Source organism: Pseudomonas sp. ADAK2 TE3594 (genome assembly GCF_053628675.1).
The window spans coordinates 5529038-5583885 of sequence record NZ_JBRJGV010000001.1; the positions used below are offsets into that span (position 1 = coordinate 5529038).

The 54848-nt window shown below is 60.6% G+C and carries 58 protein-coding genes (2 of these 58 running past the window's edge); 30 read left to right on the forward strand and 28 right to left on the reverse strand.

Annotated elements, in window-relative coordinates:
- The 9 genes from mdcH to AB7M22_RS24880 all read right to left on the reverse strand — a co-directional run.
- Positions 1-712: the 5' portion of a malonate decarboxylase subunit epsilon gene (gene mdcH, locus AB7M22_RS24840; RefSeq protein WP_454188062.1), read on the reverse strand. It extends 200 nt beyond the left edge of the window; the window shows 712 of its 912 coding nt (coding positions 1-712); the start codon lies at positions 710-712; its stop codon lies beyond the left edge, outside the window.
- Positions 709-1329 carry a malonate decarboxylase holo-ACP synthase gene (locus tag AB7M22_RS24845; protein ID WP_454188063.1) on the reverse strand — a complete coding sequence of 207 codons (621 nt, stop codon included), beginning with the start codon at positions 1327-1329 and terminating at the stop codon, positions 709-711. Before AB7M22_RS24845 ends, mdcH begins: the two co-directional genes overlap by 4 nt.
- Positions 1323-2126, reverse strand: a complete 804-nt coding sequence (gene mdcE / locus AB7M22_RS24850) for a biotin-independent malonate decarboxylase subunit gamma (RefSeq protein WP_454188064.1) — start codon at positions 2124-2126, stop codon at positions 1323-1325. The genes AB7M22_RS24845 and mdcE overlap by 7 nt, the downstream gene beginning before the upstream one ends.
- Positions 2123-2986 (reverse strand): biotin-independent malonate decarboxylase subunit beta, encoded by an 864-nt coding sequence (locus AB7M22_RS24855; protein ID WP_454188065.1) that lies wholly within the window; start codon positions 2984-2986, stop codon positions 2123-2125. Before AB7M22_RS24855 ends, mdcE begins: the two co-directional genes overlap by 4 nt.
- Positions 2979-3278 (reverse strand): malonate decarboxylase subunit delta, encoded by a 300-nt coding sequence (locus AB7M22_RS24860; protein WP_454188066.1) that lies wholly within the window; start codon positions 3276-3278, stop codon positions 2979-2981. The genes AB7M22_RS24855 and AB7M22_RS24860 overlap by 8 nt, the downstream gene beginning before the upstream one ends.
- Positions 3278-4153, reverse strand: coding sequence for a triphosphoribosyl-dephospho-CoA synthase (locus tag AB7M22_RS24865; RefSeq protein ID WP_454188067.1), 876 nt, complete (start codon positions 4151-4153; stop codon positions 3278-3280). The genes AB7M22_RS24860 and AB7M22_RS24865 overlap by 1 nt, the downstream gene beginning before the upstream one ends.
- Complete coding sequence (gene mdcA, locus AB7M22_RS24870) at positions 4153-5823, reverse strand: malonate decarboxylase subunit alpha (protein WP_008007455.1); 1671 nt, start codon at positions 5821-5823, stop codon at positions 4153-4155. The genes AB7M22_RS24865 and mdcA overlap by 1 nt, the downstream gene beginning before the upstream one ends.
- Positions 5824-6055: 232 nt before the next feature.
- A complete protein-coding gene (locus AB7M22_RS24875; RefSeq protein ID WP_454188068.1) occupies positions 6056-6481 on the reverse strand; it encodes a hypothetical protein in 426 nt (141 codons plus the stop codon).
- Positions 6444-7073 carry a nucleotidyltransferase domain-containing protein gene (locus AB7M22_RS24880; protein ID WP_454188069.1) on the reverse strand — a complete coding sequence of 210 codons (630 nt, stop codon included), beginning with the start codon at positions 7071-7073 and terminating at the stop codon, positions 6444-6446. The genes AB7M22_RS24875 and AB7M22_RS24880 overlap by 38 nt, the downstream gene beginning before the upstream one ends.
- A gap of 475 nt (positions 7074-7548) precedes the next feature.
- Between AB7M22_RS24880 and AB7M22_RS24885 the strand changes: the two genes are divergently transcribed.
- On the forward strand, positions 7549-7926 hold the full coding sequence (locus AB7M22_RS24885) for a DUF6124 family protein (protein ID WP_454188070.1): 378 nt from the start codon (positions 7549-7551) through the stop codon (positions 7924-7926).
- Between the two features lie 118 nt (positions 7927-8044).
- Here AB7M22_RS24885 and AB7M22_RS24890 read toward each other — a convergent pair whose 3' ends face one another.
- From AB7M22_RS24890 to pilG, 6 genes are all read right to left on the reverse strand, one after another.
- Entirely contained in the window at positions 8045-8515 is a 471-nt protein-coding gene (locus tag AB7M22_RS24890) for a chemotaxis protein CheW (RefSeq protein WP_454188071.1), read from the reverse strand.
- A complete protein-coding gene (locus AB7M22_RS24895) occupies positions 8508-14411 on the reverse strand; it encodes an Hpt domain-containing protein (protein ID WP_454188072.1) in 5904 nt (1967 codons plus the stop codon). Before AB7M22_RS24895 ends, AB7M22_RS24890 begins: the two co-directional genes overlap by 8 nt.
- A 37-nt stretch (positions 14412-14448) precedes the next feature.
- Positions 14449-16506: a methyl-accepting chemotaxis protein gene (locus tag AB7M22_RS24900; protein ID WP_454188073.1), complete on the reverse strand. Its 2058-nt coding sequence runs from the start codon at positions 16504-16506 to the stop codon at positions 14449-14451.
- A 123-nt stretch (positions 16507-16629) separates the two neighbouring features.
- On the reverse strand, positions 16630-17181 hold the full coding sequence (locus tag AB7M22_RS24905; protein WP_454188074.1) for a chemotaxis protein CheW: 552 nt from the start codon (positions 17179-17181) through the stop codon (positions 16630-16632).
- A 10-nt stretch (positions 17182-17191) separates the two neighbouring features.
- Positions 17192-17557, reverse strand: coding sequence for a twitching motility response regulator PilH (gene pilH, locus AB7M22_RS24910; RefSeq protein WP_007897961.1), 366 nt, complete (start codon positions 17555-17557; stop codon positions 17192-17194).
- 57 nt (positions 17558-17614) lie between these two features.
- A complete protein-coding gene (gene pilG, locus AB7M22_RS24915; protein WP_454188075.1) occupies positions 17615-18019 on the reverse strand; it encodes a twitching motility response regulator PilG in 405 nt (134 codons plus the stop codon).
- A 233-nt stretch (positions 18020-18252) separates the two neighbouring features.
- Between pilG and gshB the strand changes: the two genes are divergently transcribed.
- The 7 genes from gshB (at position 18253) to AB7M22_RS24950 (ending at position 24264) form a co-directional block, all read left to right on the forward strand.
- Entirely contained in the window at positions 18253-19206 is a 954-nt protein-coding gene (gene gshB, locus AB7M22_RS24920; protein WP_454188076.1) for a glutathione synthase, read from the forward strand.
- Positions 19207-19271: 65 nt separating this feature from the next.
- The gene (locus tag AB7M22_RS24925) at positions 19272-20171 is read left to right on the forward strand and encodes a TonB family protein (protein WP_454188077.1); all 900 of its coding nucleotides are present in this window, start codon (positions 19272-19274) and stop codon (positions 20169-20171) included.
- Positions 20172-20350: 179 nt separating this feature from the next.
- On the forward strand, positions 20351-20923 hold the full coding sequence (locus AB7M22_RS24930; RefSeq protein ID WP_007897948.1) for a YqgE/AlgH family protein: 573 nt from the start codon (positions 20351-20353) through the stop codon (positions 20921-20923).
- Complete coding sequence (gene ruvX, locus AB7M22_RS24935; protein WP_008007435.1) at positions 20923-21360, forward strand: Holliday junction resolvase RuvX; 438 nt, start codon at positions 20923-20925, stop codon at positions 21358-21360. Before AB7M22_RS24930 ends, ruvX begins: the two co-directional genes overlap by 1 nt.
- A 99-nt stretch (positions 21361-21459) precedes the next feature.
- On the forward strand, positions 21460-21963 hold the full coding sequence (gene pyrR / locus AB7M22_RS24940; protein ID WP_007897945.1) for a bifunctional pyr operon transcriptional regulator/uracil phosphoribosyltransferase PyrR: 504 nt from the start codon (positions 21460-21462) through the stop codon (positions 21961-21963).
- 28 nt (positions 21964-21991) lie between these two features.
- Positions 21992-22996 (forward strand): aspartate carbamoyltransferase catalytic subunit, encoded by a 1005-nt coding sequence (locus AB7M22_RS24945; RefSeq protein ID WP_007897943.1) that lies wholly within the window; start codon positions 21992-21994, stop codon positions 22994-22996.
- Positions 22993-24264, forward strand: coding sequence for a dihydroorotase (locus AB7M22_RS24950; RefSeq protein ID WP_008007433.1), 1272 nt, complete (start codon positions 22993-22995; stop codon positions 24262-24264). Before AB7M22_RS24945 ends, AB7M22_RS24950 begins: the two co-directional genes overlap by 4 nt.
- A 109-nt stretch (positions 24265-24373) precedes the next feature.
- Here the strand turns inward: AB7M22_RS24950 and AB7M22_RS24955 are convergent, their stop codons facing one another.
- The gene (locus tag AB7M22_RS24955) at positions 24374-24805 is read right to left on the reverse strand and encodes an NINE protein (RefSeq protein WP_201061739.1); all 432 of its coding nucleotides are present in this window, start codon (positions 24803-24805) and stop codon (positions 24374-24376) included.
- 250 nt (positions 24806-25055) lie between these two features.
- Here AB7M22_RS24955 and AB7M22_RS24960 point away from each other — a divergent pair, with 250 nt between their 5' ends.
- Positions 25056-25676: a C40 family peptidase gene (locus AB7M22_RS24960; protein ID WP_454188078.1), complete on the forward strand. Its 621-nt coding sequence runs from the start codon at positions 25056-25058 to the stop codon at positions 25674-25676.
- Positions 25677-25819: 143 nt separating this feature from the next.
- Here the strand turns inward: AB7M22_RS24960 and AB7M22_RS24965 are convergent, their stop codons facing one another.
- Entirely contained in the window at positions 25820-26854 is a 1035-nt protein-coding gene (locus AB7M22_RS24965) for a type IV pilus twitching motility protein PilT (protein WP_454188079.1), read from the reverse strand.
- A gap of 56 nt (positions 26855-26910) precedes the next feature.
- On the opposite strand from AB7M22_RS24965, the gene AB7M22_RS24970 reads away from it, so the two are divergent.
- The 10 genes from AB7M22_RS24970 to AB7M22_RS25015 all read left to right on the forward strand — a co-directional run bounded on the left by AB7M22_RS24970 (position 26911) and on the right by AB7M22_RS25015 (position 33898).
- On the forward strand, positions 26911-27597 hold the full coding sequence (locus tag AB7M22_RS24970) for a YggS family pyridoxal phosphate-dependent enzyme (RefSeq protein WP_454188080.1): 687 nt from the start codon (positions 26911-26913) through the stop codon (positions 27595-27597).
- Between the two features lie 35 nt (positions 27598-27632).
- Positions 27633-28451, forward strand: coding sequence for a pyrroline-5-carboxylate reductase (gene proC / locus AB7M22_RS24975; RefSeq protein ID WP_454188081.1), 819 nt, complete (start codon positions 27633-27635; stop codon positions 28449-28451).
- A gap of 24 nt (positions 28452-28475) precedes the next feature.
- On the forward strand, positions 28476-29063 hold the full coding sequence (locus AB7M22_RS24980) for a YggT family protein (protein WP_008007417.1): 588 nt from the start codon (positions 28476-28478) through the stop codon (positions 29061-29063).
- Complete coding sequence (locus AB7M22_RS24985; protein WP_008007416.1) at positions 29063-29359, forward strand: DUF167 domain-containing protein; 297 nt, start codon at positions 29063-29065, stop codon at positions 29357-29359. The genes AB7M22_RS24980 and AB7M22_RS24985 overlap by 1 nt, the downstream gene beginning before the upstream one ends.
- Positions 29360-29541: 182 nt before the next feature.
- The gene (metX, locus tag AB7M22_RS24990) at positions 29542-30681 is read left to right on the forward strand and encodes a homoserine O-succinyltransferase MetX (protein ID WP_008007415.1); all 1140 of its coding nucleotides are present in this window, start codon (positions 29542-29544) and stop codon (positions 30679-30681) included.
- A 7-nt stretch (positions 30682-30688) separates the two neighbouring features.
- On the forward strand, positions 30689-31309 hold the full coding sequence (gene metW, locus AB7M22_RS24995; RefSeq protein ID WP_008007414.1) for a methionine biosynthesis protein MetW: 621 nt from the start codon (positions 30689-30691) through the stop codon (positions 31307-31309).
- 26 nt (positions 31310-31335) lie between these two features.
- Positions 31336-31770: a DUF4426 domain-containing protein gene (locus AB7M22_RS25000; protein ID WP_008007412.1), complete on the forward strand. Its 435-nt coding sequence runs from the start codon at positions 31336-31338 to the stop codon at positions 31768-31770.
- Positions 31767-32363, forward strand: a complete 597-nt coding sequence (gene rdgB, locus AB7M22_RS25005) for an RdgB/HAM1 family non-canonical purine NTP pyrophosphatase (RefSeq protein WP_454188082.1) — start codon at positions 31767-31769, stop codon at positions 32361-32363. The genes AB7M22_RS25000 and rdgB overlap by 4 nt, the downstream gene beginning before the upstream one ends.
- Entirely contained in the window at positions 32360-33565 is a 1206-nt protein-coding gene (gene hemW, locus AB7M22_RS25010; protein WP_454188083.1) for a radical SAM family heme chaperone HemW, read from the forward strand. Before rdgB ends, hemW begins: the two co-directional genes overlap by 4 nt.
- Before the next feature lie 9 nt (positions 33566-33574).
- Positions 33575-33898 (forward strand): DUF3392 domain-containing protein, encoded by a 324-nt coding sequence (locus AB7M22_RS25015; protein WP_007897907.1) that lies wholly within the window; start codon positions 33575-33577, stop codon positions 33896-33898.
- A gap of 7 nt (positions 33899-33905) precedes the next feature.
- On the opposite strand, the gene AB7M22_RS25020 is transcribed toward AB7M22_RS25015, so the two are convergent.
- Complete coding sequence (locus tag AB7M22_RS25020; RefSeq protein ID WP_454188084.1) at positions 33906-34697, reverse strand: hypothetical protein; 792 nt, start codon at positions 34695-34697, stop codon at positions 33906-33908.
- Between the two features lie 234 nt (positions 34698-34931).
- On the opposite strand from AB7M22_RS25020, the gene AB7M22_RS25025 reads away from it, so the two are divergent.
- Positions 34932-35480, forward strand: coding sequence for an RNA 2'-phosphotransferase (locus AB7M22_RS25025; protein ID WP_454188855.1), 549 nt, complete (start codon positions 34932-34934; stop codon positions 35478-35480).
- Positions 35481-35678: 198 nt separating this feature from the next.
- Here AB7M22_RS25025 and trmB read toward each other — a convergent pair whose 3' ends face one another.
- The 4 genes from trmB to AB7M22_RS25045 form a co-directional block, all read right to left on the reverse strand.
- On the reverse strand, positions 35679-36404 hold the full coding sequence (gene trmB, locus AB7M22_RS25030) for a tRNA (guanosine(46)-N7)-methyltransferase TrmB (protein WP_007897906.1): 726 nt from the start codon (positions 36402-36404) through the stop codon (positions 35679-35681).
- A 9-nt stretch (positions 36405-36413) separates the two neighbouring features.
- Positions 36414-37208 (reverse strand): thiazole synthase, encoded by a 795-nt coding sequence (locus AB7M22_RS25035; protein WP_007897902.1) that lies wholly within the window; start codon positions 37206-37208, stop codon positions 36414-36416.
- 60 nt (positions 37209-37268) lie between these two features.
- Positions 37269-37469, reverse strand: a complete 201-nt coding sequence (gene thiS, locus AB7M22_RS25040; RefSeq protein WP_007897898.1) for a sulfur carrier protein ThiS — start codon at positions 37467-37469, stop codon at positions 37269-37271.
- Between the two features lie 188 nt (positions 37470-37657).
- Complete coding sequence (locus AB7M22_RS25045) at positions 37658-38026, reverse strand: DUF423 domain-containing protein (protein ID WP_454188085.1); 369 nt, start codon at positions 38024-38026, stop codon at positions 37658-37660.
- A 74-nt stretch (positions 38027-38100) separates the two neighbouring features.
- Between AB7M22_RS25045 and mtgA the strand changes: the two genes are divergently transcribed.
- Entirely contained in the window at positions 38101-38823 is a 723-nt protein-coding gene (mtgA, locus tag AB7M22_RS25050) for a monofunctional biosynthetic peptidoglycan transglycosylase (protein WP_454188086.1), read from the forward strand.
- Positions 38824-39004: 181 nt separating this feature from the next.
- On the opposite strand, the gene rpoH is transcribed toward mtgA, so the two are convergent.
- The 4 genes from rpoH to ftsY form a co-directional block, all read right to left on the reverse strand.
- Entirely contained in the window at positions 39005-39859 is an 855-nt protein-coding gene (rpoH, locus tag AB7M22_RS25055; RefSeq protein ID WP_007897890.1) for an RNA polymerase sigma factor RpoH, read from the reverse strand.
- Positions 39860-39972: 113 nt separating this feature from the next.
- Positions 39973-41001, reverse strand: coding sequence for a permease-like cell division protein FtsX (gene ftsX / locus AB7M22_RS25060; RefSeq protein ID WP_008007402.1), 1029 nt, complete (start codon positions 40999-41001; stop codon positions 39973-39975).
- Positions 40998-41669 carry a cell division ATP-binding protein FtsE gene (ftsE, locus tag AB7M22_RS25065; RefSeq protein ID WP_007897888.1) on the reverse strand — a complete coding sequence of 224 codons (672 nt, stop codon included), beginning with the start codon at positions 41667-41669 and terminating at the stop codon, positions 40998-41000. Before ftsE ends, ftsX begins: the two co-directional genes overlap by 4 nt.
- The gene (gene ftsY, locus AB7M22_RS25070; protein ID WP_454188087.1) at positions 41666-43186 is read right to left on the reverse strand and encodes a signal recognition particle-docking protein FtsY; all 1521 of its coding nucleotides are present in this window, start codon (positions 43184-43186) and stop codon (positions 41666-41668) included. The genes ftsE and ftsY overlap by 4 nt, the downstream gene beginning before the upstream one ends.
- Before the next feature lie 344 nt (positions 43187-43530).
- On the opposite strand from ftsY, the gene AB7M22_RS25075 reads away from it, so the two are divergent.
- The 5 genes from AB7M22_RS25075 to AB7M22_RS25095 all read left to right on the forward strand — a co-directional run bounded on the left by AB7M22_RS25075 (position 43531) and on the right by AB7M22_RS25095 (position 48892).
- Complete coding sequence (locus tag AB7M22_RS25075; RefSeq protein WP_454188088.1) at positions 43531-44886, forward strand: M16 family metallopeptidase; 1356 nt, start codon at positions 43531-43533, stop codon at positions 44884-44886.
- Positions 44879-46369 (forward strand): M16 family metallopeptidase, encoded by a 1491-nt coding sequence (locus AB7M22_RS25080; RefSeq protein ID WP_454188089.1) that lies wholly within the window; start codon positions 44879-44881, stop codon positions 46367-46369. The genes AB7M22_RS25075 and AB7M22_RS25080 overlap by 8 nt, the downstream gene beginning before the upstream one ends.
- On the forward strand, positions 46369-46986 hold the full coding sequence (gene rsmD, locus AB7M22_RS25085; protein WP_454188090.1) for a 16S rRNA (guanine(966)-N(2))-methyltransferase RsmD: 618 nt from the start codon (positions 46369-46371) through the stop codon (positions 46984-46986). Before AB7M22_RS25080 ends, rsmD begins: the two co-directional genes overlap by 1 nt.
- 73 nt (positions 46987-47059) lie before the next feature.
- Positions 47060-48058: a hydrolase gene (locus AB7M22_RS25090; RefSeq protein ID WP_008007391.1), complete on the forward strand. Its 999-nt coding sequence runs from the start codon at positions 47060-47062 to the stop codon at positions 48056-48058.
- 3 nt (positions 48059-48061) lie between these two features.
- Positions 48062-48892, forward strand: a complete 831-nt coding sequence (locus AB7M22_RS25095) for an AraC family ligand binding domain-containing protein (protein ID WP_454188091.1) — start codon at positions 48062-48064, stop codon at positions 48890-48892.
- A 203-nt stretch (positions 48893-49095) separates the two neighbouring features.
- Here AB7M22_RS25095 and AB7M22_RS25100 read toward each other — a convergent pair whose 3' ends face one another.
- Together AB7M22_RS25100 and AB7M22_RS25105 are read right to left on the reverse strand one after the other, a co-directional pair.
- Entirely contained in the window at positions 49096-49950 is an 855-nt protein-coding gene (locus AB7M22_RS25100) for a sulfurtransferase (protein ID WP_454188092.1), read from the reverse strand.
- Between the two features lie 58 nt (positions 49951-50008).
- Positions 50009-50680: a TetR/AcrR family transcriptional regulator gene (locus tag AB7M22_RS25105; RefSeq protein WP_454188093.1), complete on the reverse strand. Its 672-nt coding sequence runs from the start codon at positions 50678-50680 to the stop codon at positions 50009-50011.
- Positions 50681-50826: 146 nt separating this feature from the next.
- On the opposite strand from AB7M22_RS25105, the gene AB7M22_RS25110 reads away from it, so the two are divergent.
- From AB7M22_RS25110 to coaD, 4 genes are all read left to right on the forward strand, one after another.
- Positions 50827-52257, forward strand: a complete 1431-nt coding sequence (locus AB7M22_RS25110) for a coniferyl aldehyde dehydrogenase (RefSeq protein WP_454188094.1) — start codon at positions 50827-50829, stop codon at positions 52255-52257.
- 28 nt (positions 52258-52285) lie between these two features.
- Positions 52286-52831, forward strand: a complete 546-nt coding sequence (locus tag AB7M22_RS25115) for a twin-arginine translocation pathway signal protein (protein WP_454188095.1) — start codon at positions 52286-52288, stop codon at positions 52829-52831.
- A 156-nt stretch (positions 52832-52987) separates the two neighbouring features.
- A complete protein-coding gene (locus AB7M22_RS25120; RefSeq protein WP_454188096.1) occupies positions 52988-54583 on the forward strand; it encodes a GMC family oxidoreductase N-terminal domain-containing protein in 1596 nt (531 codons plus the stop codon).
- A gap of 115 nt (positions 54584-54698) precedes the next feature.
- Positions 54699-54848, forward strand: partial view of a pantetheine-phosphate adenylyltransferase gene (gene coaD, locus AB7M22_RS25125; protein ID WP_007897855.1) — the 5' portion only. 330 nt of this gene lie beyond the right edge of the window; the window shows 150 of its 480 coding nt (coding positions 1-150); it begins with the start codon at positions 54699-54701; its stop codon lies beyond the right edge, outside the window.

Below are 54848 nucleotides of genomic sequence, written 5' to 3' on the forward strand. Positions count from 1 at the left end.
ACATGTTGAACGCCAGGTCGTCACGCAGGGCGTCGGCATGGGTGACAGGCCGTGCGCGGCTGCCGCTCAAATAACCCAGTGTCGGCGCCTTCAACTGCACCTTGGCGAAGGCTTCGGCCAAGGCTCTTGCCGGTGTATCCAGCAACGGGCAATGGGACGGCACGCTGACCGCCAGACGCTTGGCCAGACCGGCGCCACGCCCCTTCGCCAACTCGGCAACCGCTTTCATCGCCTCGTCGCTGCCAGCAATCACCACTTGGTTATCAGCGTTGATGTTGGCGAGGTACACCGGTGTGTCGACGCTGTGAACCTGCGCCAGCAAACCTTCCACCGTCGCCAAATCCAGACCGATGATCGCGGTCATGCCATAGCCCTGAGGATAAGCCTGCTGCATCAACTCACCGCGCAGGCTGACCAGATGCAACGCATCGCTGAAGCTCAAGGCGCCGGCGACCACCGCCGCCGGATAGGCGCCGATGGACAATCCGGCCACGTAATCCGCGCTCAATAACAACTGACGTGAAGCGGCGACTCCGGCGATCAGCAGGCATAACTGAACCGCCCTCGTCGACTGCAACGCCTCGGCAGAATCGAGCAACAAAACATCTTCACCCAGCACCTCGCTCGCCTCGATCAGCGTTTCCCGAGACAAACGATGAAGCATGCCCGGTTGCTGCGCGCCCTGGCCGGGGAACACCAGCAAACTGCTCACGCTGCTTGCTCCTGCGGGTTCCACGGATCGGTGACCAGGCAGGCGACCTGAGCGTTTTTGAGCAGCACCCGATGCGACGAGCCGGCCCATTCGCGCAGAGCCACCGCGCCGTAAGGTGTCTGCAATTGCATGTCGACCAGACATTCAGCGGTGTCGAGAAGCGTCACCCATTCTTGCGCTTGAAGTCGGCTCAACGGTTGCGGTGTACGCAGAATCAAATCGAGATCGCTGCGCTCATGCAACGCCGCAAAACCACTGGCCAATTCAAACCCGGCGCTGCCGCTGGCACCCCACACCCAACCGCAGGTGTCGAGCATTGGTCGCAATTGCGCCAGCGCTCGCAACGCCGGCAGGTCCCGAACCGTCTCGACATGACACAGCTCTTCCGGACTTACCCGACGTGAAATCGCTGCGATCGCCATCGACGTTGCGTAACGCTGCTCGCGCAAGCGTCCGCGCACGCCGACCGCGATTTGATCCGGCGCAATCATCGCACGCCGAACCACCACCGGCTGACCCGCGCTGATCGACTCGATCACCCACGCAGGCGCATCCGCAGGCAGCTGCTCCGGGATCATCCCCCACAGCAGGTCGTGGGCCAGAAGCGTGCTCACCACTGCTCTCTCAGCAGTTGGCGAACCTTGCTCGACGCGCCACGGTTGGGTGCACCCAAGCGGCTGCTCAGATCGCGACGACCAGCCCCGACATCTTCAATCGCCTGAACCAGACACTCGTTCACTCGCGCCAGATCCGCCGTCGTCGGTTGTTCGATCTGCTCCACCGACAAGGTTTCCCAGAGCAGGCCCAGGCTGGCAAAGCTGTCGATGTCATAGGCCATCGGCGGCACGCTGGCGGCCAAGGCTTCAAGCTCTTCGACACTGCGCAAGGTGACCCGCGCCGCCGACGCCTTGCCCATCGCATGCACCATCACGCCCGGATCGCGTAGCGCGATCAGCCGGTTGGCCTGATAGCCATGAGCGAGAAAGGCCCCGGACATTGCTTTGCCCACCAGCAAGCCGATCACCGCATGCCCGGCCAGTCGGGCACGGGCATAACTGTCTGCCGCGCCGGCCAGCGCCTGATGAATGCCGAGGGCTTCTTCGCGTCGACCGTAAGCCTGGCTCGGCACATCGACGATGGCGATCAAGGCGCGTTTTTGAGGTTGGTCGTTATCCGCGGCAATGACGTCATCCACCGCTTTGGCCAAGCCCCAGCCTTCCAGTAAACCGACCTCGCCATTGCGGGCGCGGACGAAACGGTTGTCGGGATCGGCCACCACTGCGATAAAACGCACGGGCTGGTCACCCAGCACACCATCGGCGACTTTCAACGACGCCGGCAAACCCGCGACCGGTTTTGCGCCGGCACTCAAGGCGTTGAACCAGTTCAAGCCTCTCAGGGAATACGAACTCATGAGCGCTCTCCTTGATACAGATCGCGAACCGTCGCCGGCTCGATTTGCGGTTCGGCGTCCAGATGCGCCAGCCGTTGCAGAAACCATTCGGCCTGGCGGCTGCGTTGCTGCGCCGGCAAACCCTGCTGGAGCAATTCGCCGACCTGCTGCTGAATCTGCGCCACGTCGTCGGCGACATAGCGGTCCACCAGACCACTGGCGAAACGTTGCTCACCGCCGGTCAGGCTCCAGATAAACGGGCGATCGCGGGAGTCGTATTCCTCAAGCCCGGCTTCCTGCTCGATCACCTGCGGGCCATTGAGGCCAAGACGCGCTTCCTGAGTCACCAGCAAGTAGCTGCACAACCCGGCGGCAATCGACATGCCGCCAAAACAACCGACGCTGCCGGCGACTACGCCAACTACCGGTTGGTACTGGCGCAAATCGACAATCGCCGCATGAATATCGGCAATCGCCGCCAGCCCGAGATTGGCCTCCTGCAAACGTACGCCACCGGTTTCCAACAGCAGCACGGCGCGAGTGGGAATGCCTTTGCGGTTGTCCTCGGCGGCCAGTTCCAGCGCGCCGGCAATTTTCGCCCCGCCGACTTCACCGAGGCTACCGCCCTGAAACGCGCCTTCGATGGCAGCGATCACCACCGGTAATCCGCCGAGGCTGCCCTTGGCGATCACCACGCCGTCATCGGCTTGCGGCACCACGCCCTGGCGCGACAGCCATGGCGACATGACGCGCTGAAACGGGTCGAGCAGCTCACGAAAGGTCCCGGCGTCGAGCAACGCTTTCGCTCGTTGCCGGGCGCCGAGTTCGACGAAGCTATGCCTTTCAAGGAATGGGTTGAGAAGCGCTGTGCTGTCAGTCATGGCAGATCTCCTCGAAGCCTTGTTCCAGGCGCAAGCGCACCACGCCGGGAGTGGCGCCGAAATCGTGGATATCGATCGCCATCGCGGGCGGTGTCTGGCCGTCGAACATCCGCGCGAACAGATGCTGCCAGCGTTGTTCGCTGCCGTTGACCGAGGTCTGCACCTGGATCGTCAGCTTGCCGGCCAACCCCGGTTCGATCAGCACTTCCAGATCGCCCGAGCCCACGCAGCCCACCAGCGCCCTGCCCCGTGGCGGCTGCCCGGCGGGAAATTCAAAGGATAAGGTTTCCATCAAAACGCTCCCTGGAGGACGCCGGCGCCCGACTCGATACGGTCGATAAACAGGCAGGCTGCGAGCAAGTCCGCAGCGCCGCCGGGCGAGGCATTCAATGCGATTAATTGTTGGTCCAGCTCATGCAAACGGCGGCGACCGGCCAGGCTCGCACTGCCGCCGGCGTCAAGCACCGCTTGGGCGCCGAGTTGCATGGTCTGCAGGCCGAGTTCGCCCGCACGGTAGAGCACGCAGGTGTCGGCCAATGTCGTCATGATCGCCAGCAAGGCATCGAGCCGGGCGTTCTGTTCGCCATGGCCGGCGGCGCGGCTGCGCTTGAGTTGCGGCAGGCCACGTTGCAGCACGGCCGGAAAACCAAGCTGCGCCTCTTCACGGGCACCGCGAGCGCCATAACGTTGGGCCACTTGAGCGCCATGGCTTAGAGGGCGCGGGGCGTAGCGGTCATCGAGCAAGGCCAGGCGTGCGGCGCGCAACGTGATGCCGCTGGCGGTGCTGGATTCAGGTTCCAGCGCAGCGGCGGCTACCAACAGCCCCAACGCCCAGATCGCCCCACGATGAGTATTCACGCCGTCGGTGGTGGCGAGCATCGTTTGTTCACCGTCGCGGCCAATCCGCCCAAGGGCTTCGCGCAGGGGTAAACCGACTTCGCCAAATTCGCTGGCCGCGTCCGCCATTGCCTTGAACGCCGGCCACAACGACAGCGCCGAGGCGTGCATCAGGCCCAGGTGTAAATCGGTGTGCGCGCCATTGCCGCGACGATCCACCAGCGCCGGTTTCGGCGACAAGTCCGCTTCGTCGATCAGCGCGTCCACCGCCAGATCCGCCAGCCGCTCAGTCAGGGTTAAAGGTTTCGGTTGCAGGTTGAATGCGTGCATTACCAGCTCCTGAACTTGGCGGGCGGGTTGTAGAGGCCACCGGACCACTCCACCAGATCGGCCACGCTTTTGGCCGCGAGCAACTCGCGGGTGGCGTCGGTGCGGCGGATGCCGAGGTCTTCGGGCAAGGCGATCAGGCCTTCGCGGCGCATGCGGGCGGTGTCTTTCGGGTTATGGCGCAGGCCGATGGCGGTCACCCCGGCGACAGCAGCGATCATTGCCTGACGTTCTTCGAGGGAACGGGCCTTGTACAAATAGGCGATGCCTTCTTCGGTGAGCAGGTGGGTGACGTCGTCGCCGTAAATCATGATCGGCGCCAGCGGCATGCCGCTTTTCTTCGCCACTTCCACCGCGTCGAGGGTTTCGACGAAGGTCGGTTTGCCGCCCTCCTGGAAGGTCTCGACCATTTGCACCACGAGTTTTTTACCGCGTTCCAGCAGCGCTTCGGGTGCATCGTCGTGACGCATGTCGAGCCAGGCCGGTGTGCCGTGGCGGCGGCCGCGCGGGTCGTGGCCCATGTTCGGCGCACCACCGAAACCGGCCAAGCGACCGCGCGTCACGGTGGAGGAATGACCGTCACCGTCGACTTGCAGGGTTGCACCGATGAACAGGTCCACCGCGTACTGGCCGGCCAGTTGGCAGAACATCCGGTTGGAACGCAGTGAACCGTCGCGGCCGGTGAAGAACACATCGGGCCGGGCAGCGATGTAGTTTTCCATGCCCAGTTCGGTGCCGAAACAATGCACGCTTTCGACCCAGCCGCTTTCGATGGCAGGGATCAGGGTTGGATGGGGGTTGAGGGTCCAGTTGCGGCAGATCTTGCCCTTCAAACCTAGGGATTCGCCGTAGGTCGGCAGGATCAGTTCGATGGCCGCGGTGTTGAAACCGATGCCGTGGTTCAGGGACTGGACGTTGTGTTTTTCGTAGATCCCGCGGATTGCCATCATCGCCATCAGCACGTGAACAGGCTTGATGTGGCGTGGGTCGCGGGTGAACAGCGGTTCGATGTAGAACGGTTTGTCGGCCACCACCACGAAGTCGACCCAGGACGCGGGGATATCCACGCGAGGCAGTTCGCTGACATCGTCCACCAATTGGTTGACCTGGACGATGACGATGCCGTCGCTGAACGCGGCCGGTTCGATCAACGCGGGGGTGTCTTCGGTGCTGGGGCCGGTGTAGATGTTGCCGGCGCGGTCGGCCATGAAACCGGCCGAGAGCACGACGTTCGGGATCAGGTCCACCACCAGCCGCGCATAGAGTTCGATGTAGGTGTGGATCGCGCCGATTTCCAGCAGGCCGTCTTCGAGCAACTGACTGATGCGCAGGCTTTGGGTGCCGGCAAAAGAGAAGTCGAGCTTGCGGGCAATGCCGCGCTCGAACAGGTCCAGGTGCTCGGAACGCCCGACGCTGGGCATGATCATGTGCAAGTCATGCAGCTTGCCCGGATCGGCCTTGGCCAGGGAGCGGGAAAGGAAATCCGCCTGCTTCTGGTTATTGCCCTCCAGCACCACACGGTCGCCGGGCAGAATCAATGCCTCCAGCGCCGCAACGATCTTGTCGGTGGGCAGCACCACACCGTCGGCAAGCCCCTTCACCAATTCGAGGCGCCGCTGCTTTTCGCTGCGCCGCCGCGTCCATCGCGAGTCGGGGGATATTGTTGTTGTCATGACCACTCCACGGGTTCGCTGTCGTGGGGGTCACCTTAGGAGCGTTGGGTGGGGGTATCAATCAAGCAGCGTGTTGGATTGTTACGGTCAGGTTAATGGTTGGTCATGCCGACGCCATCGCGAGCAGGCTCGCTCCCACAGGGGTTTCGTATACGACGGAGATCCAATGTGGGAGCGAGCCTGCTCGCGATGGGGGGCCAGAACAATCTCCGCAGTTTTCAATGACGGAGCATTACAGTCCGGTCATTTTCTGCTGCACACGAATCTGCAGCTGCGCGGTGCTTTCCAATAGATGCGCCAACAACGCCGGATCTTCATCCATATAGCCTTCGTACTCCGCCAGGTTTCGTCGCTCATGACACAGGGCGAATAGTCGAACCTGTACTTTGCCAACATCAGCGGTATGAACCAGGCACTGAAACACCAGATATCGCTTGTCTGAACGGTAGCCGCACAAGCGAAGAGCCGTCAGTGCAAGGGCATGGGCAGCGTTATAAGCCAGGTCGAAACGACTCGCGAAGGAAAGCGAAGACGTTTGCGCGTCTTTCAATCGGTCCACAGCCGAACGCATCAACCCTTCGCATTCCTTGCGATCCGGCGGCTCGGCTTTCAGTCCACCGCTACGTAACAGGTTTTCCAGGTTCTCGTTGCTGCCCATCCTTGGACTCCAAAGGGTTTCCCCCCATCAGATTGATCTTGTCCTGCTGCGCTACCCGCACGACAAAACTATTTTCAGCCAGCAGTTTGGCGGCCCAGTCGTCGGGGGTGTAGAGCGTCGGGTTGAGGACGCGGCCCAACTGCTCCTCCATCGGCATGAGCCGCTCCATCACTTCACTGTAGTGCAGGCCCTCGCCGATCAGCATGAGATCAATGTCACTGGATGCGTTTGCCTGATCCTTGGCGATAGAGCCGTATACAAATGCCCAGGTGATCTGTTCGGCAAAGGGTTGGAGCGCCTGACGCAGAGGCTCGGCAATGCCAAAGGTTTTGCGGGCGATGCCCAGCAGTTCCGCATAGATCGGGCAGTCGGGATTGGCTTGATAGTGGGTCTGGTTGCCCTGACGGGTCATGGTCAACACGCCTGCCCGCTGCAACCGATCCAGCTCGCGCATGAGGCTGCCTTTACCCACTTGAGCCCAGCGGGCGATCTCGTTGGCGTAAAAGCTTTGGTCGGGTTTACCAAACAACAGGCCAAGCACTTTTTGCTGGGTGGTGGTGAACAAGGCTTCGCTCAATGACAGGTTTTTCACGGCAACGACCGATAAGTCCCAAAAAAGGAACGATAGGTCCCTTTTTGGGAATCTTCAACCTGATGCAGAAACCTTTGTGGCTAGGGGGTTGTTGGAAGGTCCGACAGCTTGGGGTTTTGTGTTTAAAAGTTTGTCCGCAGGAACGGTGAGAGGCTACGCAGTCTGGCGTCGCTGCCTACAGCAATGCCGGAACCCGCCGACTGGTGCGGTTTTGCGTTGGTCTTTATCGTTTGGGGGTCGCTGCAAACGCAGCGACCGGGATTGGAACCCCGTGGTGTTAACGAGGCAAAAGCGCCTTTCATAACGTATGCTTGCGCACCTTTAATGTGTGCACTCCGTTATGGCGGCTGTGCGCGGGAGACCTTAGTGTCTGTCGGGTTTTGTCCGTTTGCCCGGGTTCCAGCCCGCGTACAGCTGCCACCCCTTCGATTGGAACCCGATGGAGCAGCTGAAACTCATTAAATGGAGCTTCACTATGTTCAAAGCTACTCCCAATCCCCCGGAAACCGACGCCGATTCCCAAGCATCCCTCGATGCAGAAAAAATGAAGGAAGCCGCTGACCGCGCCTTTTCCCATTACTTCCCGTCACCCCACGAAAAACCAGCCAAACGCCGTAAGTCCCAGCTCTTCACCGTCGCCCCCGATATCGACACCGAAGCCCTTCTGGCCAATGCCTCCGAAGACCTGCTGTCCATCAGCGCCATTGCTGCCGACCTGGCGGACGATGTGGAAGGCTCACGCCGCTCTGTAACCTTGGCGCTCAGCCGTTTGGCAGATGGCGTGCAGTTGTTGGTGGAGCGAGTGCTGGATCATCATGAGTCGTTGCAGATGAAGGCTCGGGCCGGGGTTTAACGCAGAAACCTGATCGTTCCCACGCTCTGCGTGGGAATGCAGCCCGGGACGCTCTGCGTCCCAAAAAACCGAACGCGGAGCGTCCGTTGAGGCATTCCCACGCGGAGCGTGGGAACGATCAATGGGCTAACCCTGCTGTAGCAAGCAACTCCTCCAACGCCAACAAATCCGGCACCTTGGCCACTTGCTCCCCCACCTGCACCGCCGCCTGCTCCAGCGCACATAACGGCACATCCACATAGCTCAACTGGCTATCCAGCTTGTACGACCGCGGAATCCCCTGCACCAGCAGCGCAATGAACTTCAACTCAGGTCGCCCGCCGAGGGCGTTGAGGATGACGATCCGCGCTCGCTCACCGATCACCACTTTGTTGCCACACGCCGACTCGAAACTGAGTAATGGAATCTGTCGTTCCCGCCATGTCACCCGCCCCAGGTACCACGGCGGTGTATCGAGATCGAAAGCCCCCGGCTGATAGTCGATGAGTTCAGCGACAGCGACATTGGGCAGGATCAGGTTGCGGTCGGCCAGGGGCAGCAGCAGGCCGGTGAGGTTGCTGGAGCGCTTGTTGAAGCGCAGCTCATGCATGGGTTTTGCTCCACAATGCGATGCTGTCGAGCAGCACCGATTCCTGGTATGGCTTGCCGAGGTAGTCGTTGACGCCAATGGCCATGGCGCGGTCGCGGTGTTTCTGGCCGGTACGGGAGGTGATCATGATGATCGGCAGATGCCGCAAGCGTTCGTCGGCGCGCACCTGAGTCGCCACTTCGAAGCCGTCCATGCGCGGCATTTCGATGTCCAGCAGCATCAGGTCGGGCATGTGTTCTTCGAGCAGCAACATGGCGTCGACACCGTCCTTGGCGATCAGTACGTTCATGCCGTGGCGTTCCAGCAAACGGCTGGTGACCTTGCGCACGGTGACCGAATCGTCGACCACCAGCACCAGCAACGGCCGTTGCGGCTCGGGCTCTACGTCTTGAGTCACAGGCCGCTTCGGCACCTGTGCCTGCATCGCGCGGATCGGCGCCAACAAGTCGAGAATCAGCACCACCCGGCCATCGCCGAGTATCGTCGCGCCGGACAAACCCTGCACCGCGGCGAACTGCGGGCCAAGGCTTTTGACCACGATTTCCCGGGTGCCGGCCATGGCATCCACCTGCACTGCGACGTGCCGCTCGTTGCATTGCACCAGCAATACCGGCAACGGCAGGCTCTGGCCCAGCAGTTTCGGGCGGGTGCTGGTTTTCAGCAGTTCACCGAGATAGCACAACTCGTAACGTTGCCCGGCGTATTCGTAGGTCGGCGGATCGAGCCGGTAATGCCCTTCGAGTTCGTTGGGCAACACACGCACGATGCCGTCGATGGTGTTCAGCGGGATCGCGTATTGATCCTCCCCGCATTGCACCATCAGCGCGCGGTTGACCGACACGGTGAACGGCAGGCGAATCCGGAAATGCACGCCCTGCCCTGGCACAGAGTCGATGGTCATGCCACCGCCGAGCTGCCGGACTTCTTCGTGAACCACATCCATGCCAACGCCACGCCCGGAAATCTGAGTGATTTTCTCGGCAGTGGAGAACCCCGGTTGCAGGATGAATTGCAGCACGTCGCGGTCGCTGATGTCGCTGTCCGGGTCGAGCAAGCCGCGCTTGATCGCCTTGCGCCGCACGGCGTCCAAAGGCACGCCGGCACCGTCGTCGCGGATGTCGAAAATGATGTCGCCACCCTCTCGCGACAGATCGAGGGTGATCTTGCCCTGAGCCGGTTTACCCGCCGCGATACGCACCTCGGCAGATTCCAGCCCATGGTCGACGGCGTTGCGCAGCATGTGTTCCAGTGGCGCGGCCATGCGTTCGAGGACGTTGCGGTCCATCTCGCCTTCGGCATTGCCGACGACGAAGTCCACGTCCTTGCCCAGCTCGCTGGAGACCTGACGAACGATGCGTTTCAAACGCGGCAGCATTCGCTCGAACGGAACCATGCGCGTACGCATCAGACCTTCCTGCAATTCGGTGTTGATGCGGCCTTGTTGTTGCAGCAAGTTTTCCGCGTCCTGATTACGCCGCTCGAGGGTTTCCTTGAGGTCGAGCAGGTCGGAGGCAGACTCGAACAGCGCCCGAGACAACTGTTGCAGCTGCGAGTGACGGTCCATCTCCAGCGGGTCGAACTCTTCGTAGCCCAGGCGTTCGGCGTCGACTTGCTGACGGCTGAGAATCCGCCCCTGGGTTTCGGTATCGAGGCGGCGTAACTGATCGCGCATGCGCTCGATGGTGGTTTCCATCTCGCTCAGCGCCACCCGTGCGTCGTTGACCTGTTGTTCGATGCGGCCACGGAAGATTGAAGTTTCCCCGGCCAGATTGACCAGGTCGTCGAGCAATTCCGCCGAGACCTTGACCGTGTCGGTGCCTTCCGGTTGCAGCGCGGTTGGCTCGGCTTTGGGCGCTACGGGCAGCGTCACGGGTGCCGATGTTTCGGGCACTGCCGGATGGCTGAAATTCTTGATCGCATCGATCAGCCGATCGGCCGGCGGCAATGGCTGACCGGCGCGGGTGGCATCGAGCATCTGCGCCAGTCGGTCATGGCTGCGTTGCAACAGCGAGAACAGCTCGGCAGTAGGTTGCAGCACGCCCGCCGACAAGCCTTCGTAGAGAAATTCCAGTTCATGGGCCAGGTCGCCAATCGGTGCAATTTCCACCATTCGCGCGCCACCCTTGAGGGTGTGCAAGTCGCGCAGCAGGGTTTCCATTTCCTGGCGATTCGACGGTTCGGCCTGCCAGCGCAACAGTGCCGCGCCGGAGTTTTCAATGATGTCGAAACCTTCCTCGAGGAAGATCTCCAGAAGCTCGGGATCATGGCCCGTCGAGTCATGGCTGACCGCTGGTTCGATCACCTCGGCGCTGCCGGCATTGCCCTGGCGAAACTCACGAATGGCCGCGATCAACTCGCCCGGATCACCCAATGGACGGTTGTGCTGCAACTGATCAAGGAACGCGGCCAGTCGGTCATGGCTCTGTTGCAGCAATTGCGCGAGCGCTTCGCTGTGGCTGTAACGGCGGTCCACCAGGCCTTCGTAAAGGCTTTCCAGTTCATGGGCCAGATCGCCGACCGGTTCGACCTCGGCCATCCGCGCACCGCCCTTGAGGGTGTGCAAATCGCGCTGCAAGGACAACAGCGGCGCGGCGTTGTCCGGGTCACTCAGCCAGCGCTGCAAGGCCTGGCCAGCGCTCTCGAGGATATCCACCGCCTCTTCAAGGAAGATCGAAACGATTTCGTCGTCCAGCTCAACCTGCGTTGCCGCCTGTTCCAGCTCGGCCGTGGCGCTGCCCAGTTCGCGGATGCTCAGGGTGCGGCTGCCATCACTGCGGATCAGGCCCATGGCGGATGGATCGAGACTCTCATCGAGCAAGTCGCGCAAGGCATGCACCCGCTGCGGTTGCGCAGTGACTTCCTGGCCGGCGGCCAGTTCGTCGAGCATGTTGATCAGCGCTTCATGGGCACTTTGCGCCTCATGGAAAAACGCCTCGCTGACCGCCAGGCTGCTTTCTTCCACCGCGCCATAAAGATCGAGCAAAGCTTCGCAGAGTTCATCCACCGGATGCAGATCGGCCAGGTGCGCGCCTTCGCCCAGGGTGGTCAGTTCGTCCAGTAGCGCGCTGAGTTCCTGCCGCTCGCCGGGATGCTGCTGCCAGCGCTGCAACAGACTTTCGGCGTCCAGCAGGATGTCCATGCCCTGGGCAAGAAAGTTGTTGATCAGTTGCGGATCGCGCTTGATGCGCAGCCTCGTATTCGGCGCGCTCAACAGGCTTTGCAGACGCTCGGCCAGCACTGCGTGGGTGCGCTCGATCAGCGAACGGGCGTCGGGGATTTCAGCCAGCGGGGCGCTCTTGAGTTGTCGCAGCCCAAGGCGGAACAGTCCTTCGGCTTCCAGCAGCAATTCAACTTCGTCCAGGTCGAGGGCAATCCGGTGCGCCTTGTACTCCCGGGCCAGTTGATCCAGCGACGCCGCCAGCTCGGCAATCGGCAGCACGCCGGCCATCGAGGCGCTGCCCTTGAGCGTGTGCAAAGCCCGCTGCAACTCGTCGCTGGCCTGAAGCGGTACGTGTTCGGAGGCTTGATCGAGGAAGCGATTGAGGCTGCTCAAATGGGTTTCGGCTTCGTTGCGGAAGATCTCCAGCAACAGTGGATCGAGCGCCGCGACATCCTGCACGTCTTCATCGGACACCGGCTTATCACCCTTGGCCAGGGCATGGGCGCGGGCGGCCAATTGATCGACATCGTTGCGCTGGCGCTGGGCATTGGCGGCGAACTCGGCCACCAGTTCCGGCAGCAGCTTCAGCGCATCACCCACCAGTTGTTGCACCGCAGGCGAAGGTGCAACGCTGTGTTCCAGCACGCGATTGAGCAGGTTTTCCACCGCCCAGGCCAACTCACCCAACACCAGCGCACGGACCATCCGGCCACTGCCTTTGAGGGTGTGGAAGGCGCGGCGCAATTCAGTCAAGACCGATGTGCTGTCGGGGCTGGCCGACCAGCGCGGCAGATACTCCTCGAGGACTTCCAGCACCTCGTCAGTCTCTTCGAGGAAGACGTCCCGCAGCTCATCGTCCACCGGTTCTTCACCGGCGGGCGGCGGCAACAGGCTACCCGGCGTCGTCAGGGCCGGCGGGTTGACGGACGACACCGGGCTGGCCAGCACATCGGCCAGAGACTGAACGGTTTCGGGGTCGTCCAATTCCTGCATGTCCTGCATGACCAGGGCTTCACTGGGGCTGAGCACATCCTTGAGCATCGGCACCTGCTGTTCGCTGGGGAAGAAGCCGAGTGAGGCCAGGCCTTTTTCCGCGACGTCGAGCAGGTGTTCCCCCGGCGCTTCGGGGTCGTCGCTGAGGCGCTCCAGGTAATACTCGATGCTGGTGATGACGTCGGCCAGGCTGTCCAGTTGCTGCCAGCCGGGCTGGCCCGGGTCCACCAGCAGATGTTCGCGGATGAAGCCGTTGCAGGTCTCGACCAGGCTCGCCGCGCGGGCCAACGGAATCATCGCCAACGCACCGCGCACCTGGGTCAGCAACGCCGGCAAGGGTTGCAAATGCTGGCGGTCCCAGTCGGCGTCGATGTAGTCGACGATCATGTCCTTGGCCTGTTGCAGGCAAATGCGCGCTTCCTTAATCACGATCTGATGGATCTGCGTCAGGTCGGTGGTCGGCAGACGGCTGTCTTCCTGGCTTTCCGGCTCCACGGTACCGACCATGCCGGCCAGGGTCGCTTCGACGTAAAGCAAGGCCCCGGCGACGTCCATGAGGGTCGCGTCGTTGGGTTCACGCTGGCCCTGAGCGAGGCTCAGCACCACTGCCAGTTGATCGATGATGACCTTGCGCGGCTGGCCGAAACCGAGCACCGCCAAGGTGTCGGCGATTTGCCGCAGGGGCGCCAGCAGGCTTTCGAGGTCCGAGGTGTGCTGACGGTCGCTGCGCACGAACAAGTCCAGGCGCTCCTTGACCCGCACCAGCTCTTCACACAGCGCCGCCAATACCGAACGCATGGCGTCGCGGTCAGGGCCGGCCAGCCTTGCCCGTTCTTCATCGACCATCGCGCCGTCGGGTAGCGCATCGTCAAGTGAGTAGCGATCTTTCATGGTCAGCATCTGCCCGGTGGGGTGTTCGGCCTTGGCAATATAGAACAACAAACTCTTGAGCAGCTCCGGCGGTGCCGGTTGATTGATTGCGGACATGCCTTGTTCGAGCAGACGCTTGAGCTCTTTATCGGCATCCTTGAACAGACTGCGCAACGCCGGGCTGTTGGCAATCGAGCCATTGCGCATGCCTTCGACCAGTGCCGAAGCAACTTGCCATAACGGGCTCAGGGGCGCATTGCCGCACAGCGCTTCGAGGCGCGCAAAAACCCTGGCCAGATAACCGAAGTGGGTTTCGTCATCCTGCTCGCGCAACAAACCGACCAGCGCCATCTGCAACATCTGCCGCAATTTGCGCAGCACATTCGGCAAGTCGGACGGTTCCAGCAGCGCCAGGGCTTCTTGGCTCAGGGGCGGCAGCTCCAGCAGTTGCGGGCTGAACAGGCTGGTTTCCGATAACAGGCTTTCGCCACGGGCGCTGCGCAGGTCGTTGATCAACGGCAACACGACTAAAGGCAAATCGCGACGGGCGCCTTGCACTCGGTCGAGGTAAGTCGGCAGTTGCCCCAGGGCGTGCAGCAACAGATGGATCGCCTCGTCGCGATGGCTGACGCGGTTCTGCTGCAAGGCGCTGGTCAACTGCTCGATCTCTTCGGCGAGCAAGGCCGCGCCGTAGAACTCGACCATCTGCAAGCTACCGTGAACCTGATGGACACAGGCCAGACACTCACTCAGCGTGTGCGTCGCCTGTGGATCGTCGATCAGGGTTTCGATCGCCTGATGGGCCTGTTTCAGCGTTTCGGCAATCTCGCCTTTGACCCACTCGAGGGCCACATAGTCGTGCCGATCACCCATAACTACTCCAATCAAAATGCATACGCCCTGAGGCGGTTCAAGCTTTGTCCGCAGCCTGCGCTTTAGCGGCCGGCAAGGTGAAACCGGACACCGAACGCCGCAGCTGGCTGGCCATTTTCGCCAGGTTGCCAATGCTCTCGGCGGTGGCGGTGGAGCCGGACGAGGTCTGCGTGGTGATCTGCTGGATCACGTTCATCGTCAGGGAAATCTGGCCGGCCGACGAAGTCTGTTGCTGCGCGGCGTTGGAAATACTCTGGATCAATGCCGCGAGGGTCTTCGATACGCCTTCGATTTCTTCCAGGGCCACCCCGGCATCCTGCGCCAGACGCGCGCCGCGCACCACTTCGGTGGTGGTCTGTTCCATGGAAATCACCGCTTCGTTGGTGTCGGCCTGAATCGCCCGCACCAGCGTTTCGATCTGCCGGGTCGCCGCGGACGAACGCTCGGCCAGACGCTGTACTTCGTCGGCCACCACCGCAAAACCGCGCCCGGCGTCACCGGCCATGGACGCCTGAATCGCCGCGTTAAGAGCGAGAATGTTGGTCTGGTCGGCAATGTCATCGATCAGGCTGACAATGTCGCCGATTTCCTGAGAAGACTCCCCCAGCCGTTTGATGCGCTTGGCGGTGTCCTGAATCTGCTCGCGAATATTGTCCATGCCATGAATGGTGTTGTGCACTACCTCATTGCCCTTGTTGGCGATCTCCACCGAGCGTTCGGCCACCGCTGAGGATTCGGCGGCGTTGGCCGAGACCTGATCGATGGACTGGGCCATGTCGTTGATGGCCGTGGAGGCTTCGGAAATCTGCTGCGCCTGATGCTCCGAGGCCTGGGCCAGGTGCATGGCGGTGGCCTGGGTTTCCTGCACGGCGGCGGCGACTTGGCCGGCAGTGAGGTTGATGGTCGCCACCAGATCGCGCAGTTGGTCGACGGAATAGTTGATCGAGTCGGCGATGGTGCCGGTGAAGTCTTCGGTCACCGAGGCGGTCACGGTCAGGTCGCCGTCGGCGAGGTCTTCGATTTCGTCCAGCAGGCGCATGATCGCGTTCTGGTTGCGCTCATTCTTCTCGGCGGTTTCACGTAGCTGACGGTTGGTTTCGCGCACCATCACCAGGCCGATGAGGATGATCGACATCAGCGCCAGCAAGCCCAGCACATAGCCGCCGATGGTATCGGTGCTGCGCCCGCCGGCGAGGTTTTCGAAACGGCTGGCCAGGTGCGAGGCTTCATCGAGCAGGGTTTGCGACAGGGTAAAAATGTTGGAGGCCGATTCGCGGACCTTGAACAGCTCCGGCGAGGTTTCGAGGATTTCGTCCACCGAACCCGATACGAATTCGAACAGTTCGGAAATCTCGGTCAACCGGGCGCGTGCATCACGGTCTTCGACCTGGCTGATTTTCAGTGCCGCATTGCCCTGAAGCATGCCGTTGAGCACCAGGCCGAAACGCGCCGCGTCGCGACCGAAAGCGTCGGCCGCCTGCTGCGAATTTTCATCGCCGGACAACACGGTATTCACCGCACCAAGAATCCGCTCGGCCAGCAGCGACTGACGCTGGGCCATCGCCACTTGAGTGGCCGGGGCGCCACGCTGCAGGAGGGTTTCGACGACCTTCTCATACTCGACCTGCAACTGCGGCACGGTTTCGGCCAGCGTTGCGGCGACTTGATGCAAAGACAACACGGTCTGCTCGCTGGAGAGGATGGCGTCGGTGTTTTTCAGCAGACGCTCCCAATCCAGCTGCACAGCGCGCATTTCCGGGCGCACGGTGGACGGTGCCGGCGGCAGGCCGGTGGAAGAATCGCCTTTCTTCAGATAGCCCCAACGCTGGGCGAAGTCGTTGCGCGCATCGCTGAGCAACTTGAACGCCGCGGCCTTGCCGGCGGCGGCTTCGGTGGCGTTCTTGGCGATGCGTTGGGACAGCACGCGCAGCTCACCGGCGTGGCCGATGTACTGTTTGTCGTAATTCGCCTGGGTGTTGAGGTACGCGAAGTTGGCGAACAGCAGCATGATGAAGACGATCAGCGCGATGAACAGCACGATGATCTGCGACCGACTGCGCGACCCTTCTGGCTTGTCTGTTTTAGCTTTTATCATCGGTCCTCGCCTGTCCTGCTCAATTCACTCAATGCCCTTGTAGGAGCGAGGCTTGCCCGCGAAGCAGGCGCTGCGGTCCCGCAGGAACACCGCGTTATCGTTCTTCGCGGGCAAGCCTCGCTCCTACAGGATTGCGGCGTCGCCCCGAGCTACGTTCATGAAGCTCTGTGACTGCGCCAACGCAAACGGGCTGAACACCTGCCAATTCTGCTCACGCTGAAACCGGCCTTTGATGAACGGTGCAATCGGGCCGCTCAAGGTATCTGCCGGTTCCAGGCTGTCCTGGGCAAAGTGTTGCAAGCCGAACACTTCATCGACCAGCAACCCGGCAAACACCTCGTTGTGCTCCACCACCAAAACCCGCCGCTGCTTGCGCAGATTCGACAGTTCATGACCGATGAAGCCACTCAAATCCATGATCGGCAGCAATCGCCCGCGCAGGTTGGCCACGCCCTTGACCCAGGGTTTGACCCCCGGCAATTGTGTAACGCGCGGTTCGTGCAGGACTTCGCTGACTTCACCCATGGGCGCGACGTACCAATGCTCGCCCAAGCGAAAGCCGATGCCGCTCCAGCTGTCCTGTCGAGTCGGCTGGGACGGCAGGTCCGCCGCCAGCAGACGACAGCGCTGGTCAATCTGCAGCAGCAGTTCGAAAGCCGTCAGCGACTCGGTCATGACCGGACGATCAACCGGCCAGCACGTTGTTCAGGGTCTTGATCAAGGTGTCTTCGTCGACTGGTTTGGTCAGGTAGTCCTTGGCGCCCTGGCGCGTGCCCCAGACCTTGTCGGTTTCCTGATCCTTGGTGGTAATGATGATCACCGGGATGTGCCCGGTTTCCGGGTCTTTGGTCAGCTGACGGGTCGCCTGGAAACCGTTGAGGCCGGGCATGACGATGTCCATCAGCACCGCGTCGGGTTTTTCCTGACGGGCCAGGGCCACGCCGTCGGCGCCGTTTTCGGCTTTCAACACTTCATGACCGTGCTTTTCGAGCATGCCGGTCAGTTTGTACATTTCAGTCGGCGAATCATCGACGATCAGAATACGTGCCATGGTCTTCCCCATTCTTGTCGACACCGGGCCCCATGGCCGAGCGTCACTGTGCGTGTCCTACTGCGGCGAAACGACGGCGAAGCCCGGTACATGGGCCTGGATCGCGTTCAGCAGTTCTTCCTTGCTGAAAGGCTTGGTCAAAAACTGGTCGGAACCGACGATCCGGCCTTTGGCCTTGTCGAACAACCCGTCCCTGGACGACAGCATAATCACTGGCGTGGACTTGAACGCACTGTTGTTCTTGATTAAAGCGCAGGTCTGATAACCATCCAGACGCGGCATCATGATGTCGACAAAGATGATGCCGGGGTGATTGTCGGCAATCTTGGCCAGGGCATCGAAACCATCGATTGCGGTGATGACTTCACAGCCCACGTTTTTCAACAACGTTTCGGCGGTGCGACGAATCGTTTTCGAATCGTCGATCACCATGACCTTCAAGGCGTTGGAATGCTGTTCCATAGTGGCTCTACCGTCGCCTTTGTGAATCAATTTGTCCGTTTGCCGCTCACCGTTGGCTCGAAACCCTTGATACTTAAGGGCCAACACAGCATGGCAGTCTTTTTAGCACAGTCTCCCCATCCAATCTATCGGGCGACCCTGGCGGTGGTTTTTCCTTGACCGGGAACCCACTCAGCGCCACTCTGACGCCACTTTTTCACAACACTTTCCACCCCAATTTCGAGGAAAACCCCATGAGCGTTCGCGTCGGGATTGTCATGGATCCTATCGCCAGCATCTCCTATAAAAAGGATAGCTCGCTGGCCATGCTGCTGGCCGCGCAAAAGCGTGGCTGGGAACTGTTCTATATGGAACAGCGCGATTTGTATCAGGCCGAAGGCGAAGCACGCGCGCGGATGCGTCCGCTGAAGGTGTTCGCCAACCCGGAAAAATGGTTTGAGCTGGGTGGCGAAAGCGATGCGCTGCTGAGTGATCTGGACGTGATCCTGATGCGCAAGGATCCGCCGTTCGATATGGAGTTCGTCTACTCCACGTATTTGCTGGAACAAGCGGAAAATGCTGGCGTACTGGTGGTCAACAAGCCGCAAAGCCTGCGTGACTGCAACGAAAAGCTGTTCGCCACGCTGTTTCCGCAGTGCACACCACCGACCATCGTCAGCCGTCGCCCGGACGTGTTGCGTGAATTCGCCGACCATCACGGTGACGTGATCCTCAAGCCGCTGGACGGCATGGGCGGCTCGTCGATCTTCCGTCACACCGCTGGCCACCCGAACCTGTCGGTGATCCTCGAAACCCTGACCTTGCATGGTCGGCAGCAGATCATGATCCAGGGTTACCTGCCGGCGATCGTTGATGGCGACAAACGCATCCTGATGATCGACGGCGAGCCGGTGGATTACTGCCTGGCCCGGATTCCGGCCGCAGGCGAAACCCGTGGCAACCTCGCCGCCGGTGGCCGTGGCGAAGCCCGACCGCTGACCGAAAAAGATCGCTGGATCGCCGCGCAAGTCGGCCCGACCCTGCGTGAGAAAGGCCTGCTGTTCGTCGGCCTCGACGTGATCGGTGAGCATCTGACCGAAATCAACGTCACCAGCCCGACCTGCATTCGCGAGATCGACAACGCGTTCGGCACCGACATTGGTGGCCTTCTGATGGATGCCATCGATCAGAAGCTCAAGGCTCGTTGATAGAGACAACCAACATTGCGTTATCATCCCCGGCCTGTAAAAAACGCGATGTTGGTTTTCTTGTTATGACACTTCCGTCCGATCTGCCCGCTGAACTCGCCCATCACGGCGTGCGCCCGGCCGATCGCCTCGGTTTTACCCTGTTTCTGGCGGCGCTGATCCATCTGGCCTTGTTGTTGGGCGTCGGGTTCTCCATGGTCGAACCCCAGCAAATCAGCAAAACCCTGGAAATCACCCTCGCCACCTTCAAAAGCGAAAAAAAGCCTGCGAAAGCTGACTTTCTCGCCCAGGAAAACCAGGAAGGCAGCGGCACCCTGGATAAAAAGGCAATTCCCAAGACCACCGAGATCGCGCCATTCCAGGACAACAAGGTGCAGCAAGTCACCCCACCGCCGGCGGCCAAGCCTCAAGTGCAGGAAGCCGCGCCCAAGGCGTCTGTGACCACCGTCGCGCCGAAGCCGAAAAAAGCCGCAACCAAGACTGAAGAACCCAAGCCCCAAGCCAAGCCCCAAGTGGCGGCACCGACATTCGACAGCTCGCAGTTGTCCAGCGACATCGCCAGCCTGGAAGCCGAACTGGCCAACGAACAGCAGCTGTACGCCAAGCGCCCGCGCATCCACCGTTTGAGCGCCGCATCGACCATGCGCGACAAGGGTGCCTGGTACAAGGATGAATGGCGCAAGAAGGTCGAGCGCATCGGCAACCTCAACTACCCCGACGAGGCACGACGCAAACAGATTTACGGCAATTTGCGACTGATGGTCTCGATCAACCGCGACGGCTCGCTGTATGAAGTGCTGGTGCTGGAGTCTTCCGGCCAGCCGCTGCTGGACCAGGCGGCGCAGCGCATCGTGCGCCTCGCGGCACCGTTTGCACCGTTTACCGGGGATCTGTCAGACATCGACCGCCTGGAAATCATCCGCACCTGGAAGTTTGCGCGTGGGGACCGGTTGTCCAGTAATTGACCAGCACACCCCCCCTGTGGGAGCGAGCCTGCTCGCGATGGCGGCCTGTCTGACACTTTAATTTTGACTGTGCCGCCGTCATCGCGAGCAGGCTCGCTCCCACATTTGATCGGTGTCGACTGCCAAATTGCGGCATCCTCGGCTTGTCAGTTCGCCCCTCCAACGCCACACTAGCGCTCATGAAGAACGTCAGCCCCAGCTACCTCAAGCATCACTTCCTGATCGCCATGCCTCACATGGCCGACCCGAACTTTGCGCATACCTTGACCTACATCGTCGAGCACACGGCCAATGGTGCCATGGGGCTGGTGGTCAACCGCCCGCAGGACCTGAACCTGGCCGATATCCTCGAGCAATTGCGCCCCGATATCGAACCGCCAGTACTCTGCCAGCACGTGCCGATCTTTATGGGTGGCCCGGTGCAAACCGATCGCGGTTTTGTCCTGCACCCATCGGGCAAATCTTTTCAGGCGACCGTTGATCTGGAAGGCGAGCTGTCCCTGTCGACTTCCCAGGACGTGCTGTTCGCCATCGCCGACGGCGTCGGCCCCGCGAAAAGCCTGATCACCCTCGGCTACGCCGGTTGGGAAGCCGGGCAATTGGAAGCCGAACTGGCCGACAACGCCTGGCTGACCTGCCCGTTCGATGCCGACATCCTGTTCAACACGAGCAGCGAATTACGTCTTGAAGCGGCGGCCAAACACCTGGGCGTCAATCTCAGCCTGCTCACCAGCCAGGCGGGGCACGCCTGATGGCCCTGCGGTTGATTTTGGGTTTCGACTACGGCACCAAACAGATCGGCGTTGCGGTCGGTCAGGTGATTACCGGGCAGGCCCGCGAGCTGTGCACCTTGAAGGCGCAAAACGGCATTCCTGACTGGAATCAGGTCGAAGCCCTGATTAAAGAGTGGAAACCCGACGCTGTGGTGGTCGGCCTGCCGCTGAACATGGACGGTACACCCAGCGACATGTGCCTGCGGGCCGAGAAGTTCGCCCGCCGCCTGAACGGCCGCTACAACCTGCCCTTTTATACTCACGACGAGCGCCTGACCACCTTCGAGGCCAAGGGCGAACGCCTGGTCCGTGGCGGCCAGAAAGGCAGTTACCGCGACAACCCGGTCGATGCCATCGCCGCCGCCCTGCTGCTGCAAGGCTGGCTCGACGAAAACAGCGCGTTGTTCGAATCCTGACCGCACCTAATTCTGAAGAGCCGCTGCGGCGTCTCCCTTAGCTACAACCCGAGCCACCACTCAAGCGGCATCCGGCTCGGGACAAAGAAGGAGCAAACCATGAGCCTGCCCAATCCCGCCGAACTGATCAGCCAGATGGCGATCCGTCTCAAGGCTTATCTGGAAAACCGTGGCATCAGTGAACCGCGCTATATCGGCATTCGGACCGGTGGCGTCTGGGTCGCTCAGGCATTGCTCGATGAACTGGGCAGCGATTCGCCCCTGGGCACCCTGGACGTTTCGTTCTACCGCGACGACTTCAGCCAGAACGGCCTGCACCCACAAGTACGCCCATCGGCGCTGCCGTTCGAGATCGAAGGCCAGCACCTGGTGCTGATCGATGACGTGCTGATGAGCGGTCGGACCATCCGCGCCGCGATGAACGAACTCTTCGACTATGGCCGCCCGGCCAGTGTGACGCTGGTATGCCTGCTGGACCTGGACGCCGGTGAGCTGCCGATCCGCCCGAACGTGGTTGGCGCGACGCTGTCGCTGGCGGCCCACGAACGAGTGAAACTGTCCGGCCCGGAACTCAAGCTCGAACTTCAAGACCTCGCCCTTTAATTTCGCCCTATTGAGAGTCCCCCTCGCGATGACGCCTCTAGAAACCAAGCGCCCGCTGCAGCTCAATGATCAGGGCCAGCTGCGCCACTTCCTCTCGCTCGACGGTTTGCGCCGCGAGCTGCTGACGGAAATCCTCGACACCGCTGACTCGTTCCTCGAGGTTGGCGCCCGGGCGGTGAAGAAAGTCCCGTTGCTGCGCGGCAAGACCGTGTGCAACGTGTTCTTCGAGAACTCCACCCGCACCCGCACCACCTTCGAACTGGCGGCCCAACGGCTGTCGGCCGACGTGATCACCCTGAACGTGTCGACGTCGTCGGCGAGCAAGGGCGAAACCCTGCTCGACACCCTGCGCAACCTGGAAGCCATGGCCGCCGACATGTTCGTCGTGCGTCACGGTGATTCCGGCGCGGCGCACTTCATCGCCGAGCATGTCTGCCCGCAAGTGGCGATCATCAACGGTGGCGACGGCCGTCACGCCCACCCGACCCAGGGCATGCTCGATATGCTCACTATTCGTCGGCACAAGGGCGGCTTCGAAAACCTTTCGGTGGCCATCGTCGGCGACATCCTGCACTCGCGGGTGGCGCGCTCGAACATGCTGGCCCTGAAAACCCTTGGCTGCCCGGACATCCGCGTGATCGCGCCGAAAACCCTGCTGCCGATCGGCATCGAGCAGTACGGTGTGAAGGTCTACACCGACATGACCGAAGGCCTGAAAGACGTCGACGTGGTGATCATGCTGCGCCTGCAGCGTGAACGCATGACCGGCGGCCTGCTGCCGAGCGAAGGCGAGTTCTACCGCCTGTTCGGCCTGACCACCGCACGCCTGGCCGGGGCCAAACCGGATTGCATCGTCATGCACCCGGGGCCGATCAACCGTGGGGTGGAAATTGAGTCGGCGGTGGCCGACGGCCCGCACTCGGTGATCCTCAACCAGGTGACCTACGGCATCGCGATTCGTATGGCTGTGCTGTCCATGGCCATGAGCGGGCAAACAGCCCAGCGCCAATTCGAGCAGGAGAACGCCCAGTGAAACTCAGCATTCTCGGCGCACGCGTTATCGATCCGGCCAGCGGCCTGGATCAAGTGACTGATATCCACGTTGAAGCCTGCAAGATCGTCGCCCTCGGCGCCGCTCCGGCGGGTTTCGTTGCAGTAGACACGATCGACGCCAAAGGTCTGGTGGCCGCCCCCGGCCTGGTTGACCTGAACGTTGCCCTGCGCGAGCCGGGCTACAGCCGCAAAGGCTCGATCGCCAGCGAAACCCGCGCAGCTGCCGCCGGTGGCGTGACCAGCCTGTGCTGCCCGCCGAAAACCAAACCGGTGCTGGACACCTCGGCCGTGGCCGAATTGATCCTCGACCGCGCCCGCGAAGCCGGCAACACCAAAGTCTTCCCGATCGGCGCCCTGAGCAAAGGCCTGGATGGCGAACAGCTGGCCGAACTCGTTGCGCTGCGCGATGCCGGTTGCGTGGCCTTCGGCAACGGTCTGGAGAGCTTCCGCAACACCCGCACCCTGTGCCGGGCGCTGGAATACGCGGCGACGTTCGACCTGACGGTGATTTTCAACTCGCAGGACCATGATCTGGCCGAAGGTGGCTTGGCTCACGAAGGCCCGACGGCGAGTTTCCTCGGTTTGCCGGGCATTCCGGAAACCGCTGAAACCGTAGCCCTGGCCCGCGATCTGCTGCTGGTCGAGCAAAGCGGCGTACGCGCACACTTCAGCCAGCTCACCAGCGCCCGCGGCGTAGCGCTGATCGCCCAAGCCCAGGCCCGTGGCCTGAAGGTCACGGCGGACGTGGCGTTGTATCAGCTGATCCTCACCGACGAAGCGCTGATCGACTTCAGCAGCCTCTATCACGTCCAACCGCCGCTGCGCACCCGCGCCGACCGCGACGGCCTGCGGGCAGCGGTGAAGTCGGGGGTGGTCTCGGCCATCTCCAGCCATCACCAGCCCCATGAGCGCGACGCCAAACTGGCACCGTTCGGTGCCACCGAGCCGGGCATCAGCAGCGTTGAACTGCTGCTGCCGCTGGCGATGACATTGGTGGAAGACGGTTTGCTGGATCTGCCAACGCTACTCGCACGACTCGGCGCAGGCCCTGCCGAAGCATTGCGTCTGCCGGCGGGCAAGCTGGCGGTAGGTGGGCCGGCAGATATCGTGCTGTTCGACCCGGCGGCCTCGACCGTGGCCGGTGAAACCTGGCTGTCCAAGGGCGAAAACTGCCCGTTCATTGGCCACAGCCTGCCGGGTGTGGTGCGTTACACACTGGTGGATGGGCGGATCAGCCACCAGGCGTAGAACGCGGTGCTCCAATCGCGGGCAAGCCCGCTCCCACAGGGTTATCGGTTGGCCGCAAGATTTGCGGACAATACACATCCACTGTGGGAGCGGGCTTGCCCGCGATGACTTATTGGAAGGCGCCTCTGTTCTGCGCGTTGCGAATCGACACCTGGTCATTCAACGTCCAGAAGTCATACAACACCCCTAGAAAGAACACCCCGCCCGTCACCAGGTACAGCAACCCGCTGATCCACTTCCCCTGATACATCCGGTGCACACCGAACACCCCCAGAAACGTCAGCAGAATCCACGCAACGTTGTATTCGATGGGGCCAGCGGTAAAGCGCAGGTCCGCTTCACGATCCATGGCCGGAATCAGAAACACGTCGATCAGCCAGCCGATACCCAGCAAACCGAAGGTAAAGAACCAGATCGTCCCGGTCACCGGCTTGCCGTAATAGAAGCGGTGAGCCCCGGTAAAACCGAAAATCCACAACAGGTAACCAATCACTTTGCTGTGTGTGTCTTGCTCTGAAACGGGGTGTTGATAGGTGTTCATGGATGACCTCGACTCACACGATAGAGAAATATTCTTGAATTCTTTGTGACTTTTTTACAGGCGGCCGACATACGGCAAATGCTAACTTCATTCCTGCCAAAGCCTTGTAATACCTGACTTTTGTCCGACAACCGCGTCAATTTTGCCGCTTTTTTAGTTCCGTGGCCCGCCGCCTGAATCGACCAACGGCCTCGGAAGGGCCAAAAAAGCTGTTATAAAGTTGCGCGTTCACCCATATGAGCCTTGCCTAATGCGTCCATTTTTCAAGACATGGCTAACCATTTGCCTATTATTGCCCCTGGCCGCCCACGCCACCAATCGTGAGCAACGTCTTCCTAACGTTAATGGTTACACTCCAAAATCCCATGTTTCTGCTCCTTCGAGCAAAAACAAACAGACCGTAAAACGCTCCAGCCAACTGAGCAGCGTAAACGGCAATCTGGTCCCGCCGATGGCGACCAAGGAAAGCAGCAACGTACTGAGCCGCGCGGTAAACGTGCTCGGTACACCTTATCGTTGGGGTGGCAGCAGCCCAAGTAAAGGCTTCGATTGCAGCGGTCTGGTGAAATACGCGTTCAACGACGCCACGTTTGACCTGCCACGCACCTCCAACGCCATGGCCAGCGGTCATGGCGAGAAGGTCGATCGCAACGATCTGAAGCCAGGCGACCTGATTTTCTTCAACATCAAGAGCCGTCGGGTCAATCATGTTGCCATCTACCTGGGCAACGACCGCTTCATCCACGCACCACGCCGTGGCAAGTCGGTGACCATCGACACCCTGAAGAAACCGTACTGGGAAAGCCACTACGTGGTTGCCAAGCGGGTTCTGCCGAAAGAACAGAACGCATTGCGGGTTGTTCAGCGCTGATCTTTGACCCAGGATTTGCTTCGTTCGTGAAGGCCTCTTCGCGGGCAAGCCTCGCTCCTACAGATTGTTGGTCGCGCTCAAATGGTGCGACCGACATCAATCTGTAGGAGCGAGGCTTGCCCGCGAAGGCATTTCTGGATCCGTCAAAAATTATCCGGCGACCGCGCCTTCTCCCGCGCATGCTCGCGGCTGATCACGCCCTTGGTCACCAGCTCCTTCAGGCACATATCCAGTGTCTGCATCCCCAGCGACCCTCCGGTCTGAATCGACGAGTACATCTGCGCCACTTTGTCTTCGCGGATCAGGTTACGGATCGCCGAAGTGCCGAGCATGATTTCGTGGGCGGCAATTCGCCCGCCGCCTATTTTCTTGATCAACGTCTGCGACACCACCGCCAGCAACGACTCGGAGAGCATTGAACGCACCATCGATTTCTCGTCGCCCGGAAACACATCCACCACCCGGTCGATAGTTTTCGCCGCCGACGTGGTGTGCAGCGTGCCAAATACCAGGTGACCCGTTTCGGCGGCAGTCAACGCCAGCCGAATAGTCTCCAGATCACGCATTTCCCCTACCAGAATCACGTCCGGGTCTTCGCGCAGGGCCGAGCGCAGCGCTGTGGCGAAGCTGCGGGTATCGCGATGGACTTCGCGCTGATTGATCAGGCATTTGCGCGACTCGTGGACGAACTCGATCGGGTCTTCGATGGTGAGGATGTGGTGATGGCGATGGTTGTTGAGGTAATCGATCATCGCCGCCAACGTGGTGGACTTGCCGGAACCGGTCGGGCCGGTCACCAGCACCAGGCCCCGGGGCGCCTCGGTAATCTTGCGAAACACTTCCCCCATCTCCAGGTCATCCATGCTCAGGACCTTGGAAGGGATGGTCCGGAATACCGCGCCCGCGCCACGATTCTGATTGAAGGCATTGACCCGAAAACGCGCCACGCCGGGCACTTCAAAGGAAAAGTCGGTTTCAAGATGCTTCTCGAAGTCCACCCGCTGGAGGTCGTTCATGATGTCGTAGATCAGGTCATGCACTTCCTTGTGGTCCAGGGCCGGCAGGTTGATGCGTCGCACATCGCCGTCGACACGGATCATTGGCGGCAGGCCAGCGGACAGGTGCAGGTCGGATGCTCCCTGTTTGGCGCTGAAAGCCAGCAGTTCAGTGATATCCATAGCGCTCCTCAATTCCAGTAGAATGCCGCGAACCTTCAGACCGCTGGCGCCTCTTGATGTCCACGATAGCAGACAACATTGCTCAGGTTAGTTCACGCATCCAGGCAGCAGCCAAAGCTGCCCACCGCGGTGAGAACAGCATCCAGCTGCTGGCCGTGAGCAAGACCAAACCCGCCGACGCCCTGCGTGAAGCCTACGCCGCCGGGATCCGCGACTTTGGCGAAAACTACCTGCAGGAAGCCTTGGGCAAACAGCTCGAATTGGCCGACCTGCCCTTGATCTGGCACTTCATCGGCCCCATTCAATCGAACAAGACTCGCGCTATCGCCGAGCATTTCGACTGGGTGCATTCCGTGGATCGCTTGAAAATCGCACAACGCCTGTCCGAACAACGTCCTGCCGATTTGCCTCCATTGAACATCTGCATCCAGGTCAACGTCAGTGGTGAAGCCAGCAAGTCTGGCTGCACTCCGGCCGACCTGCCCGCCCTGGCCAATGCCATCGGCGCACTGCCGCGCTTGAAATTGCGCGGTTTGATGGCGATTCCCGAGCCGACTGAAGATCGCGCCGCCCAGGATGCAGCCTTTGCTGCCGTACAGAGCCTGCAAGCCAGCCTGAACCTGCCACTCGATACACTTTCCATGGGCATGAGCCACGACCTCGAGTCGGCCATCGCCCAGGGCGCCACTTGGGTTCGTATCGGTACGGCCCTGTTTGGTGCCCGCGACTACGGTCAACCATGAACAATGGCTGACACCTCTCTTTATAAGGACCTGACATGAGCAAGACTCGTATTGCCTTTATCGGAGCCGGCAACATGGCCGCCAGCCTGATCGGCGGCCTGCGCGCCAAAGGTCTGGACGCCACGCAGATCCGCGCCAGCGATCCGGGTGAACAAACCCGTGCCCGCGTGAGTGCCGAACACGGCATCGAAGTGTTCGCCGACAACGCCGACGCCATTCAGGGCGTGGACGTGATCGTGCTGGCGGTCAAACCCCAGGCGATGAAAGCCGTTTGCGAAGCCATTCGCCCAAGCCTTGCGCCGAATCAACTGGTGGTTTCGATTGCGGCCGGCATCACTTGCGCCAGCATGAACAACTGGCTCGGCGCCCAGCCGATCGTGCGCTGCATGCCCAACACCCCGGCGCTGCTGCGTCAGGGCGTGAGCGGGTTGTTTGCCACGAACGAAGTGAATGCAGAACAGCGCCAGCAAGCTGAAGAGCTGTTGTCGGCCGTCGGCATTGCCCTGTGGCTGAACGAAGAACAGCAACTGGACGCGGTCACGGCCGTTTCCGGCTCGGGCCCGGCGTATTTCTTCCTGCTGATCGAAGCCATGACCGCTGCCGGCGTGAAGCTTGGCCTGCCTGCGGACATCGCCGCCCAACTGACGGTGCAAACCGCGCTGGGCGCCGCGCACATGGCGGTTGCCAGCGATGTCGACGCAGCAGAATTGCGTCGTCGCGTGACGTCGCCTGCGGGCACCACCGAAGCTGCAATCAAGTCGTTCCAGGCCGGCGGCTTCGAAGCGCTGGTCGAAAAAGCCCTCGGCGCCGCTGCGCACCGCTCGGCTGAGATGGCTGAGCAACTTGGCCGCTAATCAGCTCTTACAAAGGAATCAATGATGCTTGGACTCAATGACGCTGCCATTTTTATAATTAAAACCCTGGGCAGCCTGTACCTGCTGATCGTGCTCATGCGCTTCATCCTGCAACTGGTGCGGGCGAACTTCTACAACCCGCTCTGCCAGTTCGCCGTGAAAGCCACTCAACCGCTGCTCAAGCCGCTGCGCCGGGTCATCCCGAGCATGTTCGGGCTGGACATGTCGTCACTGGTACTGGCGCTGATCATTCAGATGCTGCTGATTGGGGTGATCCTGCTGCTCAAAGGCTTCATGGTCGACTGGCTGTTCCTGGTGCCGTGGGCGCTGATCGCGCTCTTCTCGCTGTTTTTGAATATTATTTTCTGGGCGATGATCATCAGCGTGATTCTGTCCTGGGTCGCCCCGGGGAGCCACAACCCGGGTGCAGAGCTGGTTGCTCAGATCACTGAACCGGTACTCGCCCCGTTCCGTCGGATCATTCCGAACCTGGGCGGCCTCGATATCTCGCCGATCTTCGCGTTCATCGTGATCCAGTTACTGCAAAGCTGGCTGATCCCGCGCCTTGCGAACTTCGCCCTCATGCCGATGGGGCTGCTCGGCCTGAGCTGATGAGCTACTTTCGCTGGGACGGTGATGACCTGATTCTGGAATGTCACCTGCAACCTGCGGCCCGCAGCGATGATTTCTGCGGGCTGCATGGCGATCGCCTGAAGATCCGCCTGACCGCACCGCCGGTTGAAGGCAAGGCCAATGCGTATTTGATGGCGTTTCTGGCCAAGGCATTCGGGGTTTCCAAGAGTCAGGTAAGTTTGATCAGCGGGGAGCTGAACCGGCAGAAGCGGGTGCGGATCTGTTCGCCGAAGAAGCTGCCGGATTTGCCGGATCTGCTGCGCCCGGCGGGCTGACCGCGTCATCGTTCATCGCGAGCAGGCTCGCTCCCACATTGGAATGCGTTCCCCTGTGGGAGCGAGCCTGCTCGCGATTGCCGCGCCTCGGTCTACCTGGGAAAAAATCAGGCCCGGCCTTTGCTTGCCGCTAGCCACAGCGGTCTTTAGACTTACGCCTCATTTCAATGAGAGCAGGGTCGATGCCAGCTGCCTTCCCCCCCGATTCTGTTGGTCTGGTGACGCCGCAACTGGCGCACTTCAGTGAACCCCTGGCTTTGGCCTGCGGACGTTCGCTGCCCGCTTATGACCTGATCTACGAAACCTACGGCGCGCTGAACGCCACGGCGAGCAACGCCGTGCTGATCTGCCACGCCTTGTCCGGTCACCATCACGCTGCAGGCTTCCACAGCCCCGACGACCGCAAACCCGGTTGGTGGGACAGCTGCATCGGCCCCGGCAAGCCGATCGACACCAACAAGTTCTTCGTGGTCAGCCTGAATAATCTCGGCGGGTGCAACGGTTCCACCGGCCCCAGCAGCGTCAATCCGGAAACCGGCAAGCCATTCGGCGCCGATTTCCCGGTACTGACCGTGGAAGACTGGGTCCACAGCCAGGCACGCCTCGCCGACCTGCTCGGCATCCGCCAATGGGCGGCGGTGATCGGCGGCAGTCTCGGCGGCATGCAGGCCTTGCAGTGGACCATCACTTACCCGGACCGCGTGCGGCACTGCCTGGCCATCGCCTCGGCGCCGAAGCTGTCGGCGCAGAACATCGCGTTCAACGAAGTCGCACGTCAGGCGATCCTCACTGACCCGGAGTTCCACGGCGGCTCATTCCAGGAGGCGGGCGTGATCCCCAAGCGCGGGCTGATGCTGGCGCGGATGGTCGGGCACATCACGTACCTGTCCGACGACTCCATGGGCGAGAAATTCGGTCGCGGCCTGAAGAGCGAAAAGCTCAACTACGACTTCCACAGCGTCGAGTTTCAGGTCGAAAGCTACCTGCGCTATCAGGGCGAAGAGTTTTCCGGACGTTTCGACGCCAACACCTACCTGCTGATGACCAAGGCACTGGACTACTTCGACCCGGCGGCAAACTTCGACGATGACCTGGCGAAAACCTTCGCCAATGCCCAGGCCAGGTTCTGCGTGATGTCCTTCACCACCGACTGGCGCTTTTCCCCTGCCCGCTCGCGGGAACTGGTGGACGCGCTGATGGCGGCCAGGAAAGACGTCTGCTACCTGGAGATCGATGCTCCGCAAGGCCACGATGCCTTCCTGATTCCGATCCCGCGTTATTTGCAGGCCTTCAGCAATTACATGAACCGTATAGCGCTTTGAGGAAGACATGAGAGCCGATCTGGAAATCATCCAGGAATGGATCCCCGCCGGCAGCCGCGTGCTCGACCTCGGTTGCGGTGACGGCGAGTTGCTGACCTGGCTGCGCGACCACAAACAGGTCACCGGCTATGGCCTGGAAAACGACCCGGATAACATTGCCGAGTGCGTGGCCAAGGGTATCAACGTCATCGAGCAAGATCTGGACAAGGGTCTGGGCAACTTCGCCAGTAACAGCTTCGACATCGTGGTCATGACCCAGGCCCTGCAAGCTGTGCACTACCCGGACAAGATCCTCGACGAAATGCTGCGGGTCGGTCGCCAGTGCATCATCACCTTCCCCAACTTCGGTCACTGGCGCTGCCGCTGGTACCTGGCGAGCAAGGGCCGGATGCCGGTTTCGGATTTTCTGCCATACACCTGGTACAACACGCCGAACATCCACTTCTGCACTTTCGAAGACTTTGAAGCGCTGTGTCGCGAACGTGAAGCCAAGGTCATTGATCGGCTTGCCGTGGATCAACAGCATCGGCACGGGTGGGCCAGTAAGCTATGGCCTAATCTGTTAGGTGAAATCGGTATTTACCGAGTCAGCAGCCCCGGGCTGCAGGACCACAAGGTCGCGGTCTGAATCACGACATTTCGAGGAGAACGATCATGGGTCGTCTAGCGCTGTTTTTACTTACTGCCTGCCTGAGCGTCACCGCCATGGCCGCCGATGTCATCAAGGGCGAGCGCAAGGAAACCTTTGGCGACGTGACGGTGCATTACAACACCTTCAACTCCACTTTCCTGACGCCGGAGATCGCCAAGGCGGCCGAGCTGACCCGCAGCAAGAATCAGGGCGTGATCAATGTCTCGGTGATCAAGGATGGCAAACCGCTGGTCTCCAACGTCAGCGGCACGGTCAAAGACCTGACCAGCCAAAGCATCCCGTTGAAGTTCAAACAGATCACTGAAACAGGCGCGGTGTACTACATCGCCCAGTTCCCGGTGGATCAGCAGGAAATCCGCACCTTTGACATCAAGGTGCAGACCGGCGACAAAACCAACACCATCAGTTTCCAACAAGAGCTTTTCCCCGGCCAATGATGAATTTCACCCAACTCGTACTGGCCAGCCACAACGCCGGCAAACTCAAGGAACTCCAGGCCATGCTCGGCGAATCGGTGCACTTGCGCTCGATCGGCGAGTTCAGCAGCGTCGAGCCTGAAGAAACCGGCCTGTCGTTCGTCGAGAACGCCATTCTCAAGGCCCGTAATGCCTCGCGCATTTCCGGGCTGCCTGCATTGGCCGACGATTCGGGGCTGGCGGTGGATTTCCTCGGCGGTGCGCCGGGTATCTATTCGGCCCGTTACGCTGACGGTAAAGGCGATGCGGCGAACAACGCCAAACTGCTCGACGTCTTGAAAGACGTGCCGCAAGCCGAGCGCGGCGCGCAGTTCGTCTGTGTGCTGGCATTGGTGCGTCATGCCGACGATCCGTTGCCGATCCTCTGTGAAGGCCTGTGGCATGGGCGCATCCTGACCCAGGCCAGCGGCGAACACGGTTTTGGCTACGACCCGCTGTTCTGGGTGCCGGAGCGCGAGTGCTCCAGCGCCGAGCTGAGCCCGAGCGACAAGAACCAGATCAGTCACCGCGCCCGTGCAATGGATCTGCTGCGCCAGCGTCTGGGCCTGAAATGATCCATGACTCGTCCGCGTCGCCGCTGATCTTCGGCGGCGCCGCCCAATCGCCTCGAGCGGCCCTGCCTGTGCTGCCGCCCCTGGCGTTGTACATCCACATCCCGTGGTGTGTACGCAAATGCCCTTATTGCGACTTCAACTCCCACACCGCCAGCCCCGTGTTGCCGGAAGAAGAGTATGTGGATGCCTTGCTGGCCGACCTCGATCAAGACCTGCATGCGGTCTATGGCCGCGAGCTGAGCTCGATCTTCTTCGGTGGCGGTACGCCGAGTCTGTTCAGTGCCGAGGCTCTGGGTCGCCTGCTCAAGGGCGTCGAGCAACGAATTCCGTTTGCCAGCGACATCGAAATCACCCTGGAAGCCAACCCCGGAACCTTCGAGCAGGAGAAATTCCGCGCCTACCGGGCGCTGGGCATCAATCGCCTGTCGATCGGCATCCAGAGCTTTCAGGAAGAGAAACTCAAGGCGCTGGGGCGGATTCACAACGGTGATGAAGCCGTGCGTGCCGCCGGCATGGCGCGTCAGGCCGGCTTCGACAACTTCAACCTGGACCTGATGCATGGTTTGCCCGATCAGTCCCTGGACGACGCCCTGAACGACCTGCGCCAGGCCATTGCCCTGAAGCCGACGCACCTGTCCTGGTATCAGCTGACGCTGGAACCAAACACGGTGTTCTGGAACCAGCCGCCGACGCTGCCGGAAGACGACACCCTGTGGGATATTCAAGAGGCCGGTCAGGCGCTGTTGGCCGAACACGGTTACGCGCAATACGAAGTCTCGGCCTATGCCCTGCCCGGTCGTCCAGCACGGCATAACCTCAATTACTGGAGTTTCGGCGACTTCATCGGCATCGGTGCCGGGGCTCACGGCAAGCTCAGCCATCCGGACGGGCGCATCGTCCGTACCTGGAAGACCCGCTTGCCGAAGGACTATCTCAACCCGGCCAAAAGCTTCCTCGCCGGCGAGAAAGCCCTGACCAACGAAGAGCTGCCGTTCGAGTTCCTGATGAACGCCTTGCGCCTGACCGAGGGCGTCGAAGCGCGGTTGTATCCAGAGCGCACCGGGCTACCCCTGGAAAGCCTCGCCGAAGCTCGCCGCGAGGCCGAACAAAGTGGCTTGTTGCAGGTCGAACCGTCACGTCTGGCGGCCACGCTGCGCGGACAACTGTTTCTCAATGACTTGCTGCAAAAATTTCTGACATAAGGAAATCGAATGGATCTGGTACTCGACCTGCTCGCCACCGTGTCCCGCTGGAGCCGTAGCAACCTGTCGGAAATCTCTCTGGCGCTGGTGGGCTGCTTGCTGGTGCTGTTTGGCGCCGACATCAAAGGTTGGGTCGACCAACGCCTGGGCAGCATCGCCGGCGCCTTGCGCGTCCCGCTGATGGCTCTGCTGTGCATGGTCGGCAGCGGCGTGGCGCTGATCTATGCCACGCCATGGATCATCAAAGGCCTGAGCCAGTTCAACAACTACAGCCTGGCGCCGGTGCTGTTGGTGGTACTGGTGTTGATCGGCGTCGTAGCCGACCGCCGCTGAGCCCGCTTTATTGAGTCTTTGAAGCCTGGGCTTCGCCGCGGATTTTGGTATTGATCCCGATAAAGTCGTGGCAGCCCAATGCTTCGGCTTTATCCAGATACACAACATTCTGACTGTCGAGCTTACCGCTCTCATTTACTCGACTCATTGCCAGAATGTAATTGGCCTCGGCCCGATACTGATCTTCAGTCAGCATCAACGCAACCGTACGCGCCTGCAAAGCCCCCATCACTCGATCTTTTGGCATGTCTGCCCGCAAGTCCTGAAAACAAAGAGCGTGCTTGGCCGGCATTGGATAAAAGTCAGCAAAAATATCTGCCTGCTGAAGCAGTTCCTCGAGCGTCTGCAGATATTTCAAGTGACCGGCATCGCGCCGGTCAAACTTCATGTAAACCTGATCGCATCGATGGAAGTAGGCAACGGCTGCCGCCAACAAGCCTTGATCCATGGCTTTTTCATAGAGATCGCAGGTTTCTCTGCGCTGTTGTTCCGTAGGGCTCGGCTTGCTCAAGGTGTTGGCCAGCAAATAACTCGCGATAGGGTGCCCGCCGTCAGACGCCATCTTCAAATTGTATTTGAAAGCGGCCAGATCACTTTCCATGCGGCCTATTTGCTCGGGCTTGTTCTTGAAATCAAGCTCCCCGCTTGCTTCCAGCCTGACCAACTCATCCGCGTTACGTTTGATCTGGTCAGCCGCGTCCTGGGCACGCTCAAAGTAGTCGTCGATAGTCAGCGTCGACGCACAAACCAGTGAAGGCAGAGCGCTGAATACAAGAATGCAGGCGAGGATGAACTTCAAAACCTTGTCTTCCTTTACAAGTGGGGACGTAGAGCTTTCGGCGGCCAAACATCATTCTTGAACGTCACACAAAACAAATGTGGGCCTGCTCGCGATGGCGTCATAACATTCAACATCCTCGTTGACCGTCAGACCGCTATCGCGAGCAGGTTCGCTCCCACATTTGAATTGCGTATGACCGAAGCCCTCCTACACGCCATGCCCAAGATGCTTGACCTATCTGCAGGGAAGATCATGAGTAAAAAGCTACTGGATGAAACAAGTAAATTTCTCAGCTACATCCTGCGCCATGAGCCGCAATCCATCGGTCTGGAACTGGATACCGAAGGCTGGGCGGATGTCGAAGCACTAATCAGCGGTGCTGCGCGCCACGGTAGAAACCTGGATCGTGAGCTGATCAAACACGTCGTCGACAGTAGCGACAAGAAACGCTTTTCAATTTCCGAAGACAGCCAACGCATTCGAGCGGTCCAGGGGCACTCGACGAAAAATGTAGACCTGCAGTTCGAGGAAAAGCACCCTCCCGCGACGCTGTATCACGGCACGGCTACTCGGTTCATGGCCTCGATCAACGAGAAAGGATTGATCTCGGGATCACGTCATCACGTGCATCTATCTCAGGAAATAGAAACTGCCAGCGCCGTGGGCCAGCGCTACGGAACAGTGGTGATTCTCAAGGTCGCTGCGCTGGAGATGCTGGAGCAAGGATTCAGGTTCTATCAGGCCGAGAATGGTGTCTGGCTGACGGAGCAGGTGCCTGTAAAGTTCATCAAACCCTTATAGGTATCACAGGCCTGAGCCAATTCAGCAACAGAAGCTTGGCGCTGGTATTGATTGGCCTCATCACCGACCCTGAACCCGACACAAAACAACTGTGGGAGCGAGCCTGCTCGCGATGGCGTCATAACATTCAACATCCGCGTTGACTGTCAGACCGCTATCGCGAGCAGGCTCGCTCCCACAGTTTTTACAGCGTTGTACTTAAGACTGTTTTTCGAACTTCAGATCCCACACGCCATGCCCAAGGCGTTCGCCGCGGCGTTCGAACTTGGTGATCGGGCGTTCGGTCGGGCGTGGGACGCATTTGCCGTCTTCGGCGAGGTTGCGATAGCCCGGCGCGACGTTCATCACTTCCAGCATGTACTCGGCGTACGGTTCCCAGTCGGTGGCCATGTGTAACACACCGCCGACCTTCAACTTGCTACGCACCAGCTCAGCGAACGATGCCTGAACGATACGACGCTTGTGGTGACGGCTCTTGTGCCACGGGTCCGGGAAAAACAGCATCAGGCGATCGAGGCTGTTGTCGGCGATGCAACGGTTGAGCACTTCGATCGCATCGCAATCGTAGACGCGCAGGTTGGTCAGGCCCTGAGTCAGCACGCCATTGAGCAGTGCGCCGACACCCGGACGGTGAACCTCAACACCAATGAAATCCTGCTCCGGCGAGGCCGCGGCCATTTCCAGCAGCGAATGGCCCATGCCAAAGCCGATTTCCAGCGAGCGCGGCGCTGAGCGACCGAACACCTGATCGAAATCCACCGGCGCATCGGCCAAAGGCAGTACGAACAGCGGCGTACCTTGGTCCAGACCACGTTGCTGGCCTTCGGTCATGCGCCCGGCGCGCATCACAAAACTCTTGATGCGGCGGTGTTGGCGCTCGTCGCCTTCTTCCGTCTGGATTGGCGTGTCGTTTGATTCAGTCATCAATGGCTCTTACTTGATCAGACCATCCAGCGGCGAGGAGGCGCTGGCATAGAGTTTTTTCGGCATGCGGCCGGCGAGGTAGGCCAAGCGACCTGCAACGATGGCGTGTTTCATGGCTTCAGCCATCATGATCGGCTGCTGGGCATGAGCGATGGCCGAGTTCATCAGCACCGCTTCGCAACCCAGCTCCATGGCGATGGTGGCGTCGGAGGCGGTACCGACACCGGCATCCACCAACACCGGGATCTTGGCTTCTTCGAGGATGATCTGCAGGTTGTACGGGTTGCAGATCCCCAGGCCCGTGCCGATCAAACCGGCCAGCGGCATCACTGCGATGCAACCGATTTCCGCCAGTTGACGGGCAATGATCGGATCATCGCTGGTGTAAACCATCACGTCGAAACCTTCCTTGACCAGCACTTCGGCGGCCTTGAGGGTTTCGATCACGTTGGGGAACAGGGTTTTCTGGTCCGCCAGCACTTCCAGCTTCACCAGGTTGTGGCCGCCGAGCAGCTCACGGGCCAGGCGGCAGGTGCGCACAGCCTCGGTAGCGTCGAAGCAGCCGGCGGTGTTAGGCAGGAAGGTGTAGCGATCCGGCGACAGGACTTCGAGCAGGTTCGGTTCGCCCGGGTTCTGGCCGAGGTTGGTGCGGCGCACGGCGAAGGTGACGATCTCGGCACCCGAGGCTTCGATGGCCAGGCGGGTTTCTTCCATGTCGCGGTACTTGCCAGTACCTACCAGCAAACGTGACTGGTAAGTACGACCGGCCAGGACGAAGGGCTTGTCGCTACGAACGATGCTCATGGGAAATCCTCTGTAGGGGTGAGGTTCTTGCAGAATTCTGTGCCCATCAGGGCCGGGCGACTAGCCGCCGCCGATGGCGTGTACCACTTCAACGGAATCGCCGTCATTCAGCGTGGTCTCAGCGTGCTGGCTGCGCGGGACGATATCCAGATTGAGCTCGACCGCCACCCGGCGCCCGGTCAGTTCCAGACGGGTCAGCAGGGCCGCAACGGTTTCACCGTCGGGCAGTTCAAGGGATTCGCCGTTCAATTGAATGCGCATACCGAATGCCGCCATCATTTTTAGGGGCTGGCATTCTAGCCCGATCAGTCAGGCCGACCCAAGCCATTCGTCTTGAAACCAGATCCCGTAGGAGCGAGCGATGCGGCGATCCGACTTGCCCGCGAAGGCGGTGTGTCAGTCGCCATCATTTCCGAATGACACACCGCCTTCGCGGGCAAGCCTTGCTCCTACGCCCGCCAGGCGGCAAGCCCCAGGCAAACCCAGCCGACCAGGAACGCCAGGCCACCGAAGGGCGTGACGATCCCGAGCTTGCTGATGCCCGTTATCGTCAGCAGGTACAGGCTGCCGGAAAACAACAGAATGCCAATAGCAAATGATGCGCCGGCCCAGGTGATCAGTCGACCGGGAATCTGCGTGGCCAGCAGCGCTACACCCAGCAACGCCAGGGTGTGCACCAGTTGATAGGTGACGCCCGTATGGAAAATCGCCAGGTACTCGGCGCTCAGGCGGCTTTTCAGGCCATGGGCGGCGAATGCGCCCAAGGCAACACCGGTGAAGCCGAAAAAAGCAGCCAGCATCAGGAAGCCACGCAACATGAAGAACTCCAGTCAGACTCGATCAACAGGGTCTGTATAATGGCCGGCTCAACGGGTTCGGCCAAGCCATCTCTATGCTGCAGTTAATTTTCCGTCGTTTCACGAAGGCCCTGCTCTGGTTCGCGGGCGGCAGCGTATTGCTGGTGCTGATCTTTCGCGTGGTACCGCCACCGGGAACCGCGTTGATGGTCGAGCGCAAGGTCGAATCCTGGTTCGACGGCGAACCCATTGACCTGCAACGCACCTGGAAACCCTGGGATGAAATCTCCGACGACCTGAAAGTCGCAGTGATTGCCGGCGAAGATCAGAAGTTTCCTGAGCATTGGGGCTTTGATATCGGCGCGATTCAGGCGGCGTTTGCGCATAACGAACGCGGTGGCTCGATTCGTGGCGCCAGCACCCTGAGCCAGCAGGTGTCGAAGAACCTGTTTCTGTGGTCTGGTCGCAGCTGGCTGCGCAAAGGCCTGGAGGTCTGGTTTACCGGGCTGATCGAGGTGTTCTGGCCCAAGCAGCGGATTCTTGAGGTGTACCTCAACAGCGTCGAGTGGGATGAAGGGGTGTTTGGCGCCGAAGCGGCGGCTCGGCATCACTTTGGTGTGGGCGCTCGCTCGATATCCCGACAGCAGGCAAGTTTGCTGGCTGCGGTACTGCCAAACCCGCGGGTGTGGAGCGCCAGTCATCCAACCTCTTACGTTGCAAGACGGGCCGGGTGGATTCGGCAGCAGATGAGTCAGTTGGGCGGGGATAGCTATCTGCTCGGGCTCAACGATTCGCGCCGGGCACCTTGGTCTCAGTAACTCGACGCAGAACCTGTAGGAGCGAGGCTTGCCCGCGAAGGCGGTGTGTCATTCAGCAGTGATGTGTCTGACACACCGCCTTCGCGGGCAAGCCTCGCTCCTACAAGGAGTCGGTGTAAGCGGGCACCAACAAAAACGCCCCGATCAATGATCGGGGCGTTTTTTAATGCCGGCGCTGCGGTTATGCGGCGATCGACAACTTAAGCTTGTTCATCGCGCTCTTCTCGAGCTGACGAATACGCTCGGCCGACACGTTGTACTTCTGCGCCAGGTCGTGCAGCGTGGCTTTTTCTTCTGCCAGCCAGCGCTGGTAGAGGATGTCGCGGCTGCGGTCGTCCAGCACTTCAAGCGCTTCGTGCAGGTTGTGGTTGGAGTTGTCGCTCCAGTCGGCGTCTTCCAGTTGACGGGCCGGATCGTACCGGTGGTCTTCCAGATAGTTGGCCGGCGACTGGAATGCACTGTCGTCGTCCGCTTCCGCGGCCGGGTCGAAAGCCATGTCATGGCCGGTCAGGCGACTTTCCATCTCGCGCACTTCCCGCGGCTCTACGCCGAGGCTTTCAGCCACGCGATGGACTTCCTCGTTGTTCAGCCAGGCCAGACGTTTCTTCTGGCTGCGCAGGTTGAAGAACAGCTTGCGCTGGGCCTTGGTGGTCGCGACTTTCACGATCCGCCAGTTGCGCAGGATGAACTCGTGGATTTCCGCCTTGATCCAGTGCACCGCAAAGGACACCAGGCGTACACCCATTTCCGGGTTGAAACGCTTGACCGCTTTCATCAGGCCGACGTTGCCTTCCTGGATCAGGTCAGCCTGGGCCAGGCCGTAGCCGGAATAGCTACGGGCAATGTGTACGACAAAACGCAGGTGGGCGAGCACCATCTGCCGAGCCGCCCCCAAATCCTGCTCATAATAGAGACTCTCGGCCAGTTCACGCTCCTGCTCCGGTGTCAGCAATGGAATGCTGTTCACCGTGTGCACATAGGCCTCCAGGTTCGCACCCGGGACCAGAGCATATGCAGGCTGCAAAGAATTGGTCATACGAAAAAACCTCCGACTTACATAACTCGTGCAGTTCAGCACTGCGAAAATTGACCGGAAACCAAAAGACAAGTTCCCATAAACGCTGAAAGGTCAATACGAGCAAAATGATATTACTTTGGCGCAAGCTCCCGCAGGTGGCGTGCGACTGCAATCCATGCACCGATATACCCCAACAGCACCGCGCCAAGCAAGAGCGATAGACCGTCGGCAACTGGCACTCCGGCCAGCGCAAAATCACTGCCGTACAAACCGGCCAGTCCAACCACCGCGTCGTTCAGCCAGTTCAGGCCGAACGCCAATACACCCCAGGAAAGAATCCCCGCACCAAAGCCATAAAGCGCGCCCATATACAGAAAGGGCCTGCGCACATAGCTGTCAGTGCCGCCGACGAGTTTAATCACTTCTATCTCTGTGCGGCGGTTTTCAATATGAAGACGAATGGTATTGCCTATCACCAAAAGTAATGCAGAAACCAAAAGCACGGTCAGGCCGAAGACAAATCGGTCGCCCAGCTTGAGGATGGCTGCCAGACGCTCGACCCAGACTAGATCAAGTTGCGCCTGTTGTACCTTCGGTAATTCGGAAAGTTTTTGTCTCAATGCTTCAAGCGCGGGCTTGTCGACCTCGTTCGGGGTCACCAGGACCACGCCCGGCAGCGGGTTTTCCGGGAGTTCCTTGAGCGCTTCGCCCAGCCCGGACTGCTGCTGGAACTCTTCCAGCGCCTGATCGCGACCCACGTATTCGGCATCGGCCACGCCCGGTATGCCCTTGATCTGCTCGCGCAACGACTCGCCCTGTTCAGGGCTGGCATCGAGTTGCAGGTACAGGGAAATCTGCGCCGCACGCTGCCAGGAACCGCCGAGACGCTCGACGTTACTTAGCAAAAGTGACAGGCCCATCGGCAAACTCAGGGCAACTGCCATCACCATGCAAGTGAAAAAGCTGCCGATCGGGTGCTTGCCCAAGCGGCGCAAGCTGTCCAGCAGACTGGCGCGATGGCTTTCGATCCACGCGCGGAACAGCGTAGGAAAATCCGGGCCATCGTCATCGTCGCGCTTTTTCTTCTGCGACTGCGGTTGCGGATCGGCGGCCTTCGGGGCCACACGCTCGGAAACCTTGGGGCTACGTGTTGCACTCATACGCCAGCCTCCCCGTCGCCGATCAATCGGCCACGCTGCAGGGTGAGCATGCGATGACGCATGCGGGCAATCAGTGCCAAGTCGTGACTGGCGATCAGCACGCTGGTGCCCAGACGATTGATGTCTTCGAACACACCCATGATTTCTGCCGCCAGACGCGGATCAAGGTTACCGGTGGGTTCGTCCGCCAGCAGCAAGGCTGGACGGTGAACGATGGCGCGAGCGATGCCGACGCGTTGTTGCTGGCCGGTGGACAGGTCGCCGGGGTAGAGATCGGTTTTGTCCGAGAGCGCCACGCGCTCCAGGGCCGAGTCCACGCGCTTGGCGACTTCGGCCTTGGACAGGCCAAGGATCTGCAGCGGCAACGCGACGTTGTTGAACACCGTGCGATCGAACAGCAGCTGGTGGTTCTGAAACACCACGCCGATTTGCCGACGCAGGAAAGGGATTTGTGCATTGCTGATGGTGCTCAGGTCTTGCCCTGCCAGCAGCAATTTGCCGGTGGTCGGACGTTCCATCGCCAGCAGCAGGCGCAACAACGTGCTTTTACCGGCGCCAGAATGGCCGGTAACAAACAGGAATTCGCCCCGACGGACTCGAAAGCTCAGCTCATGCAAGCCGACGTGACCATTCGGGTAGCGTTTACCGACCTGCTCGAAACGAATCATGAACGCTCCCGCTCGGCAAACAATGCCTGGACAAAGGGTTCTGCTTCAAAAGTACGCAAATCGTCGATGCCTTCGCCGACACCGATATAGCGAATCGGCAAACCAAACTGCTTGGCCAGGGCGAAAATCACCCCGCCCTTGGCGGTGCCGTCGAGTTTGGTCAGCGCCAGGCCGGTCAGTTCGACGGTCTGGTTGAATTGCTTGGCCTGGTTGATGGCGTTCTGGCCGGTACCGGCGTCGAGCACCAACAGCACTTCGTGCGGCGCATCGGCGTCGAGCTTGCCGATCACCCGGCGAACCTTTTTCAGTTCTTCCATCAGGTTGTCTTTGGTGTGCAAACGACCGGCGGTGTCGGCGATCAGCACGTCAATACCACGGGCCTTGGCGGCCTGCACGGCGTCGAAGATGACCGAAGCCGAATCGGCGCCGGTGTGCTGGGCGATCACCGGGATCTTGTTGCGCTCACCCCAGACCTGCAATTGCTCCACCGCGGCGGCGCGGAAGGTGTCACCGGCGGCAAGCATGACTTTCTTGCCTTCCAGTTGCAGTTTCTTCGCCAGTTTGCCGATGGTGGTGGTCTTGCCGGCGCCGTTGACGCCCACCACCAGAATCACGAACGGCTTGTTCTGCGAGGTGATTTTCAGTGGCTGCTCGACGGGCTTGAGCATCGCCGCCAGTTCCGCCTGCAAGGATTTGTACAACGCGTCGGCATCGGCCAGTTCTTTGCGGGCGACTTTCTGAGTCAGGCGCTGAATGATCACCGACGTCGCTTCGACGCCAACATCGGCGGTCAGCAGACGGGTTTCGATGTCTTCGAGCAACTCGTCATCGATGATTTTCTTGCCGAGGAACAAGCTGGCCATGCCCTCGCCAATGCTGGCGCTGGTCTTGGACAAGCCTTGTTTGAGGCGAGCGAAGAAGCCGGCTTTGGACTCTTCGGTACGCACAGGCTCGACCGGTGTTTCAACGGGCGCAACAGGCGTGGCGGCGACAGGAGCGATAACCGGTGCAGGTGCAGGCGCTTGAGCAACCGGAGCAACCGGAGCAACGAATACTGGCGCTACAGCCTCTGGAACAACCGGCGCAGGCTCGGCCACGAACACAGGTTCAACGACCGGTTCAACCACTGGCGCCTGAACCGGCTCAGGAGCAAACGCGGTCGGGGCTGGAATCGGCGGAGTGATGTGAGCTGCTTGTTCATCTTCGACCAACGCCACCGGCTCTTCCGCCACCGGCAACGTCAGCCACGGCTCGGCGGCTGGCGTCAGCGGCAACGGGGCCACGACTACGGTTTCAGGCTCAGGCGCAGGCTCGGCCGCGGATTGCAGTACCGGCTCGGCGATCGGCAGGACAACCGGCACAGGCTCTTGCTCCATGCCCGGCGCAGGTGTTGGCTCAGGAAGTGGCTGTGGCTGTTCGACAACGGGTTCCTGCGGCTTTTTGCGCAGCCATCCGAACAGGCTTTTTTTCTCGCCAGCCGCAGCTGGGGTCTTCTTGTCGTCGTTGGAACCAAACATGGAGGACGGCTATCTCACGGTAGCGACGCGCCAAAGGGCGCCTCGGCAATAAATAATTCGATGCAGAACAGACTGCGATTCATCCAGCTTGTTCACGCGCAACATTTTGTCGAGGTACCAACGGCACCTCAAAGGTTGATTAATACGAAGGACTGGAACGGCATCGTCGGCGAAAACGCAGAGTTTAGCCGACAAACTCAAAGCCCAAGCCGCAAACCCAAACAACCTACTGACCGATCAAAGGCCTGATAGGCGTGGCCGCCAGTAAAACGGATCAGTATCCTAGCACCTCCTCGCCCGCCTAGGCTAAGACCAAGCGGGCAGCCCCAAAGGTTTAAAAACGAATGAATGCTCTAGCCCGCCGCGCTGCAGGCCTGCTGTTCAGCACAGTTTGTCTGCCACTTTCAGCCCTGGCTGCCGATCCACAACCCACCCACGAATTCACCCTCGACAATGGCCTGAAGGTCGTCGTGCGCGAAGACCATCGTGCGCCGGTCGTCGTTTCCCAGGTCTGGTACAAGGTCGGCTCAAGCTATGAGACCCCGGGCCAGACCGGGCTGTCCCACGCGCTGGAACACATGATGTTCAAGGGCAGCGAGAAAGTCGGCCCCGGCGAAGCATCGCTGATCCTGCGCGACCTCGGTGCCGAAGAGAACGCTTTCACCAGCGACGACTTCACCGCGTATTACCAAGTGCTGGCCCGTGACCGTCTGGGCGTCGCGTTCGAGCTGGAAGCCGACCGCATGGCCAATCTGCGCCTGCCGGCCGACGAATTCACCCGCGAGATCGAGGTGATCAAGGAAGAGCGTCGCCTGCGCACCGACGACAAGCCGATGTCCAAGGCCTACGAACGCTTCATGGCCATGGCCTACCCCGCCAGCGGCTATCACACGCCGACCATCGGCTGGATGGCGGACCTCGACCGCATGAAGGTCGAAGAACTGCGCCACTGGTACCAGTCCTGGTATGTGCCGAACAACGCCACCCTGGTGGTGGTCGGTGACGTGACCCCGGACGAAGTCAAAACCCTGGCCCAGCGTTACTTCGGCCCGATCGCCAAGCGTGATGTGCCACCCGCGAAAATCCCGCTGGAGCTGGCCGAGCCCGGCGAACGGAAGATCACCCTGCACGTGCAGACCCAATTGCCGAGCCTGATGCTGGCCTTCAACGTGCCGAGCATCGCTACCGCTGAAGACAAGCGTTCGGTGAACGCTCTGCGCCTGATCTCCGCACTGCTCGACGGCGGCTACAGCGGCCGGATCCCGACGCAACTGGAACGCGGCGAAGAGCTGGTGTCTGGCGGTTCGTCGAGCTACGACGCCTATACCCGTGGCGACAGCCTGTTCACTTTGTCGGCCACGCCGAACACCCAGAAGAAAAAAACCATGGCCCAGGTGGAAGCCGGCCTGTGGAAACTGCTCGAGCAGCTGAAAACCACCGCGCCGTCCACGGAAGAGCTGGAGCGCGTGCGAGCGCAGGTCATTGCCGGCCTGGTCTACGAGCGTGACTCGATCACCAGCCAGGCCACCGCCATCGGCCAACTGGAAACCGTCGGGCTGTCCTGGAAACTGATGGACACCGAACTCGCCGACCTGGAAAGCGTGACCCCGCAAGACATCCAGAAGGCCGCCAAGCTGTATTTCACCCGCGCACGTCTCAGCGTCGCCCATGTACTGCCAGAGGAGACGACTCATGAGTGAGCGTAAAAAACCGCGCCTGGCCCTGATCGGCCTGATCGTCATCGCACTGCTCGGGGCCGCCGCCTTCTATTTGTCCAAATCTGACGAAACCAGCGCCAGCGAAGCCCTCGACAAAGCCAAGGCGAGCCAGAAACTGCAATCGCTGGCGGAACTCGATGGCAAGGCCCCAAGTCATCGCTCACTGAACGTGCAGACCTGGAACACCGCCGAAGGCGCCAAGGTGCTGTTCGTCGAAGCCCGTGAGCTGCCGATGTTCGATATGCGCCTGATCTTCGCCGCAGGCAGCAGCCAGGACGGCGATGCATCCGGCCTGGCACTGTTGACCAATGCCATGCTCAACGAAGGTGTGGCCGGCAAGGATGTCAGCGCTATCGCCCAAGGCTTCGAAGGCCTGGGGGCCGACTTCGGCAACGGCGCCTATAAAGACATGGCGATTGCCTCGCTGCGCAGCCTCAGTGCCGCGGACAAACGCGAGCCTGCCTTGAAGCTGTTCGCTGAAGTCGTCGGCAAACCGACCTTCCCCGCCGATTCGTTTGCCCGCATCAAGAACCAGATGCTGGCCGACTTCGAATACCAGAAACAGAACCCCGGCAAACTTGCCAGCCTGGAGCTGATGAACCGCTTGTATGGCGATCACCCGTACGCGCACTCCAGCGATGGCACGGCGAAAAGCATTCCACCGATTACCCTGGCGCAGTTGCGGGGCTTCCATCAGAAAGCCTACGCTGCTGGCAACGTGGTGATTGCACTGGTGGGCGACTTGTCGCGCGCCGAGGCCGAAGCGGTTGCCGCACAAGTGTCCGCCGACCTGCCCAAAGGGCCGGCCCTGGCAAAAATCGAACAACCGACCGACCCCAAGTCCAGCATCGGCCACATCGAGTTTCCGTCCAAGCAAACCAACCTGATGATCGCGCAACTGGGCATCGACCGTGACGATCCGGATTACGCAGCGCTGTCGCTGGGCAATCAGATCCTTGGCGGCGGTGGCTTCGGCACCCGGTTGATGAGCGAAGTGCGCGAGAAGCGCGGCCTGGCCTATGGCGTGTATTCGGGTTTCAGCCCGATGCAGGTTCGCGGCCCGTTCATGATCAACCTGCAAACCCGCGCCGAGATGAGCGAAGGCACGCTGAAACTGGTGCAGGATGTGCTCGCCGATTACCTTAAAACCGGCCCCACCGAGAAAGAACTCGACGATGCCAAGCGTGAACTGGCCGGCAGCTTCCCGCTGTCCACCGCCAGCAACGCCGATATCGTCGGGCAGCTCGGCGCCATGGGTTTTTACAACTTGCCGCTGAGCTACCTGGAAGACTTCATGCAACAGTCCCAGAGCCTGACCGTCGAGCAAGTCAAAACCGCATTGAACAAACACCTGAGCACGGACAAACTGGTCATCGTCAGCGCTGGCCCGACCGTGCCACAAAAGCCGTTGCCGGCCCCTACTGACAAACCTGCCGAGCAACCGCTCGGGGTTCCGGAGCATTAATGGCCCATCCATCGCGTCCTAAAAAACCTGTTCACAACGTGCACAACGGTGTGAATCAACTGCGCATCATCGGCGGTGAATGGGGCAGCCGAAAGCTGAGCTTCCCCGATGCGCCAGGCTTGCGTCCAACGCCGGACCGAGTCCGTGAAACCCTGTTCAACTGGCTCGCGCCTTATGTCGCCGGGGCCAAGGTACTTGATCCGTTTGCCGGCAGCGGTGCGCTGTTTCTGGAAGCTTTGTCCCGTGGCGCAGCAATGGGCCAGGCACTGGATGCCAGCAACATTGCGGTAGCGAGCATCAAGGAACATCTGGGCACCCTGCGCTGCACGACCGGTCAGGTACAGACTGCCGACGCCTTGCGCTATCTGGAAACCCAACCGGCCACGGCATTCGATCTGGTGTTTCTCGACCCACCGTTCAATCAGAATCTATTGCCGGCCGTTTGCACTTTGCTCGAAGAACGTCATTGGCTGAGTGACGATGCGTGGGTCTACACTGAAAGCGAAACGGCACCGTCGATATTGGGTTTGCCAGAAAATTGGCGCCTGCATCGGGAGCAAAAATCCGGACGAGTGTATTACGCGTTGTGGCAACGTATGGCAGGGATCGCCGGCTAGTCCGGCCTGTAAAAACGGTGCGAAGCTCAGTCAGTTAACGCTGCGGGTAAGCACCGCTGCATCGAGAGCAATCGTGTCCCATCTGCCAGAACGCTTCACCCCCGCCTACGGCCTGGGCAATCCGCACTTACAAACCTTGTGGGGACCGCTATGGCGCAAAACCACACACCTGGATCGCGAGCGCGAACGCTTATGGCTCGAAGATGGTGATTTCCTTGATCTGGACTGGCACGGCCCCCACAGCGCGAATGTGCCACTGGTGTTGGTGCTGCACGGCCTCACCGGATCGTCGAATTCGCCTTACGTGGCCGGCATGCAGAAGGCGCTGGGTGCCCGGGGCTGGGCCAGCGTCGCGTTGAACTGGCGAGGCTGCTCCGGCGAACCCAATCTGTTGCCGCGCAGTTACCATTCCGGGGCCAGTGAAGATCTGGCCGAAACCATCAAACACCTGCGCTCCCAACGCCCCCTCGCGCCGCTGTATGCGGTCGGTTATTCCATGGGTGGCAACGTTTTACTCAAGCATCTGGGCGAAACCGGCAACAACAGCGGCGTACTCGGCGCGGTGGCGGTGTCGGTGCCGTTTCGGCTCGATCATTGCGCCGACCGTATCAGCCAGGGGTTTTCCAAGTTCTATCAAGCGCATTTCATGCGGGAGATGGTCGCCTACATCAAGAACAAACAGCGCAGGTTCCAGCATGAAGGGCATCAGGATGGCTTGGCGGCATTGGCGGCGCTGGGCTCGCTGGAGAATATGCGCACCTTCTGGGATTTCGATGGCCGGGTCACTGCGCCGCTGAATGGTTTCGCCGATGCCGCGGATTACTATCGCCGCGCTTCGAGTCGTTATTTCCTTGGGGAGATTCGCACACCGACCCTGATTATCCAGGCGGCCGATGACCCGTTTGTCTTTCCTCATAGCCTGCCGCATGCCGACGAGTTGTCCGCCAGCACTCAATTCGAATTGCAGGCCAAGGGTGGGCATGTCGGCTTCGTCGAGGGCTCGTTCCGGCAACCGGGTTACTACCTGGAAAGGCGCATTCCCCAATGGCTCGCCACCACAGGGCGCAAGTAAACCATGGGTTCGGATCAGGGCGAGTCGATTCACTTCTGGCAAACGGCGCCGTTGGCCGGGGTCGAGTTGTTGTCCGCACGCTACATCGAACAACGCTTCGCCCCTCATGTGCATGACGGCTATGTGATCGGCATGATCATGGCCGGCGCCCAGCGTTATCGCTATCGCGGCGCCGAGCATCTGGCGGGCAGCGGCACCCTGGTGCTGATCAACCCGGATGAACTGCACACCGGCCACAAAGGTACGGAAGACGGTTGGTTATACCGGGCGTTTTATCCCGACAGCGGGCAGATTCTTTCACTGCTGGATGAGCTCGAACTGCCGACCGATACCTTGCCGGCGTTTGGCGCCACGTTGTATCGCGATCCGGATCTGGTGAAGGGATTCTGCCAACTGCATTGTTTGCTGGAGAGTCCGTCCACGGCGCTGCAGCAGCAAACGGCTTGGCGGGAAATGATGCTGTCACTGTTACAACGTCACGCAGCCGTCCCGACCGCCAGCAAACCTGGCAAGGAACACCGGGCGGTGACCTTGGCCAAGGAACTGCTGCAATCACGCTTGGCGGCGCCGCCCTCGCTGGAAGAACTGGCGGCGACGGTGAACCTGTCGCCCTTCCACTTCGCCCGGGTGTTCCGCAGAGCCACCGGCATGCCGCCACACACCTGGTTGATGCAGCAGCGCATCGCTCGGGCACGGGCGTTGTTACAACGCGGCTGCCTGCCGCTGGAAGTCGCGACGCAACTGGGTTTTGCCGACCAGAGCCATCTGAGCCGGCAATTCAAACAGGTTTACGGTGTAGGACCGGGGGCGTATCGCAGCGCGCGGCAGCTGTGAAATCTCAAGAGCACCTTATTAACCATGTGGGAGCGAGCCTTTGTGGCGAGGGGGCTTGCCCCCGTTGGAGTGCGAAGCGCTCCCGAAGCCAGTGGATATGGTTTTTCAGTTAGACCGTATCGTCCCGATCTGCGACTGCTTCGCAGCCGAACGGGGGCAAGCCCCCTCGCCACAAGAGGCTCGCTCCCACAATGGATTGGGGATTATTCGCCGGTGGCGACGCCTCGCGCAGGATCGTTGATCCACTCGCTCCACGACCCGGCATACAACGACCCCAACGGATAACCCGCCAGGCACAGGGCGAACAGGTTGTGGCAGGCGGTCACGCCGGAACCGCAATACGCGACCAGCTCCGTCGGTGAACGATCACCGAGCTTCGCGGCAAACCGCTGCTTGAGTTGTTCAGCCGGCAAGAACCGCCCGTCGCCGCCCAGGTTATCGGTGAACGCGGCACATTGTGCGCCGGGGATGTGCCCGGCAATCGGATCGATCGGCTCCACTTCACCCTTGAAGCGCGGCAAGCCGCGGGCGTCGAGCAAGGTCAACGCGGGCTGGCCGAGACGTTGCTGGAGCTGTTGGGCGCTGAGCACCAACGAAGCATCCGGCGTCCCGGTGAAGGTGCCGCGGGCAACCGACGGCGGATCAAGACTCAGGGGCAATCCAGCGGCGTGCCAGGCTTTCAGCCCGCCATCGAGAATGAATACGCCATCGCGCTTGCCCAGCCACGCCAGCAACCACCAGGCCCGTGCCGCGTAGGCGCCGGGACCGTCATCGTACAAAACCACTTCGCTGTCGGCGTTGATGCCCCAGGTTTGAAAGCGTTCGATCAAGTCGGCGGGTTCAGGCAATGGATGGCGCCCGGTAACCCCCTTGACCACTGTCCCACTCAAATCACGCTCCAGATCGGCAAAGCTCGATCCGGCAATATGCCCTTCGGCGTAGCTGCGCTGACCGTAATCAGGGTCTTCGAGGGCAAAACGACAATCCAGAATCACCAGCCCCGGCGTCTCCTTCTTCAGGTCCAACGCTTGCGGGCTGATCAGTTGCGCAATGGGCATAACGGGCTCCTGTAATGACGACGGTATTCGATCCTACTGCACTCTTTATCCCACTTCTCTATCCCACTTCTTCCAGCGCCTGGGCCAGCGACACATAAAACTCTTCGAACAGTGCATTCACCGCATCGTGAGCTTGATCCGTGACGAACCCGGCCTCCAGCACCAGCACCTGATACACGCCCCGTTTGATCGCCTGTTCGCTCAAATGGTTGGAGTTTTCGCGCGTGGTGCACAGAAAACGCACCCACGAGGTGAGGATGATCCAGGCATTGAGGGTCAGGGATTCGATCTGAACCTTGTCCATGCACAGAATGCCGGCCTCGACGAAGCCCGCGTAGATGTGCGTGCCCTGGATCAGGCAGCGCTGGGAAAAGCGCCGGGAACGGGCGGCCAGCTCGGGATCGCTGTCGAGCAAATGCTCGAGGTCGCGATGCAGGAAGCGGTAGCGCCACATGGCGGAGAGCAATTCCTTGAGGTAGAAGCGCTTGTCTTCGACTGTCGCGGCACGCCCCTGGGGCGGGCGCAGGAAGCTGTCCACCAGGTTTTCGTACTCACTGAACAACACGGCGATGATCGCCTGCTTGTTGGGGAAGTGGTAGTACAGGTTGCCCGGGGAAATCTCCATGTGGGCAGCAATGTGGTTGGTGCTGATACTGCGCTCGCCCTGTTGATTGAACAGCTCCAGGCTGTTCTGCACGATGCGCTCGCTGGTTTTGATCCGAGGGGCCATGGCTTGAGCTTTAATTCAGAGTGCGATGAGGGGCATCTTACGACCTATCCGTGCATGGATAAAACAAAGCCGTACCAGAGTGCCATTTGACTTTCTAGAGCATAGACTCTAGAAAGTCCCTCATTACAATAAATCCGGAGCCGACCATGCCTGCTGACATCGCCTACCTGAAGAACCTGCAGCAGCCTCTGGACGAACTCCAAGCCCTGTTCGACGCTCAGCGCGCGGCGTATGCAGCCAACCCGATGCCACCCGCGGCTCAGCGCCAGCAATGGCTAAAGGCGTTGAAGGACCTGCTGAGCAATGAGCGTCAGGCCCTGATCGACGCCATCAGCCAGGACTTCAGCCACCGCAGCGCCGATGAAACCCTGCTCGCCGAACTGATGCCCAGCCTGCACGGCATTCATTACGCCAGCCGGCACCTCAAAGGCTGGATGAAAACCTCGCGACGCAAAGTCGGCCTCGCCTTTCAGCCAGCGTCGGCCAAAGTGGTTTATCAGCCGTTAGGCGTGGTCGGAGTAATCGTGCCGTGGAACTACCCGCTTTACCTGGCCATCGGGCCGTTGGTGGGCGCGTTGTCGGCGGGCAATCGGGTGATGCTCAAACTCAGCGAATCGACCCCTGCCACCGGTTTGCTGCTCAAGGAATTGCTGGGCCGGGTTTTTCCCCAGGACCTGGTCTGCGTGGTGCTGGGTGAGGCCGATATTGGTGTGGCGTTCTCGCGGCTGCGTTTCGATCATTTGCTGTTCACGGGTGCCACCAGCATCGGCAAACACGTGATGCGCGCGGCGGCCGAGAATCTGACACCGGTGACCCTCGAACTGGGCGGCAAGTCCCCGGCCATCGTTTCCCGCGATGTGCCGCTCGAGGACGCCGCCGAACGTATCGCTTTCGGCAAGACCCTCAACGCCGGGCAAACCTGTGTCGCCCCGGACTACGTGCTGGTGCCGGAAGACCGCGTCGGCTCTTTCGTCGAAGCCTATCGCCAGGCGGTTCGCGGGTTTTATCCGACGCTGGCCGACAACCCGGACTACACCGCCATCATCAACGACCGGCAGCTGGCACGGCTCAACGGCTACCTCAGCGACGCCACCAGCAAGGGCGCGCTGCTGATTCCGCTGTTCGATCAGGGCCAGGGCCGGCGCATGAGTCATAGCCTGCTGCTCAACGTCAGTGACGACATGACGGTGATGCAGGACGAAATCTTCGGCCCGTTGCTGCCGATCGTGCCATACAAGGATCTCGACGAAGCGTTTGCCTACATCAACCAACGCCCTCGTCCGCTGGCGCTGTATTACTTCGGCTACGACAAGCGCGAGCAAAACCGCGTCCTCCACGAAACCCACTCCGGCGGTGTTTGCCTCAATGACACCTTGCTGCACGTTGCTCAGGACGACATGCCGTTCGGCGGCATCGGCGCCTCGGGCATGGGCCACTACCACGGCCACGAGGGCTTCCTGACTTTCAGCAAGGCCAAAGGCGTGCTGATCAAACAGCGCTTCAATGCGGCGAAACTGATCTATCCGCCGTACGGTAAAGCCATTCAGAAACTGATCCAGAAGCTGTTTATCCGCTAACGATCATCACCGCCGGGTAATAACAATAATGAGCCCAAGCCTGTCCGACACACCCGCGCTGTCACGGCGCGGCCTGCTTAAATTCAGCCTCGGCGCCAGCGCTTTTCTGGCCACGGCCGGATTAGGCGCGAGCCTCAGCGGCTGCTCGTCGAGCAACCCTGCCAGCGGTTTCGCGATTCTGCGCAGTGGCGACCTGCTGTTTCTACGGGCAGTGATTCCGGTGATGCTCGATGGCGCCGTAACCATCGAAAAAATGCCGGCCGCCGTCGCCGAGACCTTGCACTGCCTGGATAACGGCCTGAATCACCTGTCGCCGGAAATGCTCAAACTGACACGGCAATTGTTCGATGTGTTGGGGATGAGCATTACACGCGGCCCATTGACCGGAATCTGGGGCAGTTGGGAAAGCGCCAGCAGCGAACAGATCCGGCACTTTCTCGACCGTTGGGAAAACAGCTCATTGAGCCTGCTGCGCATGGGCCACAGTTCGTTGCTGCAAATGGTGATGATGGCGTGGTACAGCCGGGCGGAGTCGTGGGCGCATTGCGGGTATCCCGGGCCGCCTACGGTTTGAGACCGAGTCGCCCCTATCGCGGGCAAGCCACGCTCCCACAGGTTTTGAGATGGACCACCCTTTTGTGAACGACTCAAACCCTGTAGGAGCGAGGCTTGCCCGCGAAGACGTCAGCTGCCTCACCACAGAACCCAAAATAATAAGAGAACCCCAAACATGCCCGTACCCGATCCGTTCCGCGAAGGCCTGGCCCGTGGCTGGAAAACCTACAACGGCGCCCAACTGACCGAGGACCTGACCCTCGAAGCGGACGTGGCAATCATCGGCAGCGGTGCCGGCGGCGGGACCACCGCCGAAATCCTCAGCACCGCCGGCTACAAGGTGTTGCTGATCGAAGAAGGTCCGCTCAAGACCAGCAGCGACTTCAAGATGCTCGAAGACCAGGCCTACACCAGCCTCTATCAGGAAGGCATCGGGCGCATGAGCAAGGACGGTGCGATCACCATCCTTCAGGGCCGGGCAGTGGGCGGCACCACCCTGATCAACTGGACCTCAAGCTTTCGCACCCCGGGCCCGACGCTGGAACACTGGGCCAAAGAGCACGAGGTCATAGGCCACACACCGGCCGAGATGGCGCCCTGGTTCGAGAAAATGGAACAACGCCTGGGTGTCGCGCCATGGAGGGTGCCGCCCAACGCCAACAACGACGTCATCCGCAAAGGCTGCGAAAAACTCGGCTACGCCTGGCATGTGATTCCGCGCAACGTGCGCGGCTGCTGGAACATCGGCTACTGCGGCATGGGTTGCCCGACCAACGCCAAGCAATCGATGCTGGTCACGACCATCCCGGCGACCCTGGAAAAAGGTGGCGAGCTGCTCTATCTGGCCCGCGCCGAAAAGCTGTCGATCAACGACGGCAGGGTTACGGGGCTGCAATGCGTGGCAATGGATGAGCGTTGCGTTGCGCCCACCGGACGCACGATTACGGTCAAGGCGCGGCATTACGTGCTGGCCGGCGGCGGGATCAACAGCCCGGCGCTGCTGTTGCGCTCCGAGGCGCCGGATCCTCACGAGCGGCTGGGCAAACGGACTTTCCTACACCTGGTAAACATGTCCGCCGGGCTATTTGATGAGGTGATCAACCCGTTCTACGGCGCGCCGCAGTCGATCTATTCCGACCATTTCCAGTGGCAGGATGGCACCACTGGCAAGATGTCCTACAAACTTGAAGTTCCACCGCTGCATCCGGCGCTGGCCAGCACGTTACTCGGCGGTTTTGGCACGCAAAGCGCCCGGCGTATGGAAAACCTGCCGCACACCCACGCGATGCTGGCATTGCTGCGGGATGGTTTTCACCCGGACAGCCCCGGCGGCAGCGTTGAATTGCGCGGTGACGGCACTCCGGTGCTCGACTATCAGGTTTCACCCTACGCGTGGGACGGGTTGCGCCGGGCTTTCCACAGCATGGCCGAGATCCAGTTCGCCGGTGGCGCCAACGCCGTGATGCCGATGCACGCCGACGCTCGTTACGTGAAAACCCTGGCCGAAGCACGCACGCTGATTGATGACCTGAGCCTTGAGTTGTATCGCACGCGCCTGGGCAGTGCTCATGTGATGGGCGGTTGTGCCATGGGTGAAGCCCCGAAAAACGCCGTGACCGATAGCCTCGGCCGACATCATCAACTCGCCAATCTGTCGATTCATGACGGCTCGCTTTTCCCCACCAGCATTGGGGCAAACCCACAATTGTCGGTTTACGGACTGACGGCGCAATTGGCGACTTCATTGGCCGAACGTTTGAAAAACCCATGAAAACGCGGAAAATTCCCATCGTCTATAGTGCTTTCTTACCCAACAGGCGACTTGGCCGACCGGGAAGGCTGCGATACCATCCGACTCCCCAACGGACTCCCGCCAGGACGACGCGATGAACCGAGTGTTGTACCCAGGTACCTTCGACCCTATTACCAAGGGCCATGGCGATCTGGTCGAACGCGCCTCGCGCCTGTTCGATCACGTGATCATCGCCGTCGCCGCCAGCCCGAAAAAAAACCCGCTGTTTCCCCTGGAACAACGT

Excerpts from the sequence above, each read along its gene's own strand:
- AB7M22_RS24970 (WP_454188080.1), top strand. The coding sequence starts at position 26,911 with ATGTCCACGATAGCAGACAACATTGCTCAGGTTAGTTCACGCATCCAG.
- AB7M22_RS24905 (WP_454188074.1), bottom strand. The coding sequence starts at position 17,181 with ATGACCGAGTCGCTGACGGCTTTCGAACTGCTGCTGCAGATTGACCAG.
- AB7M22_RS25105 (WP_454188093.1), bottom strand. The coding sequence starts at position 50,680 with ATGGCCCCTCGGATCAAAACCAGCGAGCGCATCGTGCAGAACAGCCTG.
- rpoH (WP_007897890.1), bottom strand. The coding sequence starts at position 39,859 with ATGACCAATTCTTTGCAGCCTGCATATGCTCTGGTCCCGGGTGCGAAC.
- AB7M22_RS24885 (WP_454188070.1), top strand. The coding sequence starts at position 7,549 with ATGTTCAAAGCTACTCCCAATCCCCCGGAAACCGACGCCGATTCCCAA.
- rdgB (WP_454188082.1), top strand. The coding sequence starts at position 31,767 with ATGATGAATTTCACCCAACTCGTACTGGCCAGCCACAACGCCGGCAAA.
- AB7M22_RS25035 (WP_007897902.1), bottom strand. The coding sequence starts at position 37,208 with ATGAGCATCGTTCGTAGCGACAAGCCCTTCGTCCTGGCCGGTCGTACT.
- AB7M22_RS24965 (WP_454188079.1), bottom strand. The coding sequence starts at position 26,854 with ATGGATATCACTGAACTGCTGGCTTTCAGCGCCAAACAGGGAGCATCC.
- AB7M22_RS24890 (WP_454188071.1), bottom strand. The coding sequence starts at position 8,515 with ATGCATGAGCTGCGCTTCAACAAGCGCTCCAGCAACCTCACCGGCCTG.
- hemW (WP_454188083.1), top strand. The coding sequence starts at position 32,360 with ATGATCCATGACTCGTCCGCGTCGCCGCTGATCTTCGGCGGCGCCGCC.
- AB7M22_RS24860 (WP_454188066.1), bottom strand. The coding sequence starts at position 3,278 with ATGGAAACCTTATCCTTTGAATTTCCCGCCGGGCAGCCGCCACGGGGC.
- AB7M22_RS25000 (WP_008007412.1), top strand. The coding sequence starts at position 31,336 with ATGGGTCGTCTAGCGCTGTTTTTACTTACTGCCTGCCTGAGCGTCACC.
- metW (WP_008007414.1), top strand. The coding sequence starts at position 30,689 with ATGAGAGCCGATCTGGAAATCATCCAGGAATGGATCCCCGCCGGCAGC.
- AB7M22_RS24875 (WP_454188068.1), bottom strand. The coding sequence starts at position 6,481 with ATGGGCAGCAACGAGAACCTGGAAAACCTGTTACGTAGCGGTGGACTG.
- metX (WP_008007415.1), top strand. The coding sequence starts at position 29,542 with ATGCCAGCTGCCTTCCCCCCCGATTCTGTTGGTCTGGTGACGCCGCAA.
- AB7M22_RS25120 (WP_454188096.1), top strand. The coding sequence starts at position 52,988 with ATGCCCGTACCCGATCCGTTCCGCGAAGGCCTGGCCCGTGGCTGGAAA.
- AB7M22_RS24980 (WP_008007417.1), top strand. The coding sequence starts at position 28,476 with ATGCTTGGACTCAATGACGCTGCCATTTTTATAATTAAAACCCTGGGC.
- AB7M22_RS24865 (WP_454188067.1), bottom strand. The coding sequence starts at position 4,153 with ATGCACGCATTCAACCTGCAACCGAAACCTTTAACCCTGACTGAGCGG.
- mdcE (WP_454188064.1), bottom strand. The coding sequence starts at position 2,126 with ATGAGTTCGTATTCCCTGAGAGGCTTGAACTGGTTCAACGCCTTGAGT.
- AB7M22_RS25015 (WP_007897907.1), top strand. The coding sequence starts at position 33,575 with ATGGATCTGGTACTCGACCTGCTCGCCACCGTGTCCCGCTGGAGCCGT.
- AB7M22_RS24855 (WP_454188065.1), bottom strand. The coding sequence starts at position 2,986 with ATGACTGACAGCACAGCGCTTCTCAACCCATTCCTTGAAAGGCATAGC.
- AB7M22_RS25110 (WP_454188094.1), top strand. The coding sequence starts at position 50,827 with ATGCCTGCTGACATCGCCTACCTGAAGAACCTGCAGCAGCCTCTGGAC.
- AB7M22_RS24945 (WP_007897943.1), top strand. The coding sequence starts at position 21,992 with ATGACGCCTCTAGAAACCAAGCGCCCGCTGCAGCTCAATGATCAGGGC.
- pilH (WP_007897961.1), bottom strand. The coding sequence starts at position 17,557 with ATGGCACGTATTCTGATCGTCGATGATTCGCCGACTGAAATGTACAAA.
- trmB (WP_007897906.1), bottom strand. The coding sequence starts at position 36,404 with ATGACTGAATCAAACGACACGCCAATCCAGACGGAAGAAGGCGACGAG.
- mdcA (WP_008007455.1), bottom strand. The coding sequence starts at position 5,823 with ATGACAACAACAATATCCCCCGACTCGCGATGGACGCGGCGGCGCAGC.
- ftsE (WP_007897888.1), bottom strand. The coding sequence starts at position 41,669 with ATGATTCGTTTCGAGCAGGTCGGTAAACGCTACCCGAATGGTCACGTC.
- gshB (WP_454188076.1), top strand. The coding sequence starts at position 18,253 with ATGAGCGTTCGCGTCGGGATTGTCATGGATCCTATCGCCAGCATCTCC.
- AB7M22_RS24960 (WP_454188078.1), top strand. The coding sequence starts at position 25,056 with ATGCGTCCATTTTTCAAGACATGGCTAACCATTTGCCTATTATTGCCC.
- rsmD (WP_454188090.1), top strand. The coding sequence starts at position 46,369 with ATGGCCCATCCATCGCGTCCTAAAAAACCTGTTCACAACGTGCACAAC.
- AB7M22_RS24985 (WP_008007416.1), top strand. The coding sequence starts at position 29,063 with ATGAGCTACTTTCGCTGGGACGGTGATGACCTGATTCTGGAATGTCAC.
- AB7M22_RS24925 (WP_454188077.1), top strand. The coding sequence starts at position 19,272 with ATGACACTTCCGTCCGATCTGCCCGCTGAACTCGCCCATCACGGCGTG.
- thiS (WP_007897898.1), bottom strand. The coding sequence starts at position 37,469 with ATGCGCATTCAATTGAACGGCGAATCCCTTGAACTGCCCGACGGTGAA.
- pyrR (WP_007897945.1), top strand. The coding sequence starts at position 21,460 with ATGAGCCTGCCCAATCCCGCCGAACTGATCAGCCAGATGGCGATCCGT.
- AB7M22_RS25080 (WP_454188089.1), top strand. The coding sequence starts at position 44,879 with ATGAGTGAGCGTAAAAAACCGCGCCTGGCCCTGATCGGCCTGATCGTC.
- AB7M22_RS24930 (WP_007897948.1), top strand. The coding sequence starts at position 20,351 with ATGAAGAACGTCAGCCCCAGCTACCTCAAGCATCACTTCCTGATCGCC.
- ftsX (WP_008007402.1), bottom strand. The coding sequence starts at position 41,001 with ATGAGTGCAACACGTAGCCCCAAGGTTTCCGAGCGTGTGGCCCCGAAG.
- AB7M22_RS25025 (WP_454188855.1), top strand. The coding sequence starts at position 34,932 with ATGAGTAAAAAGCTACTGGATGAAACAAGTAAATTTCTCAGCTACATC.
- ftsY (WP_454188087.1), bottom strand. The coding sequence starts at position 43,186 with ATGTTTGGTTCCAACGACGACAAGAAGACCCCAGCTGCGGCTGGCGAG.
- ruvX (WP_008007435.1), top strand. The coding sequence starts at position 20,923 with ATGGCCCTGCGGTTGATTTTGGGTTTCGACTACGGCACCAAACAGATC.
- AB7M22_RS25095 (WP_454188091.1), top strand. The coding sequence starts at position 48,062 with ATGGGTTCGGATCAGGGCGAGTCGATTCACTTCTGGCAAACGGCGCCG.
- AB7M22_RS25045 (WP_454188085.1), bottom strand. The coding sequence starts at position 38,026 with ATGTTGCGTGGCTTCCTGATGCTGGCTGCTTTTTTCGGCTTCACCGGT.
- AB7M22_RS24955 (WP_201061739.1), bottom strand. The coding sequence starts at position 24,805 with ATGAACACCTATCAACACCCCGTTTCAGAGCAAGACACACACAGCAAA.
- mtgA (WP_454188086.1), top strand. The coding sequence starts at position 38,101 with ATGCTGCAGTTAATTTTCCGTCGTTTCACGAAGGCCCTGCTCTGGTTC.
- AB7M22_RS25115 (WP_454188095.1), top strand. The coding sequence starts at position 52,286 with ATGAGCCCAAGCCTGTCCGACACACCCGCGCTGTCACGGCGCGGCCTG.
- AB7M22_RS25100 (WP_454188092.1), bottom strand. The coding sequence starts at position 49,950 with ATGCCCATTGCGCAACTGATCAGCCCGCAAGCGTTGGACCTGAAGAAG.
- proC (WP_454188081.1), top strand. The coding sequence starts at position 27,633 with ATGAGCAAGACTCGTATTGCCTTTATCGGAGCCGGCAACATGGCCGCC.
- pilG (WP_454188075.1), bottom strand. The coding sequence starts at position 18,019 with ATGGAACAGCATTCCAACGCCTTGAAGGTCATGGTGATCGACGATTCG.
- AB7M22_RS25075 (WP_454188088.1), top strand. The coding sequence starts at position 43,531 with ATGAATGCTCTAGCCCGCCGCGCTGCAGGCCTGCTGTTCAGCACAGTT.
- AB7M22_RS24900 (WP_454188073.1), bottom strand. The coding sequence starts at position 16,506 with ATGATAAAAGCTAAAACAGACAAGCCAGAAGGGTCGCGCAGTCGGTCG.
- AB7M22_RS24895 (WP_454188072.1), bottom strand. The coding sequence starts at position 14,411 with ATGGGTGATCGGCACGACTATGTGGCCCTCGAGTGGGTCAAAGGCGAG.